Annotated in this window: 47 protein-coding genes and 1 pseudogene (1 of these 48 running past the window's edge); 28 read left to right on the top strand and 20 right to left on the bottom strand. The window is 70.4% G+C overall.

The window, feature by feature from the left end; translation table 11 throughout:
* Window positions 1-598, top strand: the end of a protein-coding gene (locus tag M2271_RS16545) for an RICIN domain-containing protein (RefSeq protein WP_280887983.1). 815 nt of this gene lie to the left of the window's left edge; only the last 598 of its 1,413 coding nucleotides appear in the window; the start codon falls outside the window, past its left edge; it ends in the stop codon at window positions 596-598.
* Window positions 599-802: 204 nt separating this feature from the next.
* On the opposite strand, the gene M2271_RS16540 is transcribed toward M2271_RS16545, so the two are convergent.
* From M2271_RS16540 to M2271_RS16530, 3 genes are all read right to left on the bottom strand, one after another.
* Window positions 803-1,387 carry a TetR/AcrR family transcriptional regulator gene (locus tag M2271_RS16540; protein WP_280887982.1) on the bottom strand — a complete coding sequence of 195 codons (585 nt, stop codon included), beginning with the start codon at window positions 1,385-1,387 and terminating at the stop codon, window positions 803-805.
* A 137-nt stretch (window positions 1,388-1,524) separates the two neighbouring features.
* Window positions 1,525-2,874, bottom strand: a complete 1,350-nt coding sequence (locus M2271_RS16535; protein WP_280887981.1) for a jacalin-like lectin — start codon at window positions 2,872-2,874, stop codon at window positions 1,525-1,527.
* Between the two features lie 226 nt (window positions 2,875-3,100).
* Window positions 3,101-5,473: a M4 family metallopeptidase gene (locus M2271_RS16530; RefSeq protein WP_280887980.1), complete on the bottom strand. Its 2,373-nt coding sequence runs from the start codon at window positions 5,471-5,473 to the stop codon at window positions 3,101-3,103.
* A gap of 369 nt (window positions 5,474-5,842) precedes the next feature.
* Here M2271_RS16530 and M2271_RS16525 point away from each other — a divergent pair, with 369 nt between their 5' ends.
* Window positions 5,843-7,177: an MFS transporter gene (locus tag M2271_RS16525; RefSeq protein ID WP_280887979.1), complete on the top strand. Its 1,335-nt coding sequence runs from the start codon at window positions 5,843-5,845 to the stop codon at window positions 7,175-7,177.
* Here the strand turns inward: M2271_RS16525 and M2271_RS16520 are convergent.
* The 9 genes from M2271_RS16520 to M2271_RS16480 all read right to left on the bottom strand — a co-directional run bounded on the left by M2271_RS16520 (window position 7,124) and on the right by M2271_RS16480 (window position 18,990).
* Entirely contained in the window at window positions 7,124-7,924 is an 801-nt protein-coding gene (locus tag M2271_RS16520; RefSeq protein WP_280888113.1) for an ABC-2 family transporter protein, read from the bottom strand. The two genes, M2271_RS16525 and M2271_RS16520, sit on opposite strands and share 54 nt — an antisense overlap.
* 5 nt (window positions 7,925-7,929) lie before the next feature.
* A complete protein-coding gene (locus M2271_RS16515) occupies window positions 7,930-8,733 on the bottom strand; it encodes an ABC-2 family transporter protein (RefSeq protein ID WP_280887978.1) in 804 nt (267 codons plus the stop codon).
* Complete coding sequence (locus M2271_RS16510) at window positions 8,733-9,728, bottom strand: ATP-binding cassette domain-containing protein (RefSeq protein WP_280887977.1); 996 nt, start codon at window positions 9,726-9,728, stop codon at window positions 8,733-8,735. The genes M2271_RS16515 and M2271_RS16510 overlap by 1 nt, the downstream gene beginning before the upstream one ends.
* Window positions 9,729-9,903: 175 nt before the next feature.
* On the bottom strand, window positions 9,904-12,810 hold the full coding sequence (locus M2271_RS16505) for a glycoside hydrolase family 2 TIM barrel-domain containing protein (RefSeq protein ID WP_280887976.1): 2,907 nt from the start codon (window positions 12,808-12,810) through the stop codon (window positions 9,904-9,906).
* Window positions 12,811-12,822: 12 nt separating this feature from the next.
* Window positions 12,823-13,689, bottom strand: a complete 867-nt coding sequence (locus M2271_RS16500; protein ID WP_280888112.1) for a carbohydrate ABC transporter permease — start codon at window positions 13,687-13,689, stop codon at window positions 12,823-12,825.
* Between the two features lie 11 nt (window positions 13,690-13,700).
* Window positions 13,701-14,669: a sugar ABC transporter permease gene (locus tag M2271_RS16495; protein WP_280887975.1), complete on the bottom strand. Its 969-nt coding sequence runs from the start codon at window positions 14,667-14,669 to the stop codon at window positions 13,701-13,703.
* A 23-nt stretch (window positions 14,670-14,692) separates the two neighbouring features.
* Window positions 14,693-15,955, bottom strand: coding sequence for a sugar ABC transporter substrate-binding protein (locus tag M2271_RS16490; protein ID WP_280887974.1), 1,263 nt, complete (start codon window positions 15,953-15,955; stop codon window positions 14,693-14,695).
* Window positions 15,956-16,288: 333 nt separating this feature from the next.
* On the bottom strand, window positions 16,289-17,533 hold the full coding sequence (locus M2271_RS16485; RefSeq protein ID WP_280887973.1) for an ROK family protein: 1,245 nt from the start codon (window positions 17,531-17,533) through the stop codon (window positions 16,289-16,291).
* 203 nt (window positions 17,534-17,736) lie between these two features.
* A complete protein-coding gene (locus M2271_RS16480; protein WP_280887972.1) occupies window positions 17,737-18,990 on the bottom strand; it encodes a D-arabinono-1,4-lactone oxidase in 1,254 nt (417 codons plus the stop codon).
* Between the two features lie 259 nt (window positions 18,991-19,249).
* On the opposite strand from M2271_RS16480, the gene M2271_RS16475 reads away from it, so the two are divergent.
* The 6 genes and pseudogenes from M2271_RS16475 (at window position 19,250) to M2271_RS16450 (ending at window position 27,184) form a co-directional block, all read left to right on the top strand.
* Complete coding sequence (locus M2271_RS16475) at window positions 19,250-20,569, top strand: radical SAM protein (RefSeq protein WP_280887971.1); 1,320 nt, start codon at window positions 19,250-19,252, stop codon at window positions 20,567-20,569.
* Between the two features lie 309 nt (window positions 20,570-20,878).
* Complete coding sequence (locus tag M2271_RS16470; RefSeq protein WP_280887970.1) at window positions 20,879-22,387, top strand: cellulose-binding domain-containing protein; 1,509 nt, start codon at window positions 20,879-20,881, stop codon at window positions 22,385-22,387.
* Between the two features lie 118 nt (window positions 22,388-22,505).
* Window positions 22,506-23,628: pseudogene (locus M2271_RS16465) on the top strand (ATP-binding protein); the annotation flags it as partial.
* A gap of 348 nt (window positions 23,629-23,976) precedes the next feature.
* Window positions 23,977-25,140, top strand: coding sequence for a ribosome small subunit-dependent GTPase A (gene rsgA, locus M2271_RS16460; RefSeq protein ID WP_280887969.1), 1,164 nt, complete (start codon window positions 23,977-23,979; stop codon window positions 25,138-25,140).
* Window positions 25,141-25,235: 95 nt separating this feature from the next.
* On the top strand, window positions 25,236-26,654 hold the full coding sequence (locus M2271_RS16455) for an AlkA N-terminal domain-containing protein (RefSeq protein ID WP_280887968.1): 1,419 nt from the start codon (window positions 25,236-25,238) through the stop codon (window positions 26,652-26,654).
* Complete coding sequence (locus M2271_RS16450) at window positions 26,651-27,184, top strand: methylated-DNA--[protein]-cysteine S-methyltransferase (protein ID WP_280887967.1); 534 nt, start codon at window positions 26,651-26,653, stop codon at window positions 27,182-27,184. Before M2271_RS16455 ends, M2271_RS16450 begins: the two co-directional genes overlap by 4 nt.
* A gap of 526 nt (window positions 27,185-27,710) precedes the next feature.
* On the opposite strand, the gene M2271_RS16445 is transcribed toward M2271_RS16450, so the two are convergent.
* Window positions 27,711-28,088: a PPOX class F420-dependent oxidoreductase gene (locus M2271_RS16445; RefSeq protein WP_280887966.1), complete on the bottom strand. Its 378-nt coding sequence runs from the start codon at window positions 28,086-28,088 to the stop codon at window positions 27,711-27,713.
* A gap of 68 nt (window positions 28,089-28,156) precedes the next feature.
* Window positions 28,157-28,639, bottom strand: coding sequence for a DUF456 domain-containing protein (locus tag M2271_RS16440; protein ID WP_280887965.1), 483 nt, complete (start codon window positions 28,637-28,639; stop codon window positions 28,157-28,159).
* A 155-nt stretch (window positions 28,640-28,794) separates the two neighbouring features.
* Here M2271_RS16440 and M2271_RS16435 point away from each other — a divergent pair, with 155 nt between their 5' ends.
* Window positions 28,795-30,492 carry a protein phosphatase 2C domain-containing protein gene (locus M2271_RS16435; RefSeq protein ID WP_280887964.1) on the top strand — a complete coding sequence of 566 codons (1,698 nt, stop codon included), beginning with the start codon at window positions 28,795-28,797 and terminating at the stop codon, window positions 30,490-30,492.
* Here the strand turns inward: M2271_RS16435 and M2271_RS16430 are convergent.
* The gene (locus M2271_RS16430; protein WP_280887963.1) at window positions 30,443-30,757 is read right to left on the bottom strand and encodes a hypothetical protein; all 315 of its coding nucleotides are present in this window, start codon (window positions 30,755-30,757) and stop codon (window positions 30,443-30,445) included. The genes M2271_RS16435 and M2271_RS16430 overlap by 50 nt on opposite strands.
* 617 nt (window positions 30,758-31,374) lie before the next feature.
* On the opposite strand from M2271_RS16430, the gene M2271_RS16425 reads away from it, so the two are divergent.
* Window positions 31,375-31,875 carry an ATP-binding protein gene (locus M2271_RS16425; RefSeq protein WP_280887962.1) on the top strand — a complete coding sequence of 167 codons (501 nt, stop codon included), beginning with the start codon at window positions 31,375-31,377 and terminating at the stop codon, window positions 31,873-31,875.
* Between the two features lie 113 nt (window positions 31,876-31,988).
* Here M2271_RS16425 and M2271_RS16420 read toward each other — a convergent pair whose 3' ends face one another.
* Both M2271_RS16420 and M2271_RS16415 read right to left on the bottom strand, forming a co-directional pair.
* On the bottom strand, window positions 31,989-33,035 hold the full coding sequence (locus M2271_RS16420) for a DUF2637 domain-containing protein (protein ID WP_280887961.1): 1,047 nt from the start codon (window positions 33,033-33,035) through the stop codon (window positions 31,989-31,991).
* Window positions 33,036-33,361: 326 nt separating this feature from the next.
* Window positions 33,362-34,207 carry a (2Fe-2S)-binding protein gene (locus M2271_RS16415; protein WP_280887960.1) on the bottom strand — a complete coding sequence of 282 codons (846 nt, stop codon included), beginning with the start codon at window positions 34,205-34,207 and terminating at the stop codon, window positions 33,362-33,364.
* Window positions 34,208-34,375: 168 nt separating this feature from the next.
* Between M2271_RS16415 and M2271_RS16410 the strand changes: the two genes are divergently transcribed.
* Entirely contained in the window at window positions 34,376-35,176 is an 801-nt protein-coding gene (locus tag M2271_RS16410; RefSeq protein WP_280887959.1) for a GntR family transcriptional regulator, read from the top strand.
* A gap of 162 nt (window positions 35,177-35,338) precedes the next feature.
* Here M2271_RS16410 and M2271_RS16405 read toward each other — a convergent pair whose 3' ends face one another.
* Entirely contained in the window at window positions 35,339-36,121 is a 783-nt protein-coding gene (locus M2271_RS16405) for a hypothetical protein (RefSeq protein ID WP_280887958.1), read from the bottom strand.
* A 312-nt stretch (window positions 36,122-36,433) separates the two neighbouring features.
* Window positions 36,434-38,107 (bottom strand): PucR family transcriptional regulator, encoded by a 1,674-nt coding sequence (locus M2271_RS16400; RefSeq protein ID WP_280887957.1) that lies wholly within the window; start codon window positions 38,105-38,107, stop codon window positions 36,434-36,436.
* Window positions 38,108-38,512: 405 nt separating this feature from the next.
* Here M2271_RS16400 and M2271_RS16395 point away from each other — a divergent pair, with 405 nt between their 5' ends.
* The 4 genes from M2271_RS16395 to M2271_RS16380 all read left to right on the top strand — a co-directional run bounded on the left by M2271_RS16395 (window position 38,513) and on the right by M2271_RS16380 (window position 43,676).
* Window positions 38,513-39,412, top strand: coding sequence for an FAD binding domain-containing protein (locus M2271_RS16395; RefSeq protein ID WP_280887956.1), 900 nt, complete (start codon window positions 38,513-38,515; stop codon window positions 39,410-39,412).
* Window positions 39,412-39,999, top strand: a complete 588-nt coding sequence (locus M2271_RS16390; RefSeq protein ID WP_280887955.1) for a 2Fe-2S iron-sulfur cluster-binding protein — start codon at window positions 39,412-39,414, stop codon at window positions 39,997-39,999. Before M2271_RS16395 ends, M2271_RS16390 begins: the two co-directional genes overlap by 1 nt.
* Before the next feature lie 2 nt (window positions 40,000-40,001).
* On the top strand, window positions 40,002-42,407 hold the full coding sequence (locus tag M2271_RS16385) for a molybdopterin cofactor-binding domain-containing protein (protein ID WP_280887954.1): 2,406 nt from the start codon (window positions 40,002-40,004) through the stop codon (window positions 42,405-42,407).
* A 117-nt stretch (window positions 42,408-42,524) separates the two neighbouring features.
* Window positions 42,525-43,676, top strand: coding sequence for an XdhC family protein (locus tag M2271_RS16380; protein ID WP_280887953.1), 1,152 nt, complete (start codon window positions 42,525-42,527; stop codon window positions 43,674-43,676).
* Between the two features lie 190 nt (window positions 43,677-43,866).
* Here the strand turns inward: M2271_RS16380 and M2271_RS16375 are convergent, their stop codons facing one another.
* A complete protein-coding gene (locus M2271_RS16375; RefSeq protein ID WP_280887952.1) occupies window positions 43,867-44,307 on the bottom strand; it encodes an SRPBCC family protein in 441 nt (146 codons plus the stop codon).
* Between the two features lie 249 nt (window positions 44,308-44,556).
* Between M2271_RS16375 and M2271_RS16370 the strand changes: the two genes are divergently transcribed.
* The 13 genes from M2271_RS16370 to M2271_RS16310 form a co-directional block, all read left to right on the top strand.
* Window positions 44,557-45,378: an SAM-dependent methyltransferase gene (locus M2271_RS16370; RefSeq protein ID WP_280887951.1), complete on the top strand. Its 822-nt coding sequence runs from the start codon at window positions 44,557-44,559 to the stop codon at window positions 45,376-45,378.
* Window positions 45,379-45,782: 404 nt separating this feature from the next.
* Window positions 45,783-47,225: an MFS transporter gene (locus tag M2271_RS16365; protein ID WP_280887950.1), complete on the top strand. Its 1,443-nt coding sequence runs from the start codon at window positions 45,783-45,785 to the stop codon at window positions 47,223-47,225.
* Window positions 47,226-47,547: 322 nt separating this feature from the next.
* Complete coding sequence (locus M2271_RS16360) at window positions 47,548-48,720, top strand: aminotransferase class I/II-fold pyridoxal phosphate-dependent enzyme (protein WP_280887949.1); 1,173 nt, start codon at window positions 47,548-47,550, stop codon at window positions 48,718-48,720.
* A gap of 80 nt (window positions 48,721-48,800) precedes the next feature.
* Window positions 48,801-49,313: a MaoC family dehydratase gene (locus M2271_RS16355; RefSeq protein WP_280887948.1), complete on the top strand. Its 513-nt coding sequence runs from the start codon at window positions 48,801-48,803 to the stop codon at window positions 49,311-49,313.
* A 66-nt stretch (window positions 49,314-49,379) separates the two neighbouring features.
* The gene (locus tag M2271_RS16350; RefSeq protein ID WP_280887947.1) at window positions 49,380-50,210 is read left to right on the top strand and encodes an SAM-dependent methyltransferase; all 831 of its coding nucleotides are present in this window, start codon (window positions 49,380-49,382) and stop codon (window positions 50,208-50,210) included.
* Window positions 50,207-51,286 carry a methyltransferase domain-containing protein gene (locus M2271_RS16345; protein ID WP_280887946.1) on the top strand — a complete coding sequence of 360 codons (1,080 nt, stop codon included), beginning with the start codon at window positions 50,207-50,209 and terminating at the stop codon, window positions 51,284-51,286. The genes M2271_RS16350 and M2271_RS16345 overlap by 4 nt, the downstream gene beginning before the upstream one ends.
* A gap of 92 nt (window positions 51,287-51,378) precedes the next feature.
* Window positions 51,379-52,269, top strand: a complete 891-nt coding sequence (locus M2271_RS16340) for a diiron oxygenase (RefSeq protein WP_280887945.1) — start codon at window positions 51,379-51,381, stop codon at window positions 52,267-52,269.
* An 18-nt stretch (window positions 52,270-52,287) separates the two neighbouring features.
* Entirely contained in the window at window positions 52,288-53,166 is an 879-nt protein-coding gene (locus M2271_RS16335; RefSeq protein ID WP_280887944.1) for a hypothetical protein, read from the top strand.
* Between the two features lies 1 nt (window position 53,167).
* The gene (locus M2271_RS16330) at window positions 53,168-53,827 is read left to right on the top strand and encodes a holo-ACP synthase (RefSeq protein ID WP_280887943.1); all 660 of its coding nucleotides are present in this window, start codon (window positions 53,168-53,170) and stop codon (window positions 53,825-53,827) included.
* Complete coding sequence (locus tag M2271_RS16325; protein WP_280887942.1) at window positions 53,772-54,017, top strand: acyl carrier protein; 246 nt, start codon at window positions 53,772-53,774, stop codon at window positions 54,015-54,017. The genes M2271_RS16330 and M2271_RS16325 overlap by 56 nt, the downstream gene beginning before the upstream one ends.
* A gap of 1 nt (window position 54,018) precedes the next feature.
* A complete protein-coding gene (metK, locus tag M2271_RS16320) occupies window positions 54,019-55,212 on the top strand; it encodes a methionine adenosyltransferase (RefSeq protein ID WP_280887941.1) in 1,194 nt (397 codons plus the stop codon).
* A 1-nt stretch (window position 55,213) separates the two neighbouring features.
* A complete protein-coding gene (locus M2271_RS16315) occupies window positions 55,214-56,197 on the top strand; it encodes a carbohydrate kinase family protein (RefSeq protein ID WP_280887940.1) in 984 nt (327 codons plus the stop codon).
* Window positions 56,194-57,671: homocysteine S-methyltransferase family protein (locus M2271_RS16310; RefSeq protein WP_280887939.1), on the top strand; the 1,478-nt coding region annotated here is incomplete at its 3' end. The genes M2271_RS16315 and M2271_RS16310, both read left to right, overlap by 4 nt.

The raw sequence follows: 57,671 nt of genomic DNA, 5'->3' as shown, positions 1-57,671 counted from the left end.
CCTTCCCGTGCAGGGCGGTTCGGGCACCTCCTACCTCTATCTGGGCGACCGCTGGGGCAACTCCTTCGGCGGGACCGTCAACGACTCGCGGTACGTGTGGCTGCCGTTGACCTTCCCCAGCTCCACCTCGATGTCCCTGTCCTGGTCGCCGGAGATCACCGTCGACACGGCCGCCGGCACGATCAGCGGCACGAGCGCCACGTACAACACGCTGATCGTCCGGCACTCCTCGAAGTGCGCCGACGTGACCAGCCAGTCGCTGTGGCAGGGCGCCCAGATCAAGCAGTACGACTGCAACGGCGGCGGCAACCAGAGGTACTGGTTCAAGCCCGTGGGCAGCGGTTACTACCAGCTGATGGTCCGGGGCAGCTCCCTGTGCGTGCGGGAGAACGCGAGCACGGTCACCCAGGAGAACTGCGACGCCTCCTCGGCCGACCAGCAGTGGTCGGTCACCACCACCGGCTCCTACGTGAACATCAGGGCCCGCGCGAGTGGGGAGTGCCTGGACGTGAACGGCGCGAGCACCGCCAACTCCGCCGCGGTCATCACGTACACCTGCAACGGGGCGACCAACCAGCAGTGGACGCGCGGGACGTGAGGGACGGTCCGTCGCCGGCCACGCGGGCTCCGGCGCGTACGGTGATGTGACTGGGGGAGCCCCCAGTGAGAGTACGGCGACGTGACTGGGGAAGCCCCCAGCCTGGTCCGCGACGAACTCCTCGCCCAGCACCTGGTGCCCGAGGGCCTGGTGCGGGTGAGGTGAACGCCTGGGGCGCTCCGACCGGAACCGGGGTGCCGCAGGTCAGTCGGCGTGCTTCTGCTCGCGGGGCCAGTTCTCAAGGGCGATGTGCAGGGCGGCGATCGTCTTGTCCCAGGACGCCCGTACGTCGCGGGCGGCGGCGAAGCCGCCGGAGGACTCCAGGGCGCAGTAGCCGTGGAAGGTGGCGCGCAACAGGCGTACGGCGTCGGTGAGATCGGGCTCGTGGAGGTCGTACGCGCGGAGCATCCCGTAGGTGATCTCGGCGGTGCGGCGCATCGCGGGGGAGTCGGCGACGAGGGACTGGTCGACCTGGATCGAGGTCGCGGCGTACCGGCCCGGGTGCTGGAGGGCGTACTCCCGGTAGGCCCCGGCGAAGGCGGCGAGCGCGTCCCGGCCCGAGCGCCCCGCCACGGCCACCGCGATCCGGTCGATCATCTCGCCGCCGACCAGCAACGCGAGCCGGGTGCGCAGGTCCTGGAGGTTCCTGACGTGCGAGTACAGGCTGGCGTCCTTCACACCGAAGCGGCGGGCCAGGGCGGAGAGACTGACGTTCTCCAACCCGACCTCGTCGGCGAGATCGGCGGCCGCCGCGACCACGCGGTCACGGGTCAGGCCGGCTCTGGGCATGGAGGGCCTACCTCTGTGTCGGTCATCAGCAACCTAGAGGCTCTAGGCTATCCCCTGACCAGGCAGAAGGGATGCCCGACCGGATCGGTGAGAACCCGCGCCCTGGTGGCCTCATGAGTCGGCTGGCGAACCCTGCGTCAGCCGATCGGCGCGTACACCACCCCCAGCTTGTCGATCTCGTCGCCCGACCGGCCCGTGAAGCCGGTGATCTGCCAGCCCGACGGGGCCGTGAATGTCTTCGTGTCCGTGGCCGGCGTGCCTGCGGACAGGGTGCGGCCCTTGTCCGTGGCGAAGGCCGCCGAGAAGATCCGGGTCCGGCCGTCCTTCTGGCCCTGGGTCAGTTTCACGGACGTGAGGTGTTCACCGGAGGCGAGGGCCAGGGAGGACGCGGTGCCGCCTGTGCCGCCGTGGGAGAGGACCGTACCGCCGTCCAGGGTGAGGGAGACCGTGTTCAGGCGGGTGCCTCCGCGCAGGGTCAGGGTTCGGGGGGAGGGCGCCGCAGGCAGGTCGTCGGCGTCGTTGAACGCCGTGCCGTGCGGGCCGCCGTAGAAGTCGCTCGCCTTCAGGGACGAGTTGAGGGTGTAGGAGAAGTCGACGGTGTGCGGGAAGTGGTCCGACAGGTTGCCGCCGGCGGAGTCCAGGAACGACGCCCACTCGTTGTTGTAGCGGGTGGCGGACAGGGTCAGCAGCTTGCTGCCTCGGTAGAGGACCTTGTCCACCACCTCACAGTCGTTGGTGGGCGCCGTCGTCGGGCAGAGCAGCGCGTCCGCGCCCTGGGTCGGCCGGGCGCCGCCCTTCGCCAGCTTCACCCACGCGTCGGTCAGACCGTTCTCGTCGGCCAGGGTGCGGATGTTGTCGCCGGAGCGGGTGTAGCGGGTGTTGGTGTCACCCATGACGATCACCGCGTTGCCGGAGGAGTTCGCCTGGATGAAGTCGGACAGCTGCTCGACGTTGGCCCGGCGGGCGGCCAGCGCGTCGGCCGTGTCGTCGGCGTTCGTGTGCACGTTGTACAGGTCAACGAAGACGCCCTCGGCCAGCCGCACCCGCGCCAGCGAAAAGCCCTTCGGAGTAAGGCAGTTGGTGCCGGTGCAAGAGTTCCACTTCACCCGCTCGAAGTCGTCGAAGGCGAGGTCCGAGAGGGTGTTGAGGCCGTCACCGAAGGGCACACCGCCGCTCGTCGCGGTGCGGTACGGGTGGTTGTCCCCCGCGTACAGCGTCTCGTGGTAGTTGAAGTCCTCCTGGACGTTCACGATGTCGTAGGCCGCCAGGCGCGGGGAGACCAGCGGGGTGTTCGTCTCCGGGTGGCCCGAACTCAGGCCCTCCGGCAGGCCCGCGACGTTGTACGTCAGGACGTTGAACGAGCCGGTGGTGGCGGCTGCGGAGGGGGTCGCGCCGGTGGCGGCGGCTGCCGCGGGGGCCGGTCCGGTGGCGGCGAGGCCGGTGACGGCCAGTGCGGCGACGGTGAGGGCGCCAAGGAGTCGTCTCATGGTGGGGGCGTCTCTCCGGTGGGAGGAAGGGGGGGCGGGGAAGGCGAGCGCTGTTCAGGCTTACGCCAACCAGCGTGAACGGCAAGGGCAGTTGGGGAAACAGTGAGAGACGAGGTGACCCGCCGAGCCCGGGTCGGCCACCGCTCACCCGCCAACGACGTTCCGCCCCGCCCGGTGCGACACCGGGCGGGGCGGAACCGGCAAGGGCCGTGGTGGAGGATCCGACTCAGAACGTGAGCTTCCAGCTGTCGACGGTGCCGACGTCGGCCGAGTACACGTCCTGGACGCGGAGCTTCCACGTGCCGTCGGCCGGTTCGGCGGACGCGTCCACGGTGTACGTGGTGTGGATGTCGTTGCCCGAGTCGCCGCTGAAGTTCTTCAGCCGGTACGCCGTGCCGTCGGGTGCCACCAGGTCGATCACCAGGTCACCGCGGTAGGTGTGGAGGATGTCGACGGTGACCTTCAGGTCGCTCGGCGCGTTGCCGGTGCGGCCGGTCACGACGAGCGGGGACTCCACCGGATCGCCCGCGTCCGGGATGTCGACGTCGCCGGGGTTGACGAAGAAGTCGCCGCCGGACGGGATGACGGTCCAGGAAAACGTCGTGGACCTGTTGTCCGTCTGGCCGTCGACGCCGACCGTGACCGTGGGCGTGAAGTCGCCCGCCGCGGTCGGTGTGCCGGAGACGATCCCGGTGGCGGCGTCGATGGACAGCCCGCCGGGCAGCCCGGTGGCCGAGTAGGTCAGGGCTCCGGCCCGGCTGGTGGCGGCGGAGATCCGCAGCGAGGCCGGCTGGCCGACGGCGGCCTCCTGGTCGCGGGGGGCCGTCAACGCGATGTGGTCGACGAACCGGGAGCCCACGTTCACGGCCGCCCAGGCGTTGCCCACGGCCTCGTACGCCTCGCTGGACCGGCCGAACAGGTCGGCGGCGGCTTGGAGGGTCGCCTGGCGGGCGTCCGCGTAGTTCGTGCTGGACGTCATGTACGTGGTCAGCGCCCGGTACCAGACGTTGGTGGCGTTGTGGAGTCCGATGCCGGCGGCGGGGAGACCGTCGTAGGTCGGGCTGTCATAGGCGACGCCGTTGACGGTCCGGCTGCCGCTGCCCTCGGAGAGCAGGTAGAAGAAGTGGTTCGCCACGCCGGAGGAGAAGTGCACGTCGAGCGAGGCGGTCCCGGGCGACCACCAGTCCTGGGAGGCGCCGATGGGGCCGGCGTCCTTCGACGGCTTGTCCATGTAACGCAGCGGCGTACCGTCGCCGTTGATGTCGATCAGCTCGCCGACCTCGTAGTCGGGAGTGTCGCTGGGATTGTCGGCGAAGAACTCCACCGCGGCGGCCATGATGTCGCTGGTCGCCTCGTTGAGCCCGCCGGACTCGCCGCCGTAGATGAGGCCCGCGGTGCTCTCGGTGACGCCGTGGGACATCTCGTGGGCGGCGACGTCGAGGGCGGTCAGCGGGTTCGCGTTGCCCGCTCCGTCACCGTAGGTCATGCAGAAGCACCCTTGGTACCCCCACATCGCGTTGCTGTAGTTGTTGCCGAAGTGGACGCGGGAGTAGGCCTCCCGGCCGTCGTTGGCTATGCCGTTGCGGCCGAACCGGTCGTGATAGAAGTTCCACGTCTCCTGGGCCCCGTACGCGGCGTCCACGGCTGCCGTCTTGGGGTCGGCCGCCGTTCCGTCGCCCCAGGTGTCGTCGGCGTCGGTGAAGGGCGTGCCGGTGCCGGCCGTTCCCTGCTTCAGGTCGAACGTCTTGTGGTTGCGCTGCGCGTCGTACAGCTCGAAGCCGTCCGTGCCGCGGGTGCTGGCGATGTCGACCTTGCCGCTGAACTGTCCGTGCCCGGTGCCGGTCCGGACACCCTCGAACTCCCGCAGCGTCTTGCCGCTCTTGGCGTCGGTGACGACGTGGAGCTCGCTGGGCGTGCCGTCCTTCTGGACGCCGGTGACGACGGACTCCCACGCGAGCGTCGGCGTTCCGTCGGCCGCCCAGACGACGAGCCGCGGTGCCGCGTCCGCCTCGGCCTTCCGGGTGCCCTCGGCGCCGGCGGCCTTCAGGGCGGACTTCCTGGCCGTCGACGCCGGGACGGCGGCCCTGGTGGTGGGCACGGTGATCGGGGCGTCGGTCGCCTTGGTGACGGTCCGGCTGTCACTGTGCTGATGGATGATCAGGTCACCGCCCAGGACCGGCAGTTCGGCGAACGTGCGGTTGTAGCGGGTGTGCACGGTGCCGTCGGCGTCCTTGACGACGTCCTTCGGTATCAGCTCCTCCTTGGCGCCCAGGCGCAGGGCGTCGGCGGTGGAATCACTGGTGTCCTTCGCGGACTTCAGCAGTCTGGCGCGCTGGGCGGGAGGCAGCGTGACCGGCGTCGCGCCCGGCTTCGGCTTGGCGGCGATCTTCGCGGGGCTCGACGAGCCGGGGGCCCCGGGGCCCGGTTCGGCGTTCGCGCCGGAGGTGGGGAGTGCCGCGAGGAACAGTGCGGCGGTGAGAACCAGCGTGCCCGTCGCGCCGCGCAGGCGCGCAGAACGGCGTACGGAGGCTTGTGAAGGGGTGTCAGTGGAGGGAGAGTTGGAGTGGGGGCTTCTGTGAGGACCTATGTCGCTCGTCACTCAGACTCCTTTGACCGCGTTGTGGGGTTCCTGTGAAGGTGGCCGTGCGGAGTGACGATGCTGGCACTGAAACGTATGACTTGTCAGCAGTGGATCAGACCATTGTCCGGAAACCGGGTCTTGCGTTTCACCCTTCCCGATCGCACGCTCGTGATCACGTGCGCCTTTACACGGCTGGAACAAACGGGCCACACCGGCAACTTCAGCCACTCGCTCGTCAAGTGACGTTCAGGAAGCATGAGTTCGAGCTGAGCAGCAGTCGGCGCCGCGTCCTCTTCTCGGCATTCGGCGCACGCGGAAAGTCATTTTCGCGCGGCCCCGGGGGGCTCGTAGGGTTGCCCGGTCGGCAGGCCGGAACCGGGGAGAGGTATGACGCACGAGGCGCGGAGCGCGGAGGAACCCGGGCGGCAGCGCGCAGTCGGCGGACCTCGCACGGGCCCTCCCGGCAACCGACCGCAACCCCTGTGGCGGCAAAGGGACTTCGGGGTCTTCTGGGCCGCGCAGACCCTCTCCGTCCTCGGTGACTCCTTCGCCCTGATCGCCCTGCCCCTGCTGGTCCTCCAGGCCACCGGCTCCCTCGCCCGGATGGGCCTGCTCACGGCGGTCGGCGGGGTGGCCTCCGTGCTGGCGGCGGTGTTCGCCGGGGCGCTGGTGGACCGGGTGGACCGCCGTCGGCTGCTGATCGCCTGCGACCTGGTGCGCCTGGTGCTGTACGGCGTGATCCCGCTGGTGTGGCTGTTCGGGCCGCGGGTCTGGCTGCTGTACGTGGTCCTGCCGCTGTGCGAGGCCGTCGGCATGCTGTTCGCCGTCGGTTACGTCACCGTCGTCCGCGGCCTGGTCGGCACCGCGCAACTGACCGAGGCCAACGGGCGGTTGAACGCCACCGCCGCCGCGGCCGGGGTGCTCGGACCGCTGTGCGCGGGTGTGGTGGCCGCCTGGACCGGACCGGCCGCCGCGGTGGGCGTCGACGCGGCCAGCTTCGGCGTGTCCGCGGCTTGCATGCTCTTCGTACGGTTCGCCGCGCGTTCCGGGGACGACGGCGGCCCGGCGCAGCGGGCGAGCCTGTGGCAGGACCTGCGCGCCGGGATCTCCTTCCTCCACGGCCACCCCGTGCTGCGCTCACTGACCGCCCTGCTGTTCGTCTTCAGCTTCCTCACTCTCGGCCTCAACGACCTGGTCATTTACCACCTCAAGCACGATCTCGGCCACGACGACGGCACGGTGGGCACCGTCATGGCCGTCGGCGCGCTCGGCACGATCACCGGTGCCCTGCTGGTGGCCCGGTGCCGTCGCCGGCTCGGCTTCGGCCCGACCTGGACCGGCGCGGTCGCGGTGAGCGGGCTCGCCTTCGCCGGACTCGGCTGGGCCGGGGAGGTGCCCGTCGTCGCGGCTCTCAGCGCCGCCTTTCTCGCCTGCGTGGCCATCGCGGGCACCTGCTCCATGTCCCTGCGTCAGGAGGTGACCCCGGAGCCCCTCCTCGGCCGGGTCACCGCCGCCTTCTGGACTCTCCAGTACGCGGCGGCCCCGATCGGCGCGGCCGTCCTGACCTGGGCCGCGGAACGACAGGGCACGGCCCCGGTCGGTCTGGTCGCCGGCGCCGCCTGCGTCCTGATCGCCGTGGCCGCGCTGTTCACGCCGATACGGCGGTCCTCACGCGTTCACCCCCGCATAGTGCGCGAGGCCCCGCCGCCACAGCAGCCGTGACGCCAGGTACGCCAGCGCGCCCAGCAGCGGGGACGCCGCCGCCAGCCAGTACGGGACGCCGGTGCCGTCGCCGTGGCCGGTGAGGACGGCGGCCGGGAAGTACGCGACGAACGCGAGCGGAAGGGCGTACGTCAGGAAGCCGCCCACCGCCCTCGGCAGCACGTTGAGCGGGTAGCTGCCGAACGTGCCGAGGAGTTCCTCCAGCCAGGTGGCCCAGTAGCCGGCCGCCGGAAAGCGCAGGGAGGCACTGGCCAACGCAGTGAACAGGGCCGCCTCCAGGAGCATGCCGCCGATGATCGCGGCGATCAGGTAGGAGATCCGGACGGACGTCCAGTCGAGATGGCTGCGGCTGAGCGCACCCGCCATCAGGCCCGCCGCGACCGTCAGGTCGCCGATCGCGTTGGTGGGGAAGGAGGAGAGCTGGACCTGGCGGTGCACCGGCATGGGGCGGGTCAGATACACGTCGATCCGCCCTTCCTGGATTTCCCGGACGATGCCGAACATCCGCCCCAGCACCAGCACGAACAGCCCGTGCGCGAGCATCCGCGTCGCCGGGATCAGCAACACCTCCGAACTGTCCCAGCCGCCCATCCCGGAGAACCGGGAGAGCAGCACCGTCGCGAACACGATCACCGACACCTGCCAGATCGCACCGATCGCGATCATCAGCAGGAACTCGGAGCGGTACTCCAGCTGGGCACGGAAGTTGAGACGCGTGATGCGCCACACGAGCCGGACGGCTTTCATGGGCATCAGCCTCCCTGGGAGATGACACGACGGGCAGCGCGGTGCCACAGGAACCGGGTGAACAGGGCGAGCAGCACGACCCAGGCCGCCTGGATCGCCAACTGGCCGGCCGCGTCCGACAGCGGGATACGGCCGACGTAGAGGGACAGCGGCACACTCAGCGTCGCCTGGAAGGGCATGAAGGCGCTCAGGGTCACGAACCAGTCCGGGAAGAACCACAGCGGCGCGTACACCCCGGACAGCAGGTTCTGGGCGAAGATCAGAATCATGACGGCCGCGTTGTTGCGCAGCGCCCAGAAGCACCACTGGTCGGTGACGAGCATGACGTAGTACAGGACCCACTGGCCGAGCAGCAGGCTCAGTGCGAACACCGCCGCCACCGCGGCCGACCGGGGCGGCTCGACCACTCCGGCGGCGAGACAGACCGCGTATCCGCCCAGCGCCCACGCGAACCCGTACACCTGCTCGCCGAGGGCCCGCAGGGCGTAGTACCGCTGGGGCGGCAGCGGGCGCAGGTACCAGTAGATGATCGTGCCGTAGTGCATGTGCTGGATGACGGTGTCCCGGCCCGCGTACTGGTCCAGCTCCCGGAGCCGGGAGGCGAGTACGGCCAGCACGGCGTACGTGACCGCCTGGTCGCGGCTGAGTCCGGCGGTGGTGCCGGTGTGCGCGTACAGGCCGCGCCACAGGGACGCCACCAGCACCACCTGTACGGCCAGCCGGATCAGGACCGCGGTCATCCGGGGCGGGGTGTGCAGCTCGCCGAGCGGGGTGACTCGGGCGGCACGCCAGGCGTGGAGTACGGCCATCACGCCGCCCCCGCCTGGACGTAGGCGGCCCGCATCACGTCCTCCAGGTCGGCCTCGTCGATGGCGACGCCCGTCACCTCGTACCGTTCGATGACCGTCTTCAGGGCCTGGTGCACGGAGGGCGCGTCGGGTCCCTCGGGTCCGAACACGACCTGGGGTCCGTCCTGCCGCAGTACCGCGATCCCGGGCAGCCCCGCGACCTCGGTGTGCGCGTCGGCGAAGGTCGCCCGTATCTGCCAGGTCGAGCCGAACGTGCGGCGGATCTCGTCGAGGCTGCCGTCCAGGACCAGCCGGCCGTGGTTGATCAGGACGACCCGCTCGGCCAGCCGCTCGACCTCGGTCATGTCGTGCGTGGTGAGCAGGACCGTACGGCCACGCTCCTCGACCTGGTACCGCAGGAACTCCCGCACCTGCTCCTTGACCACCACGTCCATGCCGATGGTCGGTTCGTCGAGGAAGACGACCGGCGGGTCGTGCAGCAGGGCGGCCGCGAGGTCGCAGCGCACACGCTGGCCCAGGGAGAGATGGCGGACGCGGGTGTCCCAGAACGAGGAGAGGTCGAGGAGATCGTCGAACTCCTTGAGGCGGGTGGCGTGTTCGGCCTTCGGCACCTCGTAGATGTCCCTGAGGATCGAGAACGACTCGCGCACCGGCAGGTCCCACCACAGCTGGCTGCGCTGCCCGAACACCGCGCCGATGTTACGGGCGTTGCGTTCGCGCTCCTGGTACGGCACCACGCTCGCGACCCGGGCCTCGCCGGAGGTGGGCGTGAGGATGCCGGTGAGCATCTTGATGGTGGTGGACTTGCCCGCGCCGTTCGGGCCGAGCAGGGCGAGGAGTTCGCCGGGGGAGACGTCGAAGGTGATGTCGGAGACGGCGTGTTTGGCGACCCGCTCCGGGTTGACCAGGGAACGGAGCGTTCCGGTGAATCCGGGGCGGCGGACGGTGGTGTGGAAGGTCCGGGACAGGCCACGCACCTCGATGCTGGCACTCAACCGACATCACTCCCTTTGTCTGTGAACTCGTCTGTGAACTCGTCTGTGGTCTCGTCCGCCGTGTCCGTGAACGTGTCCGTGAACGCGCCGCGGCCGGTCGGCGGGAGCGCCGACCGGCCGCTGACACCTCACGACAGTCGCAAAATGTCGATCAATCCGTCAATGGATTAATCGATCAACGAGTTGGACTGTTCGCTGCCGAGAACACGAAGGAGAACTCCGCCGGCTCGACCCGCAGCACGTACTGCGGCAGCGGGCCGGGACCGCAGGACTGCGAGCCGATGCCGTGCTGGCCGTGGTCGAGGTTGACCCACACCCGCGCGGCGGAGCCGCTGTCGGACGCCGTGCCGGCCGTGAGGTCGGTGAGGTGGGTCGCCGCGTCCAGCTGCTCGGTCGTCCAGCGCCGGGCGCCGAACCAGAACTCCGGGTCGCCCTCGATCCGCAGTCCGCCGAGCTCCGCCCAGCGGACGTCGGACCGGGCGCCGTTCTCCTGCGGGCGCACGTACGGCGTCTGCAGCTCGTCCACCGAGGACTCCCAGCGACCCAGCATCGAGGCCGCCTTGGTGTCGGGGTAGCCCTCGCCGGGGCCGCCGCCGAACCACTGCACCCGGTCGGCCTCGGCGAGCCCGAAGCGGATCCCGAGCCGGGGCAGCGGCACCGTCCACTTGCCCTGAGGACTCACGGACACGGTCAGCCGCAGCCGGTCGCCGTCCGAGGTCCAGCGGTAGACCGTGCTCAGGCCCACCTCGCGGGCCGCGGGCGCCACCCGGGTCCGTACCGTCAGCGCGTCCTCGCCCACCTCCACCGCGTCCAGGCGGTGGTGCACGCGGTGCAGGCCCAGGTCCCGCCACAGCGCGGCGTAGCGGGTGCCGGAATGCCATTCGACGCCGTCGTCGTTGTCGGTGGGCGCCCGCCACACATCCAGCTTCAGACCCTCCACGGAGACTCCGCCGATGGTCCGCACCGCACCGGTCCGGGCGTCGAAGGAGGCCGGGCCGAGCGTGATCAGCCGATCGCCGGGCACGGGCCGGCCGGTGGGTGCGACGGACGGCACCGCACGGGGGGCCGCCGGGAACTGTCCCCAGGCGACCACATGGTCCTTCTGCGCCCATGAGGTGTCGGCCGCGAGCAGTGCCCGCACCGTCCACCCGGACTCGCCGCCGGGCGCCTGAGCGGGCGGCTCGGGCAGCTTCACCTCGGCGGACTCACCGGGAGCGAGCGCCGGGACGTTCAGGGTGCCCGCCTCGATCGTCTCGCCGTCCACCTGGTACGACCACTCGAAGGCCAGCGCGGACAGATCGGCGAAGTCGTGCCGGTTGCTCACCCGTACGGTGCCGTCCGCGCCGTGACCCTCGAAGCGGACCGGCTCGATGACCTTCTTGAACTCGATCAGGCCGGGGGAGGGCCGCCGGTCGGGGAAGACCAGTCCGTCGCAGACGAAGTTGCCGTCGTGGAGTTCCTCGCCGAAGTCGCCGCCGTAGGCGTAGCCCAGCTCCGGGTGCCGGACGCCGTGGTCGATCCACTCCCAGACGAAGCCGCCCTGGAGCCGGTCGTACGTCTCGAACAGGTGCTGGTAGTCGGCGAGTCCGCCGGGGCCGTTGCCCATGGCGTGCGCGTACTCGCACTGGATGAAGGGGAGCCGGCGCCGCTTCTCGGTGCCGCCGTCCAGGCCCTGGCCGATCTTCTCGACCTCGCCGTGGAAGGCGTACATCCGCGAGTACACGTCCGTGTCCCGGCAGTTCCAGTCGCCCTCGTAGTGCACGAGCCGCGAGGAGTCCCGGCCGTGGATCCACTCGGCCATCGCGGTCAGACCGCGGCCGGTGCCGGCCTCGTTGCCCAGCGACCAGAAGACGATCGAGGGGTGGTTCTTGTCCCGCTCGACCATCCGCGCCGCGCGGTCCAGAAGAGCCGGGGTCCAGCGGTCGTCGTCGACGGGGTTGTCGCGCCAGTCCTGCTCGGTGAAGCCGTGGGTCTCCAGATCGCACTCGTCGATGACCCACAGGCCGTACTCGTCGCACAGGTCCAGGAAGGCCGGGTGCGGCGGGTAGTGGGAGGTGCGGACCGCGTTGATGTTGTGCCGCTTCATCAGCAGCACGTCCTCGCGCATGGTCTCCAGGTCGAGCGCGCGGCCCATCTCCGGGTGCCACTCGTGCCGGTTGACGCCCTTGAAGAGGACCGGCTCACCGTTCACCTTGATCAGGCCGTCGTCGAGGGCGACGGTCCGGAAGCCGATGCGCAGGGGGATGCGCTCGCCCTCCGTGACCAGCTCACCGTCGTACAGCTTCGGCGTCTCCGCCGTCCACGGCAGCACCCCGGCCGTCACCGACTCGCCGGTCGCGACGTCGATGCCCAGGGCGGGCACGAGCACCCGGCCCGCCACGTCGGAGTCGACGCGCAGGGTGCCCTCACCGCTGGTGTGGTCGTAGGGGGCGTGCACGAAGAAGTCGAGGGCGCTGCCCGCCGGGCGGTGCAGCAGGGTGACGTCCCGGAAGATGCCGGGCAGCCACCACTGGTCCTGGTCCTCCAGGTACGAGCCGGCCGACCACTGGTGCACCCGGACCGCGAGCACGTTCCCGGCGGGCTTCAGCAGATGGCCGACCGCGAACTCGTGCGGCAGCCGGGAGCCCTTGAACTCACCGATGTCCGTGCCGTTGAGCCAGAGCCGGGCGCAGGACTCCACGCCGTCGAAGCGGAGCACCACCCCGCCGTCCGCGGGCCAGCCGGACGGCAGGTCGAAGACCCGCAGATGGTCACCGGTCGGGTTCTCGGTCGGTACGTGCGGCGGGTCCACCGGGAAGGGGTAGAGGTGGTTGGTGTAGATCGGCGCCCCGAAGGCCCCGTCTCCCTGCAGAACCCAGTGGCCGGGGACCGTGACCTCGGCCCAGTCCCCGGCGTCGTACCCCTCCTCGGCGAACGAGTCGTCCTCGGCGTCGGCGGTCGCCGACAGACGGAAGCGCCAGCTACCGTTCAGTGACAGTGACTGCGCGTCCGAGGAGGCGTACCAGGTGCGGGGCGGGAGAGCCCCGGCGCCCGGTGAGACGTCCTCGACGTAGTCGACGGCGGAGGTCGTGCGGAATGACATCGGTCTCCTTGCTCAGCCCTTGATGCCGGTCTGTGCTATCCCCTGCACCAGCCAGCGCTGGAGGAAGAGGAACACGAACACGAGGGGCAGGATGGATATGGCCGTGGCCATGAAAATCAGATGGAAGTTGACGGTCTGGTTGGTCATGAAGGAGGAGAGCGCCACCTGGACGGTCCAGGAGCTGGGGTCCTGGCCGATGACCAACGGCCACAGGAAGGCGTTCCACCCGCTGATGAAGGTGATCGTGGCGATCGCCGCGAAGAAGTTCAGCGAGTTGGGTACGACGATCCGCCAGTACGCGCCCCAGTAACCGAGCCCGTCCACACGTGCCGCCTCCTCCAGCTCTTTCGGGAACCCCAAGAAGTACTGCCGGAAGAGGAAGCAGGTGAAACCACTGAACAGGCCCGGAATGATCAGTCCCCGGTAGGTGTCCACCCAGCCGAGGGAGGAAACCAGCACAAAGCTCGGCACGAAGGTGACGGCCGTCGGAACCATCAGCGTCGCCAGGACGGCGTAGAAGACCTTGTTGGCATGCCGGTAGGGGATGCGGGCCAGGCCGTAGCCGGCGAGGGAGCACACCAGCAGGGTACCGAGGGTCATCAGGACGGCGACGATCGTCGAGTTCCACAGGGAGCGGCCGAACTGGACCGTCTGGTCGTCGAAGAGTTCGGAGACGTTCCCCCACTGGAAGGAGGGGAGCCACTTCCAGTGCTCGCCCGTGATCTCGGGGTCCGTGGAGAGGGAGTTGCGGAGGATCAGGTAGAAGGGCAGCAGGAAGAGCAGGGCGGCGACGCCGACGGCGACATACAGCCCTGTGCTGCTGAGGACGCCCCCGTGCTTCCTGCGGTCCGTGCCCGGCTGCGGTGTGGTGGTGGTCACTGGTGTGGTGGTCACTTGGACTCCTCCCCCCTTCCGAAGCCCATGATCTTGCCCTGGGCCAGGGTGACCAGGCAGATCAGCAGCGACAGGATGACCGCGCCCGCGCTGCCGGCGCCGTAGTCCTGGCTCGTGCCGAGGGCCGTCTTGTAGAGCTCCATGAGCGGTGTCTGGGCCCAGGTCGCCTTGGTCCCGATGAGGTTGAAGAACTCGTCGAACGCCTGGTACGCGGCGACCAGCAGGAGCAGGACCACGGCGGTCGAGGTGGCCCGCAACTGGGGCAGCGTGATGTACCGGAAGGTCTGCCAGCCCGGCTTGGCGCCGTCGATGGCGGCGGCCTCGTACAGCTCCGCCGGGATGTTCTGCAGCGCCGCCAGGAACAGGATCATGTAGAAACCGGCCTGCAGCCACAGGCGCAGCGACACGATGACCACCCAGTACCAGGGCGGGCTGGGGTTCGAGAGATAGGCGACGTTGTCGGCGCCGAACCATCCCAGGACCGTGTTCGCCAGGCCGAAGCGGACTCCGTTGAAGATGGACATCTTCCAGATCAGCGCGGCGGCGACGTAGGAGACGGCGGTCGGCAGGAAGAACACCGACCGGAAGAACGCCCGCATGAACCGCAGCCGGTTCACCAGCAGCGCGAGACCCAGCGACAGCGCCCAGGTGGTGGGCACGATGAACGCGGCGAACGCGGTGAACGTCAGCAGCGAGTCGGGGAAGCTGCTGTTGGTCAGGATCTGCTTGTAGTTGTCGAAGCCGATGAAATGGCTCGGCGTGACGGTGTAACGGGCGTCGAAGAAGCTGAGCCAGACGCTCCACCCGATGGGGACGAAGACGAAGATCACCAGGCCGATCAGGAACGGCCCGGTGAACAGCCAGAAGTTGAGGGTGGCGTTGCCCCGCAGGCCCCGCCGCGGCCGGGCCTGGGAGGCCTTGACCGGGGCGGGCTTGGCGACTCCGCGCGCAGTGGTGGTCGACATGATGTCGTGATCCGTCCGCCGGCCTATCCGAACAGCTTCTTCAGTTCCACGCTGACCCTTTTGTCGCAGGTGTCGAGCGCGGCCTCCGGGTTTTCGTTCTTGCGGATGGAGGACGCGATCACGTCGGCGAAGGCGGTCTGCATCGTCTGGTCGTAGGCGATGTTGTCGAAGTGGCCGTAGTCCGTGAAGAGCTTGACGCCCTCGGCGGGCAGGCCCGACTTGAGCTTGGTGGCCTCGTTGGCTATCGAGGTGCGCGGCGGGATGTGGAAGCCGTACGAGGTGGCCCAGTCCTCCTGGTACTTCTTCTGGTCGATCCACAGCCACTTGACGTATTCCTTGGCCGCGTCGACGTTCTTGCCCTTGGCGTTGACGAACATCGACCAGCCGCCGTTGTAGACGGACTGCTTGCCGCCGGACCCGATCTTCGGGAACGGGAAGACGCCGAGGTCGTCGCCGAGCGCCTGTTCCATGGCCGGCATGGACCACATGCCGCCCCACTGGATGGCGCACAGGCCCTGGTTGAGCGAGGACGGGTCCCAGAAGTCGGTCGGCGCGTCCAGGAGCACGTTGCCGCTGGTGAACAGCTGGCGGAGCTTCTTGAGGCCCTCGACGACGCCGTCCGTGTGGTAGGCGATCTCGTTCTTCGCGCTGATGGTGTCGGCGCCGGCGGACCAGATGATGACGTTCTGGATCGCCGAGAAGTCGTTGCCGAGGAAGACGCCCTTGACCTTGTCGGTGGTCAGCTTGGCGGCCGCCTCCAGCAGCTCGTCGAGGGTGGTGGGGACGTCGACCTTGGCCTTCTCCAGCATCGACTTGCGGTAGTAGAAGAACTGCGGGTCGTCGATCATCCGGATCCCGTAGATCTTCCCGTCCACGGTGTGCGACGTGATGTCGGCCGGGTTGAAGTCGTCCTTGACCGGGTCGATGAGGTCGCTCAGGTCGGCCACCTGACCGCTCTTGACCATCTGCAGCTGCGGGTGGAACTCGAAGACGTCGGGCGCCTGCTTGGTGAGCAGGGACGAGAACAGCTTGGCCTCGAAGTTGTTGCCGGTGATCCAGTTGGTGGTCACGTCGGCCTTGGAGTAGGCCTTCGCGTACCGCTTGATGGCCTGCTCCGTTCCCGCCTCGCCGTACGCGTGGAAGTACTGGACCAGGCCGGATCCGGAACCACCGCTCGCCCGCCCGGTGTTGCCTCCGCAAGCGGCCAGCCCGCCCGCGGCGGTCAGGCCCAGGGCGGACCGCAGAACGGTGCGGCGGTCCCAGTTGCTGTTGCTCAATGCCGACATGGTGACGTCCTTGTCTCGAGTCCGGCTGTGGCTCAGTCGTTCAGCATGGATGGCTGAAAAAGACGGTTGCGGAGCCGGACGTTAACCTTCGGCTAAGGCTTCGGCAAGGGGTTGGACGAAGTCTGTTTGAAGCGTTGTGTAGCGTTCGGGATGCCGGACGGGATCGCCGGGACGTGGCGTGTTTTCGCCGGGCCACGGCACGTGATCGCAAGGGCGTGGCACGTGATCGCCGGGCATCACGACGGCGCACGCGTCAAGAAGACGGTGCGTCACGCAGCGCGTACGTCACACTGCGGAGGCGTCACGCAGCGCGTGCGTCACGAAGCGGGTATGTCACGAAGCAGGTGCGATACGGCCCCTCGTGCGGACGGAGCGCTTGGGGCTGCGCTGGCTCACCGACTGGAGTGCGCCTTCGAGCGCGAAGGTCGCGGCGCCCAGGCACACCGGGTCGGTGGGGATGGGGGAGAGGACGATCTCGGTCGCGGCCAGGGGCCGGGGCAGGGCGTGCCGGGCGACGGCCGCGCGCACCTCGGCGACCAGGGGCTCGCCGAGCGTGGCCGCGACCCAGCTGCTGAGCACGACCATTTCGGGGTTGAACAGGTTGATCAGATCGGCGATACCGGCGCCGAGGTAACGGGCGGTGGCGTGGACCACCTTCAGGGCCACCGGATCGTGCGCGGCGACCCCGCGGGCCAGCGCGTCGATGGTGGCCGTCTGGTCCTCCGGGTGCAGCAGTGCGCTGACCGGGCTCAGCTCCCGCAGGTTCAGCATGATGCCGGGCGCACCGACGTACGTCTCCACGCAGCCGTGGTTGCCGCAGTGGCACAGCCGGCCGTCCAGGACGAGCGTGGTGTGGCCCCACTCGCCGGCGCTGTTGCTCACCCCCCGATGCAGCGCGCCGCCCAGGACCAGTCCGGCGCCCACTCCGGTGCCGAGGTTGACCACCACGGCGTTCCCGCGTCCCCGTGCGGCCCCGAACCACAGCTCGGCCACCGCGGACGCACGCAGCGGGTTGTCCAGGTGGAGGGGGTAGGCGATGTGCTCGGTGAGCAGGTCGAGCAGGGGCACGTCGTGCCAGTCCCAGTTGGGCGCGTACTCGGAGATGCCGGTGACGCGGTCCACCTGGCCCGGCACGCTCACGCCGACGCCGAGGACCCGGGCACCCTCGATCCCGGCCTGCGTGACCACCGAGCCGACCGCGGCGGCGACATGGGCGACCACCTGCTCGGGCAGGCTCTCGCCGGGGCGCACGTCCTCGTCGGCGCGGGCCAGCACGTTCAGCGCGAGGTCGAACAGCTCGACATGGACGTACGTCTCGGCGATGTCGACGCCGATCAGCGCACCGCCCGACGCGTTGACGGCGATCAGACCCCGGGGGCGGCCGCCCGCCGAGTCCTCGAACCCGACCTCCGTGATCATCCGCAGGTCGAGCAGCTCGCCGACGAGCGTGGCGACCGTGGCGAGACTCAGGCCGGTGGCGGCCGCCAGCTCCTGCCGGGAGGTGGGAGACGCGGCGATGATCTGGCGCAGCACCTCGTAGCGGTTCGCCGTACGGATGTCACGTGAGGTGCGCTTCACCGGTCGGCCCCCATCCCTTCGGATCCATGCCGGGACAACGTCGGCACCGGCGCGGCGTAAGGCTATGGGCAGCCGAGGACTTTCGACAAGGGGTTAGGAAAGGGGCTTTATAAAGTCGGAGGGACGGTCGGTGGAGACGGTCGGCAGGGACCCGTCAGTAGGGAGAGCCAGAGGGACAGCCAGAGGGACTGTCAGAGGGACTGTCAGAGGGACAGGACGTCCCGGACGAACTCGTTGGCGAATTTCCCCTGCGGATCCAGCCGACGGGCCAGCGCCGCGAAGTCGTCCAGCCGCGGGTACCGGCCGCGCAGCACCGCCGACGGGGCGGTGAACACCTTCCCCCAGTGCGGCCGCGCGTCGAAGGCGTCCAGCGCCTCCTCCAGCCGCCCCACCACCGGCAGCACCGCCGCCGTGTCCTCGACCCAGGTGAAGTGCAGCGCCACCGTGTCCCGCCCGTACGCAGGGCTCAGCCACTGCTCGTCGGGGGCGACGGTCCGTACCTCGCAGGTCTGCAGCACGGGGGCGAGCGTCGTACGGATCGAGTCCAGGGCATGCAGGGCGTCGAGGGCGTAGGGCCGGGGCAGCAGGTACTCCGACTGCAGCTCGGCGCCGCTGCTCGGGGTGAACTCCGCCCGGAAGTGCGGCAGCCGCTCATGCCACGGCCCCGGCACCCCGAACTGCTCGGTGCAGTTGACGGCGGGCATCCCCGGCACCGGGTGCATCTTCTCGGTGGCGGGCGCGGCCCACGGGAAGTCGGGCAGGGGCTGGTCGGTGCGCCGCTTCAGCCACACCTGCCGGAAGCCCGGCGCGCGCCAGTCGGTGAACAGGCTGACGCTGTACGCGCTCGCCATCACCGTCTCGAACGTTCCGACATCCAGACCGGCGAGGGGGAGTTCGGCGAACACGTGCTGCTCGACGTCGAACGAGGGCTCCACGTCGAGAGTGAGCGCGGTGACGACTCCGAGGGCGCCGAGCGAGGTGACCGCACCGCCGAAGCGGGCATCACCTTGTCCGATGACGACCGTCGAGCCGTCCGCCGTGACGATCTCCACCTCGCGCACGGCTGACGCGAGCGAACCGTTGCCCACGCCCGAACCGTGGGTGCCGGTCGCCACCGACCCGGCCACCGAGATGTGCGGCAGGGACGCCATGTTGGGCAGCGCGAACCCGTGGCCGTGCAGCCGGCGGGCCAGTTCCGCGTACCGGACGCCGCCGCCCACGCGTACCGTACGGGCCGCCGCGTCGACGTCGACCTCGGCCGGCAGCGCGGCCAGCGACAGCAGGAGGCCGTCGGCGCCCGGCTCGGCGATCGTGTTGAAGGAGTGCCCGCTGCCCAGCACCCGCACCCTCGTGTTGTCGGCCACCAGGGCGGCCAGCGCGCCGAGCGAGTGCGGGCGGTGCAGTTCCTCGGCCGTGTAGGTGATGTTGCCGGCCCAATTCGTCACGGTCTCGGACATCGCGTCGCCCTCCCTGGAGTGTCGAGAACCTGGCCGGTCGAGAACCGAGAGCCATGATCCACGGGTGGAACGTACCTCGGCCGGTGATCCGCCGCCCACCGGGTACTGATCATCCGGAGGGTGACGCGCAGGGTCCCGATCCCGGTGAGACCCCATGTGACCAGGCAGGTCGAGCGGCACGAGGGACCCGGCACGGCTCGCACGGCGGCGAGGGCATACCGTGAGGAGTCGTACGTCCGCACCGTGAGGAGACAACAGGATGGGCAGCCGTACTGCGCTGGTCGAGGATCTGATGGAGCGGTTCCCGCACGTACCACGGGAAGCCGTCTTCAAGGAGGATCTGCTCCGGGGCGGGCTGGCCTTCGACCCGTCGGCCCTCAGCGACAACGAGGCCGGGGACGTCAAGCCGAAGTCGTACTTCATCTTCTCCTTCGACCACGGCACCCTGCCCGAGCTGGGCGAGGCCGCGCTGAGGCGTCCGCCCGAGGAGATCATCCTGACCGGCGGCCCGTACGACCTGCGGCGGACCGTCGTCTCCGTACGCGTGAACCCGTCCTCGCCCTACCGCGTCGCCGCCGGTGCGGACGGTGTGCTCGGGCTCTACCTCGACGGGAAGCGGATCGCCGACGTCGGTGTGCCGCCCATGCCCGAGTACTACCGGCACACGCTCGCCAACGGAAAGTCCGTCATGGAGGTCGCCCCGACCATCCAGTGGGGCTACCTGATCTACCTGACCGTCTTCCGGGTCTGCCAGTACTTCGGCGCCAAGGAGGAGTGCCAGTACTGCGACATCAACCACAACTGGCGCCAGCACAAGGCGGCCGGGCGGCCGTACACGGGCGTGAAGGACGTCGAGGAGGTCCTCGAAGCCCTGGAGATCATCGACCGGTACGACACCGCGAAGGCGTCCACCGCCTACACGCTGACCGGCGGCGCGATCACCAAGACGATCGCCGGGCGCGACGAGGCCGACTTCTACGGCCACTACGCCAAGGCCATCGAGGAGCGTTTCCCGGGCCGCTGGATCGGCAAGGTCGTCGCCCAGGCGCTGCCCAAGGACGACGTGCAGCGGTTCAAGGACTACGGCGTGCAGATCTACCACCCCAACTTCGAGGTGTGGGACCGCCGTCTGTTCGAGCTGTACTGCCCGGGCAAGGAGCGTTACGTCGGCCGCGACGAGTGGCACAAGCGGATCCTCGACTCCGCTGACGTCTTCGGCGCCCGCAACGTCATCCCCAACTTCGTGGCGGGCGTGGAGATGGCCGAGCCCTTCGGCTTCACCACCGTCGACGAGGCGATCGCGTCCACCACCGAGGGCCTGCGCTTCTTCATGTCGCACGGCATCACGCCCCGCTTCACCACCTGGTGCCCCGAGCCCACGACCCCGCTCGGCAAGGCCAACCCGCAGGGTGCGCCGCTGGAGTACCACATCCGGCTGCTGGAGGCCTACCGCGCCACCATGGACGAGTTCGGCCTGTCCTCACCCCCCGGTTACGGTCTGCCCGGTCCGGGTCGCGCGGTCTTCTCCGTCAGTTCTTTCATGGACAGCCTTCCGGCGGAGGACTCGACCCCGGTATAGCGGATTCCGTCCGGTGCAGGGGGTTCAGCTCCGGTATGGCGGATTCTGTCCCGGTGCGAGGGAATCGGCTCCGGTATGGGGGATTCGGCCACGGCGTACAGGATTCGGCCACGTACGGATGAGTCGTCCGGCGGTCCGCGTCCGTACTGCAGGCCGGAGTTGTGGGGGTGCGGCAGTCTGTCATGACATGTGAACAGGGCGCTTGTCAGTTGTGCGGGAGGCGTGAAAGGCTCGCCTCCTGCCGTGAGGTACCCCCCAACTTCTTTGCCAATATGGCGAGTTGACCTCACTTGTGACCGCAGGAGACCCATGCCCGACCTGCCGACTCCCCAGGACACCGCCGAGGCAGCGCTGCTCTCGGAGTGCTGGGATGCCGTGCTCTCCTACGCCGACCTGTGCACGTCCGGATCCACCGCGGCCACCCAACTGGCCACGGAGGCTTTCTCCCTGGGCATGCGCGAAGCCCGTGACGCCCAGGCCGTTCCCGCTCGCCGTGCCGGCCGCCGCCCGGCCCGCCTGCCCAGGATCCCCCTGCTGCTGACCGCCGTACGCAACACGGCGGCGGCCTGGGAGATCCAGGGCCACGGCCACAAGCTCGACCCCGAACTGCGGTTGTGGCTCAACTCCGACAATGCCGCCCGCTACACCGGCCCACCGCTCCGGCGCCCGCTCGCGCTGCGCGGGCTGCGCGACCTTCAGGAACCGGACGCGGCCCTGCTCTGGCTGGCCGAGGTGGAGGCGCTGCCGCTGCCCGTCGTGGCCCGTCGGCTCGGCCTCGATCCGGCCGTCGTCGGCGAGGAACTCGCCCAGGTGCGGGACCTGTTCCGGGATCGCTGTCACCGCGCCCACCTCGACACACCGATGGACGCGCAGTGCCGCAGCTATGCCCGGCTGCTCGACGCGGTCACCCGGTCGCCCGCCGCCGACACCCCGAACGACCTCTCCCGGCACCTCGCGCGGTGCGTGGAGTGCGCGGAAGCCGCCTCCTGTCTGCGACTGCACGGCGGCGGCCTGCCCGGGGCGCTGGTCGGCGGGGTGATCGGCTGGGGCGGTCTCGCGTACCTGGAGCGCCGCCGCCGGGCCGCCGAGGTACGCCTCGGTGCCGGGCGCCCGGGCCCGGCCGACAGTGACCTGCCCCCGAACCCGGGCGCGCACAAGGCGCGTGTCGTGCGCAATGGGCTCCTGGTCGCGGCCGTCCTGGTGTCCCTGCTGGCGCTGGGCGTGTCGATGATGCCGGGCGGCACGGACAACAACGGCGCCACGTCGCCCGGCGACGGCGACCGTCAGCCGGTGGCCGGCCCCGGCCCGTCCTTCTCGTCCACCGTTTCCACCCCGTCCACGGTTGCGCGCTCCACCAGCTCCCCGAAGCCGTCGGACCCCGGGACCTCGGGCACGCCCGGCACGTCCGAGAAGAGGGACCCCGGCGCCACGGTCCAGGGCACGGCCTCGTCCACCGCCCCCGGCGGCGACCCCGACAGGACCGGCCCCGACCCGGCCGAGGCCGCGACCTGCAGCGTCACCTACGACATGGTCAACCAGTGGCCCGACGGCTTCCAGGTCACCGTCACCATCAGAACCGAAAAGGCCCTCGATTCCTGGCGGGTCGCCTGGTCCTTCCGCGACGGCCAGAAAGTCGGCCAGATGTGGGACGCGAGCTTCACCCAGAACGGCTCCCGCGTCACCGCCACCGCCGCCGCCTACAACAAGAAGGTCCCCGCGGACGGCTCGCTCGACCTCGGCTTCCTCGCCTCCTGGCAGGGCAAGAACTCCCCGGCGTACGACTTCACGCTGAACGGGCAGAGCTGCACGAAGGCTTGAGGGCGTGGGCCGCGACTGAGGGCACCGGTCGCGGCTGAAGGCACCGGTCGCGGCTGAGAGCGGCGGCCGCGAGAACGTCGGCGGGGGAAAACGCGTTGACGGGCCACCGCGGGGCCCGAAGGCGAATCCGGAGCTTCCCTCGATCATCCAGGAGGCACTGCGGACCATGCGCGACCAGCGCAGCGCCTCCCGCACCCGGCTACTGCTGTGTGGCTCGGCGTTGTCGTTCATGGGCAGGCTGCTGTCCGGCAATGCCCCCCCTGCGAGGCCGGGCAGGGCTGGAGCTGATTGTCCGCCCCCTCGACCACCGCCTGGCCGCAGAATTCTGGAACATCACGGATCCGCGCCTGGCCCTGCGGGTCAACGCGATCGTCGGCGGTACCCCCGCGTACCGACGGGAATTCGCCCGCGGCGACACCCCGAACGGAGCCGACGACTTCGACGACTGGGTCGTTCGCACCGTCCTCAACCCAGAGACACCCCTTTTCCGAGAAGCCCGCTATCTACTCGCGGAAGAGCCCGACCTGCGAGACACCGCCCTGTACCTCTCCGTGCTGGCCGCAGTCGCCGACGGCAACGCCACCCGCGGAGGTATGGCCGGGTACCTGGAACGCAAGGCCACCGACATCGCACACCCCATCAACGTCCTCGAAGACGCCGGCCTGCTGCACCGGGACGCCGACGCCTTCCGCGACAACCGCCCCACCTATCGCATCGCCGAACCGCTGATCGGCTTCTATCACGCCATCATGCGACCGGTCTGGGACCAGCTGGAACGCCCCGGCAGCGCAGCCCGGGTCTGGCAGGCCAGTCGCCGCCGCTTCACCAGCAACGTCCTCGGCCCTCACTTCGAACAGGTCTGCCGCGACTGGGCGCTGCACCACGCCGACCCTGAACTGATCGGTGGTCTGCCCGCCCGGGTCGGACACGGCGTGGTGCACGATCCGAAGGCCCGCGTCGGACACGAGGTGGATGTGGCGGTCATCGGCATCGCCGACGGTTCCAGGCCACCGCTCCTGGCCATCGGCGAGGCCACATGGAACGACACCATGGGCATCGCCCACATCGAGCGCCTCCAGCACATTCGCGACCTCATCACCCAGGCGGGTCGTTACGACACCACCAGCACCCGACTCATGTGTCTCAGCGGCGCAGGTTTCAACGACAAGGCCAACGTGGCCGCACATGCCGACCCTGAAATCCAACTGGTCGACCTGGAGACGCTCTACGGCATGGCATGACATGGCCCGTGCCCCGCGGACGCGAACATGTCTGGGCCGTGCGGAATCATCTTTTCGCTCCTGGCGATCGATGCCGCGCACGCCTCGCGCGCGTCGCCGAACGGGTCGCCGTAATTCGATGGCGTCGCGGCCTGGGCGCCTCTAGGGTCGGTTCTGTTGGAGCGGCGACTGAGGGTTGCCGCGGGTGACTTGGTTTGGTTGGGGAGGTGCGACCGATGGCTGTCGTTGAGATGGGCGCTGCCCGCATCCGGAAGTTCATCAAGTCCACCTCCGTGGCCGCCGGCTGACGATTCCTCAACTCCGCGCGTAGTCTCGCGCGTGCCGGGGCCGCCCTGTGAAGGGTCACCCTTGTCTTCCACCCGTTCGTCTTCTCCCACCTCTTCGTCCTCTTGCCCCTCTCCCTCCTCTTCCCCCTCTCCCACCTCGGTTTTCGCCGATTGCTCCGCACTCGCTCCCTACGGCTGGGACGAGGCATGGGCGGACGAGTTCACCCCCTACGAGCCCGAAGGGCTGCTGCCCGGCCGCGTCGTCCGGGTCGACCGCGGACAGTGCGACGTGATCACCGCCGACGGGATCGTCCGCGCGGACACCGCCTTCGTCACCCCGCACGACCCGATGCGGGTGGTGTGCACCGGCGACTGGGTCGCCGTCGAACCCGGCGGCACCCCGCGCTACGTCCGCGCGTATCTGCCGCGCCGTACCGCCTTCGTGCGCTCCACCTCTTCCAAGCGGTCCGAGGGGCAGATCCTCGCGGCCAACGTCGACCACGCGATCGTCGCCGTGTCGCTGGCCGTCGAACTCGACCTCGGCCGCATCGAGCGGTTCCTCGCCCTCGCCTGGGAGTCCGGGGCCCAGCCCGTGGTCGTACTGACCAAGACGGACCTCGTACCGGACGCGGCGACCGTCGCGCACCTCGTCCAGGACGTGGAGACGGCCGCGCCCGGGGTGCCCGTGCTGCCGGTCAGCGCCGTCGGCGGGGACGGGCTCGACGTCGTCGTCGCCATCGTCGGCGGCGGTACGTCCGTGCTGCTCGGGCAGTCCGGCGCGGGCAAGTCGACCCTGGCGAACGCGCTGGTCGGCGAGGACGTCATGGACGTCCAGGCCGCCCGGGACGCCGACGGCAAGGGCCGTCATACGACCACCACCCGCAACCTGCTCGCCCTGCCGACCGGGGGTGTCCTCATCGACACACCGGGGCTCAGGGGCGTCGGACTGTGGGACGCCGAGACCGGGGTCGGACAGGTCTTCTCCGAGATCGAGGAACTGGCCGAGCGGTGCCGGTTCCACGACTGCGCGCACGAGAGTGAACCGGGATGCGCGGTGGTCGCCGCGATCGCCTCCGGCGAGCTGGGAGAGCGGCGGTTGGCGAGCTACCACAAGCTCATCCGGGAGAACCGGCGGATCGTCGCCAAAACCGACGCGCGGCTCCGGGCGGAGATCCGCCGGGACTGGAAGCGGAAGGGCGCGGAAGGGAAGGCGGCGATGGAGGCGAAGAGGGGGCGGTGGATGTAGGTCCGGTGCTCCCGAAGCCACGGCGAAGCAGGTCGGCCTTCACGTCCGATTTCCGCTAGCGCCGGCCCTCCCCACGGTCGACACTGGAGGGCGTGATGGACGAAGACACCAGGTACGAAGCGGTGCGGAGCCGGGACGGGCGGTTCGACGGCGAGTTCTTCTTCGCCGTGGCGACGACCGGGATCTACTGCCGTCCCAGTTGCCCGGCGGTGACGCCGAAGCGGCACAACGTACGGTTCTTCGCGACGGCCGCCGCCGCGCAGGGCTCGGGGTTCCGAGCCTGTCGGCGGTGCCGGCCGGACGCCGTACCCGGCTCCGCCGACTGGAACGTCCGGGCGGACGTGGTGGGCCGGGCGATGCGCCTGATCGGCGACGGCATCGTCGACCGGGAGGGCGTCGCCGGGCTCGCCGCGCGGCTCGGGTACAGCGCGCGGCAGGTGCAGCGCCAGCTCACCACCGAACTCGGCGCCGGACCGGTCGCCCTCGCCCGGGCCCAGCGCGCCCACACCGCACACGTGCTGCTGCAGACCACCGACCTGCCGATCACCCAGATCGCGTTCGCGTCGGGGTTCGCCAGCGTGCGGCAGTTCAACGACACCATGCGGGAGGTGTACGCCTCCACACCGAGCGAGCTACGGGCCGCCGCACCTCGCGGTGGCCGGGCCACCCGGCGTGCGGCCACGCCGACCGCCGGGATCCCGCTGCGGCTCGCCCACCGCGGTCCCTACCAGGCCGGAGCCGTGTTCGACCTGCTGGCGGCCGAGGCCGTGGCGGGCATCGAGGAGATGAACGGGGTACGCGGGCGGCGGACGTACCGGCGTACCCTGCGGCTTCCGCACGGCACCGGCATCGTCGCCGTCGACGAGCGAGCGGGGGCGGAGCGGGCGGGGGCGGCACGGACCGCGTCCGGCGCTCATCCGGGCGGCTGGCTGGACGCCCGGCTGCATCTCACCGACCCGCGCGATCTGACCACCGCCGTCCAGCGCCTGCGACGACTGTTCGACCTGGACGCCGATCCGTACGCCGTCGACGAGCGGCTCGGGGCCGACGCACGGCTCGGTCCGCTGGTCGCCGCCCGACCGGGCCTGCGATCGCCCGGGGCCGCCGATCCGGACGAGTTCGCGGTGCGGGCCCTGGTGGGGCGGGCCCGGGCCGAGGAGCTGGTCCGGCGGTACGGTAAGGCGCTGGACGCTCCCTCCGGCCCGCTCACCCAGGTGTTTCCCGAGCCGGCCGTTCTCGCCGAGGCCGAGCCGGACGGAACGCTGGGCACCCTTGCCGCGGCCCTCGCCGACGGCGCCGTACGACTGGACCAGGGTGCCGACCGGGACGACGCGCAGGCCGAGCTGCTCGCCCTGCCCGGACTGGACGCCCGTACGGCCGCCGCCATCCGCACCCGCGCCCTCGCCGACCCCGACGTCGCGCCGCCGGGCCTCGACGTCCCCGACACCTGGCGCCCCTGGCGCTCTTACGCCGTGCAACACCTGCGCGCAGCAGGAGAGTTGGAGTACCGATGACCACCGAGACGCACTACACCGTCATGGAGAGCCCGCTCGGGCCGCTCCTGCTGACCGCCGACCCGACCGGGGCGCTGTCCTCGCTGTCCGTCCCCGGCCAGAAGAACGGCCGTACCGCACAGGAGGGTTGGCGACACGACCCGGACCTCTTCCGGGCCGCCGAGGAACAGCTCGTCGCCTACTTCGCGGGGGAACTCAAGGAATTCCGGCTGACGTTGAGCTCGGCGGGCAGCGAGTTCCGGGAGCGGGTCTGGAACGCGCTCGACATCGTGCCCTACGGGGCAACCACGACGTACGGCGAGATCGCCGCACGGATCGGTGCGCCCCGGGCCGCCGTACGGGCCGTCGGCGGGGCGATCGGCGCCAACCCGCTGCTGATCCTGCGGCCCTGCCACCGGGTGATCGGCGCCAACGGCTCCCTCACGGGATACGCGGGCGGGCTGGAGCGCAAGACGAGTCTGCTCAGCCTCGAAGGCGTCCTCCAGACGCCTCTGGGCGCCTCCAGGGCCTCCAGGGCCTCCAGGCGTTAGGCGCCTCCACCCTTCCTCCGGACGTCCCGCTCGCCCTTACGCCGGAGACCCGCCCGCGCCCGGAGTGGCGGGCAGCGACCGCGGGTTCCTGGGGAAGAGGTGGCGTACGCCGTCCCCATTCGTAGGAGTACGCGTTGTCGCCCGAGGCCGCCGGGTACTGCTCACGGACCAGTCCGGAGCCGTCCTTCGCACCGAGGTAGGTGTCCAGGCCGGCGTAGGCGGCTCGGGCGCGGGTCAGGGCGCGGGAGCGTTGGTCCGCGTCGCCGGCGTCGGTGGCCGCGGCGCCCGCGGTGGCGGCGGATCGGGTGGAGGCGGATCGGGTGGAGGCCGCGGTCAGCGCGGACATCGTGGCCATGGCCGTCAGGCCGGAACCGACCACTGCCCGGCGCGAGGGATACCTACGCATGGAAACGTCCTCCGATCCGTGAAGGTGCGGATGATGGAAAACGTTGTCATGCGGCTATTGAGCCGTCAACGGTCTGGACACGCCGGCCCAAGGGTGTGCCCAGGACGACCTGACGGAGTCCTACTGGTCCTCTCCCTCCAGGCCCCAGCTGTGGATCCGACGCGGGTGGACGCGGATCACCTCCTCGCTGAAGTGCGGGCCCAGGTCGTGCGGTCCGACGAGGAGTTCGGCCTCGCCGCGGATGTCGATGCCACGCACCTTCCACGGCTCGAGACTCACGATGTCGTCGACGACCAGCGCGGCCTTCGGGTTCTTCTGGAGGTTGCGCCACTTCTTCGTACGCCCCATCGCGTAGCCGCCGATGAGGATCGTGCCGTCGTCCTGCGGAAAGAAGCCGACCGGGTTCGCCTGCGGCTGGCCGTGCTCGTCGACGGTGGCCAGCCGCCCCAGCCGCTGCGACTTCAGATACGAGCGTTCGGCCTCACTGAATGCGGTCATGACGATCAGCCAAGCACGCCCACCGCGTCGACGCATCAGATCTTGGGACTGGGCCCCCGGACTACGACTCATCCCCACAGGACCGCGCCCAGCCACGCCCCCATGATCAACAGGCAGGTGAACAACTCCGCGAGCACGCTGGAGCCGCCCGAACGCATCGCCGTCCGCAGCGCCGCCCGCGCCTCGCCGTGCCGACCGAGCCGCAGCCGTTCACAGAGGTAGATGCCGCCGATGAAACCGGGGATCGCGCCGAACACGGGGACCAGGAAGAAACCGAGGAACGCCCCGACCCCGGCGTACACCGCCATGCGCGGGGTGGCGCCGCTCGCGCGCAGCCGACGGGGCGGGAGCGTCCAGCGCACCACCTGGGAGACGAACAGTGCGATCGTGGCGCCGACCAGGACGGCCCAGGCGAGCGGCTGCGGATCCGTCAGCGCCCACCACATGACCGCGGCCCACACCAGCCACGACCCGGGCACCCCGGGTATGAGCACGCCGCCCAGCCCGAGCAGCATGACCAGGCCGACCAGCAGGAGGTCCACCACTCCCATCTGTCCAGAGTGCCGGAGGGCCACCGAAAACGCAGGTCACAAAGGCTGCCGGGCCCGTTCACCTGGGCTTCTCGCGCGTGGGCCCATCCGGTCCACGGCGGGCGATTTCCGGATGCCCCGTTTTCATCCGGCCCTTGCGGTGGACAATCAGAGGCATGAGTCAGCAGGGGGGTAAGCCCACGGTGCACGAGGACGACTGGTGGGGACAGCTGTACGGTGACTCCGCCGAGGACACGGGCCCCACACCCACACCGGAGTCCGTGGACGACCGCTTCGCCTCGGCGGCGGGGACGGTGGAGGAGACGGTGGAGGGGCGGTCCGGTTCCGGGCGGGAGGAGCGGGGCCCCCAGGCCGTCCCGCCCCAGGCAACGGGCGGTCGCACCTCCACGGAAACCCCGAACACCACGGCCCCGGTCTCGCGCATCCCCCCGGACACGCTGCCTCCGTCCTCGTCGGTACCGCCTCCGTCCCCATGGGTAGCGCCTCCGTCCCCGTCGGTACCGCCTCCGCTCCCGTCGGCACCCCCACCGCCCCCACCTCCGTTCGCACCACTCCTTCCTGGCGCCGACGCTCCGCCCGCCACCGAGGCCGGCCCCGTTCAAGATCTCACCCGTGCCTCATCCGCCGACGCCCGTGCCTCATCCGCCGACGCCGACGCCGACGCCGACGCCGACGCCGACGCATACGCCGACCCCGCCCCCCACGCCGATCCCCCCTCCGCCGCCACCAGCACCGGATTCGGCGCGTTCCGGGGCGAGCCGCAGGCCGCCCCCTCGCTCAGCGCCGCCACCGGCCCCGACTGGGATCAGCCCCGCGCCACCGCCTCCGCTCCCGTCCCGCAGGGAACCCGTACCGCCACCCGCGTCGACCTCCCCCTCCAGCCACCCGACCCCGTCGGACATGTCGGGTCCGGGCCGCCCACCTACGAGGCCGAGCCCACCACGCTGCCCCCGGCCGACCCGGACCGGCTCGACGAGTTGGTGGCGGACACCGTGCTGGACGGGGCCCGGTACGGGGCCTGCACGCTGCGGGCGGCCTCCGTACGCGGGGACTCCGCCCGGTTCCGAGGAGAGCCGCGCCGCGACTCGCTCCTCACCACCCGCTTCGGCACCGGCGACCACGCACTCGTCCTCGTCGCCATGGCCACCGGCGCCCGCGCCACACCCGGCGCCCACCGCGCCGCCGCCGAGGCCTGTCACTGGATCGGCCGGGCCGTGGGCCACAGTCACGCCCGGCTCGCCGAGGACATCAGGGCCGGCCGGCGCGGCGATCTGAAGTCAGGGCTGCACCGCCTCACCGACCGCAGCCTCGGCAAACTCCGCGCCAGCGCCTCGGAACAGGGCATAAATCCCGAGGAGTACGGCGCCACCCTGCGCTGCCTCCTCCTGCCCGCCGACCCCGAGTGCCGCACCCGCGTCTTCTTCGGCGTCGGCGTCGGCGGACTCTTCCGGCTGCGCGACGGCGAATGGCAGGACATCGAACCGCGCGTCCTCGACGTCACCGGCGAACCGGTCGTCGGCTTCGGCTCACTGCGCACCGAGACTCCCGAAGGCGACCGCCTCACCATGGACCTGGGCATACCGACACCCCCGAGCCCGTACGAACCGGCCCTCGAGCCGCCCCGTGAACCCTTCCGCTTCCGCGCCTCCGTCGCCCGCCCGGGTGACACGCTCCTGATGTGCACCGGGGGCCTCGCCGACCCGTTGCGCGGCGCACCCGAACTCTGCCAATACCTGACCGGCCGATGGTCCGGCCCCACCCCGCCCGGCCTCGCCGCGTTCCTCGCCGACGCCCAGGTAAGGGTCAAGGGATACGCGGACGACCGTACGGCTGCCGCCGTTTGGGAGGGGTGACGGCCATCGTCGAACGTGCCGCGCCTGCGGCGATGGCGTCGTAGCGGGTGAGTCGAGCGCCGTAGTGGACGGCCTTGTCCAGTCCGGCCAGCAGGATCTGGCGGAGCGTCATGCGGTTGGCCAGGTGCCCGTCACCGGGCAGGCCCGGGACCAGCGGGGGTTCCTGGGCATGCAGCAGGTTCAGCCGGTTGTCGAAGGTGTCCATGCGCGGCCCGGGCGTTGCGGCGGTGGCCGCGAACACGTCGAACGCCTGGGGGGTCAGCACGGCCTTGAGGGCGGGTGATGCCGTCGGAGTTGATACGGATGCGGAAGCCCTGGTTGCGGAAGCCCGGGCTGGGATCCTTCTCGTAGACGGCGACGCCGGCCCCCGCCCGTTGAAGGCCCTGCGCGAGGGCCAGGCCACCCAGCCCGCCCCCGGCGATGATGACATGCAGATCCGGCACAGTCGTGTCCCTTCTCGGTCATGAAACGAAAAAGGGAGTCGTCTCGGGCCAGCGAGTTCCAGGTGGCTTCCAGCCGCGTATCCGACCGAGAATCCGCGTGAAGACCAGTGGATTCCGGCCAGTTTGCGGGCGCCTCGCCGCCGCTCGGCGGCGCCCGACCCGCCCCACAGTGAACCCATCGGCGCCCCGTCGCCGGCCCACGCGTGCTTCTGGGCCCGCGCGCAGGAGAACACCAGCTCCAGGCGGCCCGCCGGCTCCTCTGACACCCGCCCCTGCCGCCGGCACCAGCTCCGCTGTGCTGCCCGGCCGGTACCTGCGCACCCATGGCCGAACACCTGGTCGTTGAGGATCCGACATGACTGCCCCGTGAGCCAAGGGGAATGGATCCCGTGAACGTGATCGAGCAGGGGGAACCGACATCGGCACGCGGGCGGGGGCCATGAAGAGGCAGGCACGAGGGGGCGGTCCCACGGCGATCGGGGCCTTCTCGGCGGAGACAGTGGAGGACACGACCGACGTCGACGGGAACGAGGGGCCGGCACCGCAGCTCAATCGCAGACTCGGGCGGGCGGACCTGAGGGCGGTGCCCGAGGCGCGCAGGGCGCTGCGGGAGCTGTTACGGCACTGGGGCAGGCCCGGACGGGCAGAGGTAGCGGAGTTGCTGACCAGCGAACTCGTCACCAACGCGCTCGTCCACACCGACCACGACGCGGTCCTGACGGCGACCGTCGGACCCCGTGGCCTGAGGGTGGAGGTACGGGACTTTGTGGCCCGCAGGCCCAGGCTGCGCGTCGTGAACGCCGACGACGGGACGCACGGGACGCACGGTACGAACGGCAGAGGCCTGGTCCTGGTGCAGTCCCTCGCGGACGCCTGGGGCGTGCGGCCGCACGGGGTGGGGAAGGCGGTGTGGTTCGAGCTGGACGCGGGCCCGGCCTGAACGGAAACAGAAACGGGAACGGGAACGGGAACGGGAACGGGAACGGAAACGAGAAGGAGAAAGGGAAGGGGGCGTGACCCCGCCGGTCACATCCCCTTCCCATGGTGCTCGGCCTAGCCGAACTGCTGCTCCAGGTCCTTGAGCTTGCGCTCCAGGGAGTCGAGGCGCGGCAGCGCCATGGTGTCGTCCTCCGCGGTGAGGTCGACCGAGAATGAGTCAATTCCGCTGCGGACGGGCTGCAGGGAGGGACGCGCGGGCACGGGCAGCTGCTCCGACGCCGATATGGCAGGCTCCGCGGCGGCACGGTCCGAGCCGCGCTCAAGGGTGGCCGTGGCCTGGGGCTCGGGCTGCCGGCCGCGGCCGACGAAGCCGCGGTGACCCCGGCTGATCGCCTTGAGGTGTGCCCGCTCGACCCGCTCCTGCTCGCGGCGGCGCAGTCGGGCCGTCTCCTTCTGACGCTTGTCCTCGCGGACCTCGTCGACCGCCTCGTCCAGGCTGCGCACGCCCTCCAGAAGCATCAGCGACCATGCCTTGTACGTCTCACGGGGGGCCCGCAGCCAGCGGACCATGCGGATCTGCGGCAGCGGACGCGGCACCAGACCCTGCTCGCGCAGCGCGGCCCGACGGGTCTGCTTCAACGCGCGGTCGAACAGTACGGCCGCCGACAGGGACATGCCGGCGAAGAACTGCGGGGCGCCCGCGTGCTCGATGCCCCGTGGCGCGTGCACCCAGTTGAACCAGGCCGCGGCAGCCGCGAACATCCACACCAGTATCCGGGAGCCGAGGGCCGCGTCACCGTGGCTGGCCTCGCGCACCGCGAGTACGGAGCAGAACATGGCCGCGCCGTCCAGGCCGAACGGCACCAGGTACTCCCAGCCGTCGGTGAGGCCGAGGTTCTGCTGGCCGAAGCCGACCAGGCCGCGGAAGGAGAGTGCCGCGGCCACGGCCGCACTGCAGAACAGCAGGACGTAGGAGGCCGTGCCGTAGATGGTTTCCTTGCGCCTGCGGCGCTCCTCGCTGCGCTCCCACGAATCCTCCGTGCTCGCTTTCTCCCCGGAGGAGCGCTTTCCGCGCGCGAGCACCGCCACCGCCGCCAGCATGCCCAGGAGCAGTACGGCGCCCGGAAGCAGCCAGTTCAGCGATATGTCGGTCAGTCTCATCTGGGGTCCCTTGCATTGGGATAGGGCGTAACGCCCGCCATAGTGGCCCAATCCCAACAGCCCTCAGGCGTTTTCGGGGCAAGAGGCCGCCAAGGAAGTGCAAGGGGATGCCCGGGGCGACTTTCTGCTCGAACTGCCGTTTGAGGGGCGGGAGTTGAGTGCGAATAGACTACCCGTACGGGTGGTTCCGCGGAAAGTTCCCGTGGCTCGTGAGGAAATTGTGAAGTGCCGGTAACCGTGGGGCGCCTCGCTCGTCTCACCGCGGGGGCGCCTCATTCGTCGGGGATCCTACGGGATGAGGGCGCGGATTTTTCACTGAGGGTGCGTCAACTGACGGCGGTCACCGTGAGTCTGGCGACCCGGTCCGCGTCGCAGGTGCGCGGGCAGGTGACGCAGGTGCCCGCGGGCTCCAGGGTGTAGAACATGCAGCAGCTCGCCCGGTCCCTCGTGGGCAGCGTCTCACCGTCCGGCCCGGTCAGCTGCCGGAAGGCGGCCGAGCCGACGTACGGCCTGGCCGTCCCCGGCAGGAGCAGCTCCAACTCGCGTTCCGCCCGCCGCTGTTCGGGTGCGCCGAGCAGCTCGGCGACGTACCAGAGACCCTCGACGATCTCGTCGGTCACCATGCCCCACAGGGCACGGCCGCGGCGGCGCATCCGCGGGCCGAAGGCGGCGAGGACGGGTTCCATGTGTTCGGCGATCGCGTGGCGGACCTCGGCGCGCAGGGCTTCCTCGTCCGGGACCACGCGGGCGTCGGGGTGTGCCGCCGCCGGGTCGTCCGGGAGGCAGGCGAAGGGTCCGGGGCGCACGGCGAAGGCCATGGGGCCGTCGGTGCGGTCGTACGCGACGTGGGTCACCGGGTAGCGGGGGACGCGGCGCAGGAGGAACCAGGGGGCCGTGACCAGGAGGCAGGCGGGCCAGGCGTAGCGGTGCAGGCCGAAGCTCGCGGTCACGTCCGGACGGGCGGGGCGGCCGTGGTCGCGCCGCACCTGGGCGTCGTCCCAGGCCAGGAAGGCGTCGAGGCCGGGGCCGCCCTCGGCGAGCGAGGCGCCGGTGATCCAGCCGCGGTCGTCGGGGAGGCGGTCGGTCGCGGCCAGCTCCGTGACGGTGAGCCCCGGGAAGGCGTCCGTCAGACGGGCGTACGCGTCCGTGAGGGCCGAGGGCGTCACTGGCATGCCGGAATCACCGATCCATGACGAGATGCGGAGCAAATTGAAGGCAAGCCTTACCTTACCCAACGTGGGCGAGATATGAACTGGCGGCTTCTGCGCCTAAGGTGCTTGACGGACGAGTGGCAACCCGCCGTAATGACCCCAAGTACCGATACGTCCGGAGGAGGACCCGTGGAGCAGAGCACGCAGGGCTTCGCCGAGACGCGGATCCCGGATCGCCCGGCCGGCGCGGTACGGGTGCCGTCGCAAGCCGGCGTCGCCGCCATGGACCGGGAGCGGGACGCCGCACCCGGGGCCGTACGCGGGGAACACACCCACAGCGAGCCACCGCTGCCCCGGTCCCGGCCGGCGGTCCAGCGGTCCTCCGTGCGCGGGCAGATCCTCGACGCCCTGCGCACCGCGCTCCTGGCGGGGGAGCTGCGGCCCGGCGAGGTGTACTCGGCGCCCGCGCTCGGGGAGCGGTTCGGGGTCTCGGCCACCCCGGTGCGGGAGGCCATGCAGCAGCTCACGCTGGAGGGCGCGGTCGAGGTCGTGCCGAACCGCGGGTTCCGGGTGGTGGAGCGCGGGGCGCGGGAGCTGGCGGAACTGGCGGAGGTGCGGGCGCTGATCGAGGTGCCGGTGATGCTGCGGCTGGCCGGCACGGTGCAGGCCGAGCGGTGGGCCGAGCTGTGGCCGCTCGCCGACGCGACGGTCCGCGCGGCCTCCTCCGGCTGCCCGGCCACGTACGCCGAGTCCGACCGGGCCTTCCATCGGGCGCTGCTGGCGCTCGCGGGCAACGAGCAGCTGGTGCAGGTCGCGGAGGACCTGCACCGCCGCGCCCAGTGGCCGCTGGTCGAAGGCCCCGGGGTGCGGCGGCGCGCCGATCTGGTGGCGGACGCGGCGGAGCACATGTCGCTGCTGGAGGCACTGATCGCGCGGGACCTGGACGTGGTGCGGTCGCTGGTGGGGGGACATTTCACCGGGGCGGTGTGAACCCGGGCGGGTGTACGCCGGGGTGGTGTGAACCCGGGCGGGTGTACGCCGGGGTGGTGTGAACCCGGGCGGGTGTACGCCGGGGTGGTGTGAACGCGGGCGGGGTTCCCGCTGGGGTGGTGTGAATCCCGCCCGCCTTCGGTGTGTTCGACGACCGAGTCCCTACGCCGAGGCCGCCCCCGCCGTCGGCGGCGCCAACTGGTGGGACAGCCACGTCGGTACACCGCCGAGCAGCCGGAACAGTCGGCGGGCCTCCTCTCGGAGCCGGGAGGCCTCCGGTTCCGCCATCGCATCCGCCAGGGACGCCAGCGCCGGTGCCGTCCCGACCAGGTAGCCCAACTCCTCGCGGATCCGCAGGGACTCGGTGAAGCCGTGCCGGGCCTCCGCCAACTCGCCTTCGCGTAGGGCGAGCCCGGCGAGGTGGCGCCAGGTGAAGGAGAGGAGCAGCAGGTCGGAGTGGGCGGTCGCGCCCGCATGGGCCCGGCGGTACGCGGCCCGCGCCGCCTGGGGGGAGCGGGTCAGGTTCTCCGCCAGCAGGCCCCGGCGGAAGTCGAGGAGCGCCCGCCGCGGAGCCCCCGGAGTGATCAGCGCCGCCGCCCGCCCCAGCGCGGCCCGCGCCTCGTCGGCCCGGTCCCGTACGCCGTGCAGTGTGGCGGTGTACGCAAGGTGCCCGCGTTCACAAGCGGCCGCCCCGCGTTCGTCGTCGCTGTGGGCCAGCGCCTCGGCCGTGCGCAGCGCGTCCTCGGCCTCCGCCCAGCCCTGCTCGGTGTAGAGGCACCGTTCCACCAGCAGCGACGCCCGCTGGAGGGCGGTCGGCGCGGTGACCGGTTCGAGCAGCGCCGCCGCGTCGGCCCAGCAGGCGCGCGAGCGCAGCCGCCATACCGCGGTCTGGAGTGGATCGTCACCGGCGGTCGTTCCGTAACCAGACATGGCGGTATGCGCCACGTTGTCCTCCCCGAGGTTCTGTCCTTCGGATCAGCTCGGGATCGCGGCGCTCGGCACGCGCGGCTGTGGCGTTGTCGTCGGTCGCCGAAGCTCCGCTTCGACCGCCGCCTCCGCCTCGCAGTCGCACGCACCACGCCCCGCTCACCGGCGTCGCCGAGCACAGCCTCTCCACATCGACCTGATCCGGAGGACAGGCCCAGCGCGCCATCGAGCCTTGAGTGGTGGCCGCATCTCAGCACGAATGCACCGGCCCGGCCAAGGGGGTGGGTGAAGGATTTCACAAAGTCGTGGGACTCTGCGGGCTTCGGGGTTTCAGCTCATCCGCAGGGCCAGGAAGAAGTCCAGCTTGTCCTCGAGGCGGGACAGGTCGCGACCCGTCAACTGCTCGATCCGTCCGACGCGGTAGCGCAGCGTGTTGACGTGCAGGTGAAGGCGGGTCGCGCAGCGGGTCCAGGAGCCGTCGCAGTCGAGGAAGGCCTCCAGGGTGGGGATCAGTTCGGCGCGGTGGCGGCGGTCGTAGTCGCGCAGGGGGTCCAGGAGGCGGGCCGTGAAGGCGCGGCGGACGTCGTCGGGTACGAAGGGGAGCAGGAGCACGTGGGAGGCCAGTTCCTGGTGGCCGGCCGCGCAGACCCGGCCCGGACGGGCGGCGGCCACCCGGCGGGCGTGGCGGGCCTCCTCCAAAGCGCCGCGCAGGCCCTCCGCCGAGTGGACGGACGCGCTGACGCCGAGGGTGACCCGGCCGTCGTCGCCGAGACCGGCCGACAACGGGTCCCGTACGGACTCCAGCAGGACGTCGGCGAGGATGCCGGACTCCGAGCCCCCGTGCTCCGAAGAGCCCGCCGGGAGGGGGACCAGCGCGATCGCCTCGTCACCGGCGTCGGCCACGGCGATGCGGTCGCCGGGCTCGGGACCGGCGGCGAGCGGGTCGACCAGGATCTCCTCCAGGAGTGACTGGGCCACCGGGCCGCCCCCCGGCCGCCCGCCCTCCCACTCGACGCGGGCCACGACCACCTGCCAGAGCGGGGCCGCGCCCAGGCCGGGCAGCAGTTCGGGAGCGGCCACCCGCAGCCGTGCCGCGATCTCGGCGGGGGCGGCGCCCGTCTGCAGCAGTTCCAGGACCTCCTGGGCCAGCCGGCGGCGGACCGTGCGGGCGGCGTCCCGGCGGTCGCGTTCCACGGCGATCAGCTGGGTGACGCCCTGCAGAAGGTCCAGGCGTTGCTCCGGCCAGTCCCCGGCGTCCGCCTCGACGGCCAGCAGCCAGTCCGACAGGACCGTCTCGCGGACGTCCCGGGAGGCGTGCGGGGAAGGGCCGCCGCTGCGGACCGCGAAGAGGGAGTACGTGGTGGAGCCGAGCAGGACGCGATGCGGGCCGCGCCGGCCCGTGCGGACCGCCGCCAGGTGCTCGGCCGCGAGCTTCGCGCACACGTCGGCGGGCAGACCCGCGCCCCCGGTCCTCGGGCCCGCGACCCGGCGGCCGGTGGGGGACAGTACCCAGGCCCGCAGGTCCAGGTCCGAGCCCAGCAGATCCAGGACCACGTCCGGGCCGCCGCCCGAGGGGCCGGAGGTCATCATCCGCCGGTGCCGGTCGACCACCGCCGCGAGGTCGTCGGCGCGCTCGCCGGAGACCTGCCGTACGACGTGCTCGGTGATCGTCGCGAACGCCACCGACTCGTGCACGGCGAACAGCGGGAGGCGGTGGCGGGCGCAGGCGACGACCAGATCGTCGGGGACGCCGCCGAGCTCGGCCTCACCGGCCGCGAGCGCGGACACGCCGGCCTGCACCATGATCCGTACGAACGGCTCGGAGTCGGCCGCGTCGCGGCGCCAGGCCAGGCCGGTGAGCACCAGTTCCCCGCCCGAGAGATAGCGGCTGGGGTCCCGGAGGTCGGTGGTCATCACACCCCGCACAGTGCGATCCAGCTCGTCCTCGCCGCCGAGCAGCCGCAGGCCCAGCGCGTCGGTGTCCAGCAGTGCGCGCAGCCGCATTCTCGTCGCCGCCGTTCTGTGTCTCGAAATCCACGATCGATCGATCAGGTCTGAGGGTGCTGTGAGGAGGGGGACGGCCCCTCGGGGTGGTGAACTCCGCTCTCCGGCTCCGAGGCTGTGTCCCAGGTCACGTGGGCTGTGTCGCGCGTTTCCCCAGGGGAACGGGGAGGTTACCGATGACCTCCGTTCATACGAATCTACAAGAAGACCGCCCTGGCCAGCCAACTCCTTCATGGTTTCCGTGACTGACCCGGTCGGCGTACGGCGTTGTGTACTGATCTCACTTAGCGTGAAGAGCACAGGGAACGAGCCGGGACCGCCGCCCACGGATGGCCCGCCCACGCAGGGCCCGATCCGGACGACCCACGAGGCGAAGCCTCACGAGACGAACGAAGAGAGCCGGTCATGGACTTCCTTCGCCCCGCCAGTTGGGAGGAGGCGCTCGCCGCGAAGGCCGGGCACCCCACCGCCGTGCCGATCGCGGGCGGCACCGACGTGATGGTCGAGATCAACTTCGACCACCGCCGGCCCGAGTACCTGCTCGACCTCAACCGCGTCCGCGACCTCTACGAGTGGGAGGTGGGCGAGGAGAGCGTCCGACTCGGTGCCTCCGTCCCGTACACGAAGATCATGGACCACCTGCGCGCCGAACTGCCGGGCCTGGCCCTCGCCTCGCACACGGTCGCCTCCCCGCAGATCCGCAACCGCGGCGGCGTCGGCGGCAACCTCGGTACCGCCTCCCCGGCCGGTGACGCCCACCCGGCCCTCCTCGCGGCGGGTGCCGAGGTCGAGGTGGAGTCCGTACGGGGATCTCGGCTGATCCCGATCGACGAGTTCTACACGGGCGTGAAGCGCAACGCGCTCGCCGCCGACGAGCTGATCCGGGCCGTCCACGTCAGGAAGGCCGACGGGCCGCAGCAGTACTCCAAGGTCGGCACCCGCAACGCCATGGTCATCGCGGTGTGCGCCTTCGGGCTCGCGTTGCACCCGTCCTCGCGCACGGTCCGCACCGGCATCGGCTCCGCGGCGCCCACGCCGGTTCGGGCGAAGACCGCCGAGGAGTTCCTGAACGCGGCGCTCGAAGAGGGCGGTTTCTGGGACAACGGCAGGGTCATCACCCCGTCGGTCGCCCAGCAGTTCGCGGATCTGTGCGCCGCCGCCTGCAACCCGATCGACGACGTCCGGGGCACGGCGAGCTACCGCCGTCACGCGGTCGGCATCATGGCCCGCCGCACCCTGACCTGGACCTGGGAGTCCTATCGCGGCACCGAAGGCCGGACACAGCGGAAGGGCGGTGTCGCGTAATGCGCGTCAGTTTCACGGTCAACGGACGTCCGCAGGAAGCCGACGACGTCTGGGAGGGCGAGTCCCTGCTGTACGTGCTGCGGGAGCGGCTCGGGCTGCCCGGGTCCAAGAACGCCTGCGAGCAGGGCGAGTGCGGTTCCTGCACGGTCCGACTGGACGGCGTACCGGTGTGTTCCTGCCTGGTCGCCGCCGGTCAGGTGGAGGGCCGCGAGGTCGTCACGGTCGAAGGGCTCGCGGAGTACGCCCGGCGGCGCTCCTGCGGCACGGGCTCCTGCGACACGGGCTCCTGCGGTACCTCACTGGACGCCGCCCGGCAGTGGGCGGCCGGGCCGCAGGACTCCCACACCGGTGAGGGCACCGACCTCTCCCCGGTCCAGCAGGCGTTCATCGACGCGGGTGCCGTCCAGTGCGGTTTCTGCACCCCGGGTCTGCTGGTCGCCGCCGACGAGATGCTGGAGCGCAACCCGAACCCGACCGACGCGGACATCCGCGAGGCGCTGTCGGGGAACCTGTGCCGCTGCACCGGTTACGAGAAGATCATGGACGCGGTCCGCCTGGCGGCCGCCCGGCAGGGAGAGGCGGTCTGAGCATGCCCACCGACAGCGCCCCCATCGGCCCTCCCCTCGGCACGCCCACCCAGGTCACCCAGGGGGCGGACAGCAAGGGCGGAATCGGCGAGTCCACGCTCCGCCCGGACGGCACCCTCAAGGTCACCGGCGAGTTCGCGTACGCGTCCGACATGTGGCACGAGGACATGCTCTGGGGACAGACCCTGCGCTCCACCGTCGCCCACGCCGAGATCGTCTCCATCGACACGAGCGAGGCCCTCGCGCTTCCGGGCGTCCACGCCGTCATGACGTACGACGACCTGCCGACCGACGTGCGGAACTACGGCCTGGACATCCAGGACACCCCGGTCCTCGCGCACCGCAAGGTGCGCCACCACGGCGAGCCCGTCGCCATCGTCGCCGCCGACCACCCGGAGACGGCCCGCCGCGCCGCCGCCAGGATCAGGGTCGAGTACCGCGCGCTGCCCGTCATCACCGACGAGGCCTCCGCGACCGCGCCCGACGCGATCCTCGTCCACGAGAACCGCGACGACCGGCACCTGGGCCACGTCCCGCACCCGAACATCGTCCACCGCCAGCCGATCATCCGCGGAGACGTGTCCACCGCTCGGGAACGCGCCGACGTCATCGTCGAGGGCGAGTACACCTTCGGCATGCAGGACCAGGCCTTCCTCGGCCCCGAGTCCGGGCTCGCGGTGCCCGACGAGGACGGCGGCGTCCACCTCTACATCGCCACCCAGTGGCTCCACTCCGACCTGCGCCAGATCGCGCCCGTGCTCGGCCTGCCCGAGAGCAGGGTGCGGATGACGCTGTCCGGCGTCGGCGGCGCGTTCGGCGGGCGCGAGGACCTGTCGATGCAGATCCACGCCTGCCTGCTGGCGCTGCGCACCGGCAGACCCGTGAAGATCGTCTACAACCGTTTTGAGTCCTTCTTCGGGCACGTCCACCGCCACCCGGCCAAGCTGTACTACGAGCACGGGGCGACGAAGGACGGCAGACTCACCCACCTGAAGGCCCGGATCGTCCTCGACGGCGGTGCCTACGCCTCCACCTCCCCGGCCGTCGTCGGCAACGCCTCCTCGCTCTCCGTCGGCCCGTACGTCGTCGACGACGTCGACATCGAGGCCATCGCCCTCTACACCAACAACCCGCCCTGCGGCGCGATGCGCGGCTTCGGCGCGGTCCAGGCGTGTTTCGCCTACGAGGCCCAGATGGACAAGCTGGCGAAGCGGCTGGGTCTGGACCCGGTGGAGTTCCGGCAGCTCAACGCGATGGAGCAGGGGACCATCATGCCGACCGGGCAGCCGGTCGACTCCCCGGCGCCGGTCGCCGAACTCCTGCGCCGGGTCAAGGCGATGCCCATGCCTCCCGAGCGGCAGTGGGAGAGCAGCGAGGGCGCGGACGTACGACAGCTGCCGGGCGGCCTGTCCAACACCACGCACGGCGAGGGCGTCGTCCGCGGGGTCGGCTACGCGGTCGGTATCAAGAACGTGGGCTTCTCCGAGGGCTTCGACGACTACTCGACCGCGCGCGTGCGCATGGAGGTCGTCGGCGGGGAGCCCGTCGCGACCGTGCACACGGCCATGGCGGAGGTCGGCCAGGGCGGAGTCACCGTCCACGCGCAGATCGCCCGCACCGAACTCGGTGTCGCGCGGGTGACCATCCACCCGGCGGACACCCGGGTGGGCAGCGCCGGTTCGACCTCCGCGTCCCGGCAGACGTACGTCACCGGCGGCGCCGTGAAGAACTCCTGCGAGCTGGTCCGGGAGAAGGTCGTGGAGATCGGGCGCCGCAAGTTCGGCTCGTACCACCCGGCCTGGGCCACCGCCGAGCTGCTGCTGGAGGACGGCAAGGTCGTCACCGACGGCGGCGAGGTCCTCGCCCCTCTGGTGGACGTCCTCGAGGACGAGGCCGTCGAGGTGGAGGCCGTGTGGCGGCACCGCCCGACCGAGGCCTTCGACCTGCGCACGGGCCAGGGCTTCGGACACGTCCAGTACTCCTTCGCCGCCCACCGCGCGGTCGTCGAGGTCGACACCGAGCTCGGTCTGGTGAAGGTCATCGAGCTGGCCTGCGCCCAGGACGTCGGCAAGGCGCTCAACCCGCTCTCCGTCATCGGCCAGATCCAGGGCGGTACCGTCCAGGGCCTGGGCATGGCGGTCATGGAGGAGATCATCGTCGACCCGAAGACGGCGAAGGTCCAGAACCCCTCCTTCACGGACTACCTGATCCCGACCATCCTCGACACGCCGACCCTTCCGGTCGACGTCCTCGAACTCGCCGACCACCACGCCCCGTACGGGCTGCGCGGCATCGGCGAGGCACCGACCCTGTCGTCGACTCCGGCCGTGCTCGCGGCCGTTCGCGACGCGACGGGGCTGGAGCTGAACCGAACGCCGGTACGTCCGGAGCACCTGACCGGAACGTGACCTCCGGCGACCGCGGGTGTCCCTGTGCACCTTGGAGGCCGGCCCGCATGAACCAGCGTGCGCCGGCCGCCCGTTCGGGGACCCTCCACCACCTCTCTGCCAAGGAGGCCGGGACCGATGCTGGACATCGCCGACGAACTGCACCGGTGGGTCGAGCAGGGACGTGACTTCGCCGTGGCCACCGTGGTGGCCGTCGACGGCAGCGCGCCCCGCCGGCCCGGCGCCGCCCTCGCGGTGGACTCCGACGGCACGGCGGTCGGCTCGGTCTCCGGCGGCTGTGTGGAGGGCGCGGTCTACGACCTGTGCCAACAGGCCCTTCGGGACGGGCAGTCGGTCCTGGAGCGTTTCGGCTACAGCGACGAGGACGCCTTCGCCGTCGGCCTGACCTGCGGCGGCGTCATCGACATCGTCGTCACGCCGGTCCGGGCGGGCGACCGGGTCCGCCCGGTGGTCGCGGCAGCTCTGGAGGCCGCCGCGAGCCGACGGGCGGCCGCGGTGGCCCGGATCGTCTCCGGCCCCGCGGAGCTGAGGGGCCGCGCGATGCTGGTCCACCCCGAGGGGGCGTACGACGGCGGATTCGGTGCTCATCCCGAACTTGACCGCACGGTCGCCGCGGAGGCCGGCGCCTTCCTGGACGCGGGCCGCACCGGCACCCTGGAGACCGGCGAACAGGGCTCCCGCTGCGGCTCGCCGCTCACGGTGTTCGTGGAGTCCTCCGTCCCTCCGCCCAGGATGATCGTCTTCGGCGCGGTCGACTTCGCGTCGGCACTCGTCCGTATCGGCACGTTCCTGAACTACCACGTGACGGTCTGCGACGCCCGCCCCGTGTTCGCCACCCGCGCCCGTTTCCCCGAGGCCGACGAGATCGTCGTCGAGTGGCCCCACCAGTACCTGGAGCGCACGGACGTCGACGCCCGCACCGTCCTGTGCGTCCTCACCCACGACGCCAAGTTCGACGTACCTCTGCTGAAACTCGCCCTACGGCTCCCGGTGGCCTACGTGGGCGCGATGGGCTCCCGCCGCACCCACCTGGACCGGATCGAGCGGCTGAGGGAAGTCGGCGTGACGGAGCTGGAGTTGGCTCGGCTGCGGTCCCCGATCGGGCTGGACCTCGGCGCCCGCACGCCGGAGGAGACGGCTCTCTCCATCGCCGCCGAGATCGTCGCCGACCGGCGCGGCGGGAGCGGGGTGTCTTTGACGGGGGCCCACACCCCGATCCACCACGACCCGACGTCGGAACCGGCGGGGCGCACGGGGGCGGTGGCCTGAGCGGGATCGGGATCGGGATGGGAACGGGCTTGGGAACGGGCTTGGGAACGGGCTCGGGAACGGGCTCGGGAACGGGCTTGGGAACGGGTTCGGGCTTGGGAACGGGCTCGGGTTCGGGCTCGGGTTCGGTATGACACGTACCCGCGTAGGAGCCGGTTCGACGGCCGCGTACGAACCGGCTCGACCCGCGTCACGGCCGTCGGAGAAGGCGGTTCGCCGCCCGTCCGAAGACCCGCCGGGCTGCCCCCGCGAGCAGGCGGTCGAAGACACCGGGGAGAAGGCGTACGTCCAGTTCCTCCCGCCAGACAACGCGTGAGCGCCCCCCGGGTCCGGGCCGTACCTCGATCTCGGCCCAGCCTCTGATCACCCGCCCCCGCTTGACGAGGCGGACGAAGCCCGCCTCGTCGTCCGTCGGGGGACGCCAGACCGTGACCTCCATCCGGTCGTCGAAGACGAGCGGGCCGATTCCCGAGCGGGCCACGAAGACCGTGCCCTCGCGGGTCGGCGGGGGAGTGAGCACGGTGACACGGGTCAGGGGCACCACCGTGCCGTGGCGGGGCCACTCCGTGAGGCGGCGCCACGCCTCGTCGAGGGGGAGCGGTGCCGTGCGTTCGAGAAGGAAGGTGACCACGGGATGATCGTAGGGAATCCGGCCTGCTCAGCGGGCCGTTCGCGGACAGCTCACGCACGTGGCCCAGCCGGGTACGGGCCCGGGGGCGGTCGGGCGGGTCCGTACGTCGGCGCGGTGACCAGCACTCACAGAATTGGCCAGAACTCAACCGTGAGTGACGGTGATCTTTCGTGAACTCCCCTTGGACACGGCAGGTTCACCTACATTGGGTGCCCTGATCGCCAACGCCGAGCCACTGGAGGCCCTGCCGTGTCGGACGCCCACTCCGAGGTCACCGTCGGTGCGAAGCCGTCCGCCCGGATCGACACCTCGAAGCCGCACTCGGCCCGCTTCTGGAACTACTTCGTCGGAGGCAAGGACCACTACGAGGTCGACCAGGAGATCGGGGACCAGATCAAGGAGATCTTCCCCGGCCTCGTCGACGTGGCGCTCACGAGCCGGCACTTCCTGGGGCGTGCCGCGCGGTACCTGGCAGGAGAACAGGGCATCCGGCAGTTCCTGGACATCGGCACGGGCCTGCCGACCGCCGACAACACCCACGAAGTGGCCCAGCGCGTCGCCCCGGACGCGCGGATCGTGTACGTCGACAACGACCCCATCGTGCTGGCCCACGCCAACGCCCTGCTGACCAGCACCAAGCAGGGCAGGACCGCCTACCTGGACGCCGACCTCTACGAGCCCGAGTCCGTCCTCGAAGCAGCCGCCGCCACCCTCGACTTCTCCCGGCCGATCGCCCTGATGATCCTCAACACCCTCGGTCACGTCGCCGAGTACGACCAGGCGCGCGCACTGGTGCGCCGGCTCGTGGACGGCCTTCCGCCGGGCAGTCACCTGGTGATCAGCGACAGCACCGCCACCAGCCAGGGGATGATCGCCGCGTCCGAGGCGTACAACGCGAGCGGCGCCGTGCCGTACTACGTGCGCGGCGTCGAGGAGATCGCCGGGTTCTTCGACGGCCTGGACCTGGTGGAGCCCGGCATCGTCCAGGTGACCGAGTGGCGCCCCGACTCCGGCGACGCGACCGCCCGTACCGCGGTCGACGCGTACTGCGGAGTGGGCCGCAAGCCCTGACCCGTCGGCCACGTGGACACGAGGTCACCTCGCGCCCGCATACAGAGGCCTGGGGGCCGGCACGGAGATTCGTGCCGGCCCCCAGGCATGTTTCCCGGACTTCCTCGATCCGGCTGAGGCCTCCCAGGGACTGACGGAGGGCGTCCGGGCCGTCCTGGCCGAACGCGGACGACGGGACGCTGAGGAACCTGGAGCCGGTCCGGGCTCAGTTCGAAGTGTCGAGGGTGACACCGGCCGACCGGTGAACGAGTTCTGCGCACCCAGGCAGCCGGAGTCGTCGTACCGACCTCCCCCAAGTGGGCCCGAACGGTGCCGATTCAGGGTCTCAACATACCCCCCATGGGTATGCTACGTTCTAGCTCCAAGGTACCCCGAGGGGGTATGTGACGAGAAGGGGTGGAGCCATGTCGGCCGTCAATCCTCGGCGGTGGTGGGCACTGGTTGTGCTTGCCGCTGCTCAGTTCATGGTGATCATGGACACGTCGATCATCGGGGTGGCGCTCCCCGAGATGCAGCAGGACCTCGGCTTCTCGCAGGGCGAGCTCCAGTGGGTGTTCAACGCCTACGTCATCGCCTTCGGCGGCTTACTGCTGCTCGGCGGTCGCCTGTCCGATCTGCTCGGCGCACGCAAGGTGTTCAGCACCGGCTGGGTGATCCTCATCGCGGGATCGGTCCTCGCGGCCGCCGCCCAGACCGCCTGGGTGGAGGTCGCCGGCCGCGCCGTCCAGGGTGTCGGAGGGGCACTGATCGCGCCCTCGGCCATGACACTGCTGATGATGCTCTTCATGCACGACCCGAAGGAGCTCGGCAAGGCCATGGCCCTCTACGGTGCGGCGGCACCCGCGGGCGGTACGGCCGGTGTCTTCCTCGGTGGGGTCTTCACCGAGTGGCTCAGCTGGCCGTGGGTCTTCATCATCTACATCCCGATCGGTGTCGCGACTCTCGCCGCCACCAAGCTGCTGCCGGACGTCGGTGGCCGACGTGGTGGGGTGGACGTGCTGGGAGCGGCTTCGGTCACCGCGGGTCTCGCGCTCGCCGTCTTCGCGGTCGTCCGGGCGCCGGAGGTCGGATGGACCTCCACGGGCACCGTGCTGCAGCTGGCAGGGGCCGCGGCGCTGCTGCTGCTCTTCTTCGTGATCCAGAAGACGCTCCGCGAGCCCCTCATGCCGCTCGGCATCTGGCGCGTCCCGCGGCTCGGCTCGGCCAACCTGGCGATGGCCCTGCTGGGTGCCGCGTGGATCCCGATGTGGTACTTCCTCAACCTGTACCTCCAGCAGGTCCTCGGTTACGGGGCCTTCGCCTCCGGCGCCGCCTTGCTGCCGATGACCGTCCTCCTGATGATCTTCATGACGGCCATCACGGCGAAGCTGATGGCCAAGTTCGGGGCCAAGCCGCTGATCGGTGGCGGTCTCCTGGTCCTCGCGGCCGGTCTGCTCTGGCTGTCGGCGGTCGAGCCCACGGGAACCTTCGCGGTCGATGTTCTGCCCGCCTCGCTGGTCGCCGCGCTCGGTATGTCGCTGGCGTACATCCCGGCGATGATGTCGGCGATGTCGGGTGCCCCGCAGGAGCAGGCGGGTCTGGCGTCGGGCATCGTCAACACCACCTATCAGGTGGGGTCGGCGCTGGGTCTCGCCGCGCTCACCGCGGTGGCCACCTCGCAGGGCGCCGGTCAGCTGGGCAACCTGCCGGCGCTGACGGACGGCTTCAGCGCGGCCTTCATCTGGGCCGCGGCGATCGCCGCCTTGGGTGGCCTGCTGACGCTGGCCCTGATGCGCGGTGACAAGGCCTCGGCAGCACCTCAGGCCGAGGACTCTCAGGTCGCTCACGGAGAGCGGGCCACCGCCTAAGGGAGCAACCTGCACCAACAACCAGCGCCAGCACCACCAACCAGCAAAAGCAGCAACAGCCAGCACCAGCAGAATCTCAACAGGGCCGTTCAGTGCCGGGAAACCAGCATCGGGGCGGCCCTTTCTGATGCGCGAGAGCGAGGCCGACCGAGGGCCCACGCGGAGGAGCGGGCCCGATCTCGAAGAGCCCAGAGGAGCCCAGAAGGGCCCAGCAGGGCGCAGAAGTCATAGAGAAGGGCCCACAAGCCCGCAAGCCCGAGCAGGGCCGACAAGGGCCCAGTCAGGGGCCTCGCCCAAGCGCCCACTCGTCAGGAGCGTAGCCATGGATATCCAGACCAGAGCCGTGCATACGCGGAACGAGCCCAGCCCGGAGGGTGGTGGCCGACCGCTCAGCGTGCCCATCGTCCAGTCCTCGGCCTTCGCCTTCGACTCCGCGGACGCGCTCGCGGAAGCCATGTCCGGCCCCGATGGTCCGTACGTGTACTCGCGCCGCGGCAACCCGACCGTACGGGCACTGGAGCGGACGCTCGCGGGCCTCGAAGGGGGCGCCGCCGCCATCGGGTTCGCCTCGGGCATGGGGGCCATCAGCGCCGTCCTCTTCGCGCTGCTGAAGCCGGGGGATCACGTGGTCGCACAGCGGTGCCTGTACGGCGGCACCTACTCCGTGCTCTCCGACCTGGTCGATCGGTACGGCGTCGTGGTCGAGTACGTGGCCGGTGACGACGCCTCCGAGTTCGAACGGCTCGTACGGCCGACGACGCGCCTGCTGCATCTCGAGACGATCGCGAATCCCACCGGCCGGGTGCCCGACCTCGCGGGGCTCACGGCGGTGGCGCGGCAGCACGGGGTGGTGAGCGTGGTGGACAACTCGCTGGCCTCGCCCGTGCTGTGCCGCCCCATCGAACACGGGGCCGATGTGGTGGTGCACTCGACCACCAAGTACCTCTCGGGGCATTCCGACGTCCTGGGGGGAGTGGCCGTCTTCGCCGATGAGGGTGTGCGTGACCGGGTGTGGCCGCGTGCCGTCGAACTCGGTTCCTGTGCCGATCCGTTCGCCGCCTGGTTGACCCTCCGGGGAGTCCAGACGCTGCCGCTCAGGATGCGCCAGCACTGTGCGGGCGCCGAACTGCTCGCCGGCCGGCTCGTCGCGTACCCGGGGGTGACAGCGGTGCACTGGCCATGGCTCCCGGGCCACCCGACGTACGGCCTGGCGCGCACAGTGCTCTCCGGCGGCGGAGGCATGGTCTCGTTCGATCTCGCAGGCGGCCGGGAAGCGGGGCGCGCGTTCATCGAAGGCGTGCGGCTCGCTCGACTCGCCCTGTCCCTGGGCGGAGTCGAGACGTTGGTGGCCCATCCTGCGTCGACCTCGCACCGGGAGCTGGACGAAGCGGCCCTGGCCGCAGCCGGCATAGGTCCGGGGACCGTGCGGATGTCCGTGGGCATCGAGCACCCGGAGGACCTGTGGAGTGACGTGGAGCAGGCACTCAAGTCGTAGATTTGGATTGACAAAATAAATGGTTGATTCGTAGATTGGAGTGGTTCAGAGAAACCTTTCTGGCTCAACAGGGGGGCGCCATGCGTTACTTCGAGGACTTCCGTGCCGGTGACGTGCATGTACTGGGCACCGTTACCGTGACCGAGGAGGAGGTGCTGGAGTTCGGGAGGCGCTACGACCCGCAGACCTTCCACACCGATCCCGAGCGTGCGAAGCAGTCGCCCTTCGGCGGTCTGATCGCCAGCGGCTTCCACACCTCGGCGCTCTTCATGCGTCGGTACGTGGACGGCCTTCTCTCCTACAGCGACTGCGTCGGCTCACCCGGCATCGACGAGGTCCGCTACCACCGGCCGGTGCGCCCGGGAGACACACTCACCGCGCGGATCGAAATCCTCGGTTCGCGCCCCTCGCTCATGAGCCCCACCACCGGAATCGTGCAGCCCCGCTGCGAACTGGTGGCCCCTGACGGGACGGTCGTGTTCAGCATGATCCTGCACAGCATCTTCCGGCGGCGTCCCACTGCCGCCTCCGCCGCATCCCCCGTGTCGATGCCCGCGGCGGAGGACCCGGTCGCTTGTGGGCGAACACGCTGAGCACGGCCGTCCTACCTGACGCACAGCACTCCGACTTCTGAAGCGCTTCCCGAAGGGGGACCTCCTGTGGAGGCCGTATCCCGCACCGCCCAGTGGACCGCCGCCGCGCGGGCACTGGAAACCGAACGCGAGGACCGGCTGTTCGCCGATCCCTACGCGCGCACCGTCGCCGACACCATCGGCTTCGAACTGCTCGAACGGTACGCGGGCGCAGGCACCGTGCCGTTCCTCGCCATCCGCACCACCTACCTGGACCGGGCCATCGGGCACGCCGTCCAGGAGCGGGGGCTGCGCCAGGTCGTGTTCCTCGCGGCCGGCATGGACACCCGCTACTACCGGCTCGACTGGCCGGACGGCGTCACCGTCTACGAACTGGACCGGCCCGCCCTGCTCGACGCCAAGGCGGAACTGCTGGCCGACGAGCCGGCGCCCGCGGGTCGCGAGCGCCGTACCGTCGCGGTCGACCTGACCCAGGACTGGACCGGGCAGCTCAAGGACTCGGGCTGGCGCTCCGAGCAGCCCACGCTGTGGATCGTGGAGGGACTGCTGTTCTTCCTCCCCGAAGACGCCGTACGCACCCTGATCACCACCCTCTGGCAGAACAGTGCGCCGGGCTCGGTCTTCCTCGGAGACGTCATCAGCGAGGCGGCCCTGAAGAACCCGCTCTCCCGGTCGTTCATGCGGGCCCTCGCGGAGGACGGCAATCCCTGGCTCTTCGGCACCGAGGAGCCCGAGCTGCTGCTGACCTCGTGCGGCTGGACGGTCCGCGAGGTCCGCCAGCCCGGCGAGGAGGGTGCCCACTTCGGCCGCTGGCCCTACCCCGTGGCGCCGCGGGAGGCTCCCCGTGTGCCGCGGTCCTTTCTGTTCACCGCGGTTCGAGACGAGGTATCAGCATGACCGACGAGGCCCTCGGCACCGAAGCCACCGTCGACCCGGCCACGGCCTTCCACCAGCGCATCATCGGTGACGCCGCGGCCGCGGTCCGCGGCCTGACCGTCTCCCTCGGTGAGCGGCTGGGGTTGTACCGGACGCTGGCCGAGCACGGGCCGCTGACCCCCGCTGAGCTCGCTGAGCGCGCCGGCATCACCGTGCGCTATGCGGAGGAGTGGCTGCACGCCCAGCTGAGCGCCGGCTACGTCGAGCGCCACCCGTCGTCGGACAAGTACACGCTGCCCGCCGCGCACATCGCGGTGCTCGCCGACCCGAGCGCGCCGACCTTCGCCGCCGGATTCTTCACGGCGCTCAAGGCCCTCTACGCCACCGAGGATCTGCTCACCGAGGCCTACCGCACCGGTGACGGCGTCGGATGGGCCGAGCACGATCCGGCCCTCGACACCGGCATGGGCAGCTTCTTCCGGCCCACCTACCAGCACCGGCTCCTGCCCGACTGGCTGCCCTCCCTGCACGGGATCACCGACAAGCTGGCCAACGGCGGAAGCGTCGCCGACGTGGGGTGCGGCGTCGGTGACACCACCCGGCTCATCGCCCAGGCCTTCCCCAACGCCAAGGTGTACGGCTTCGACTACTCGGAGGAGGCCATCGGTATCGCCCGGCAGCTCGCCGAGGACGAGGGCCTGTCCGGCCGGGTCGTCTTCGACACCGCCTCCGCCGACGACTACCCGGGCGCCGGGTACGACCTGGTGACCTTCTTCAACTGCCTGCACGACATGGGCGATCCGGTCACCGCCGCACAGCACGTTCACAAGTCCCTGGACACGGACGGCACATGGATGCTCGTCGAGTCCAATGTCTCGCCCGCGGACATCGACACCCGTACTCCGGCCGCCCACATGTTCATGGCCCTGTCCGCCGTGATGTGTCTGCCCGTCGCCGTGGCCCAGCGCGGACCGAAGGCCCTCGGCAACCACTCCGGGGAGAAGGCGTTCCGGGCCATCGCCGAGGACGCCGGCTTCACCCGCTTCCGGCGCGCGACCGAGACCCCGGTCAACGCCGTGTACGAAGTCAGGCCCTGACGCGCGGCGCAACCCGTGTCGCGCGAGCAACCATGCATCGTCGCGCACCGCGAACCCCGCACCGCGTATCGCGTACCCGACAGGAGAGAACCATGGCCGCCACGGCGCTGCCCGTCACCGACCGTTTCCTGGAAGTCCTCGGCCGGCTCAGCGAGAAGTCCATCGAGGACTACTACAACCCGTACCAGCAGTTCGACTGGCCCGAGAAGCTCGAGGACAACCGTCTGTGGATGACCCCCGAGTTGCTCACCCCCTACGGCACCCCCCACCTCGACGCGTTGGGTGAGGACACCCTGCACAGGCTGTCCAAGTGGGAGTCGATCAACTTCTACAGCCTCAACGTGCACGGCATCCGCGAACTGCTCATCGAGGTCGTGGGCCGCATCCACATGCCCGGCTTCGAGGTGCCGTCCGACTTCTTCCACCACTTCATCGGCGAAGAGAACGAACACATGTGGTTCTTCGCCGAGTTCTGTCGCCGCTACGGCCAGAAGATCTACGCCTCCACGGCCATGCGGGCCGACTCCGCCTGGGAGCCGGAGATCGAGAACTTCCTGGTCTTCGCCCGCATCCTGTTCTTCGAGGAGCTGGTCGACCACTACAACTCCCGGATGGCCCAGGACGCGTCGCTCTGCGACACCATCCGGCACGTCAACCGCATCCACCACCAGGACGAGTCCCGGCACATCGCCTTCGGACGCGAACTCGTCTCCCTGCTGTTCGCCCGTATGTGCACAGCGGTGAGCGGTGAACGAGTCCGCGAGGTGGAGTCGTACCTGAAGCGCTACGTCGTCTTCAGCGTCAACTCCCTGTACAACCCGCACGTCTACCGCGACGCCGGTATCGCCGACCCGCTCGCGCTGCGGAACGCCCTCATCGCCGACGAGAGCCGCCGCGAGCACGAGCGCAGGGCCATCCGCAAGCCGCTCGCCTTCTTCCTCAAGACCGGGATCTTCTCCGACGACACCCTGCCGGTCATCTGAACCGAAAGGTGGCATCTCATGTCCCACGACACCCTTGCCCAAGAGCGATGTTCCACACGGGAATCGCGCGGTCTCCCGTCCCTCGGACCCGAGGGTACGGCCCTGCTGCGGCTGCTGGACGACACCTTCGAAAGCTGGGGCGCCGCCGCCGGGGCCCGCTCCATGACCATGCCCCCGCTGCTGCCGGCCGTCGACCTCAAGCGGCTCGACTACTACGAGAACTTCCCGCACCAGGCCGTCGTCGCCACTCCCATCGAAGTCGACCGACGCGGCGAGTTCTGTGCCGACACCGGCTGCTTCCCCTGCAACGCCCTCCAGCCCGCCGAGTACGGCCTTCCCTCCGCCTCCTGCTATGCCGTCTACCTCGACCACGAGGGGAGTGAGATCGCCGAGAACACACTCGTCACGGTCGTCGGCTGGTGCTTCCGCAAGGAGAACCGCTACGAGGGCCTGCGCCGGCAACTGGGCTTCCGTATGCGGGAGATCGTGGCGATCGGCAGCCGCGAACACGCCGAGAGCCATCTGTGCGCCTTCACCGAGCGCATCACCGCGTTCGCCGAAGCGCTGGACCTGCCGCTGCGCAAGGAAGCCGCCAGCGACCCCTTCTTCGACAAGGGCGGCTCCAAGGCTGTTCTGCAACGGCTGACCCCGGTCAAGCACGAGTTCCTCTACGAGGACCTGGCGATCGCCTCGGTCAACACCCACCGCAACTTCTTCGGTGACCGTTGCTCCATCACGCTGGGCGGCACCGGCGGCCCCGCCTTCACCAGCTGCGTCGCCTTCGGGCTCGAACGCTGGCTGTCCGCCCTGACCCGACGCCACGGCAGCTGGGCCGCAGCGAACGACGCGGTTCGCACGGCTGCGGGCAGTCTGGCCGCGGCCGGGCCGGTGGTCTGACGTGCCGGCCCGTCCCACCGCCGCGGGCGGCCTGGGGTGGGCGAACCTCGGCATGGACATCGTGTCCGTCAAACGCGTCCACCGACTGCTCACCGAGTACGGCGAGGAATTCTTCGGTCGGATGCTCGATCCAGGCGAACTGGCCGACTGCGGAACCTCCCAGGGCCTCGACCTGCTCAGCCTGTGCGGGCGGATCGCGGCCAAGGAAGCGGCCTTCAAGACCCTGCGTGTCCAGGGGCGCTTCCTGCCGTGGCGGGACATCGTGGTGCGCCGGTCGGACGGCGGCTGGCCACTGGTCGAGCTGCACCGTCGCGCGGCCGAGATGGCCGCCGAATCCGGCATCACCGACATCACCGTGAGCATCAGTCACGACGTGGACTACGCGGTGGCCGTGGCCGCTCCCATCCTCGGCGATCCGCCCGCCCCCGAGCGTGCAACAGATCCGCCCGCCCCTGAGGGTGCAACAGATCCGCCCGCCCCTGAGGGTGAAACAGATCCGCCCGCCCCCGAGCGTGAATCAGATCCGCCCATCCCCGAGCGTGAAACACCTGCCGAAGCCCCTGCAGCACATCCATCACAGCACCTCAAGACCAAGGAGTACTCTCATGGCCGACTCCCCTCTGCAGCAGGTCAAGGACTGGATCCTCAAGCGCCACTCTGACCGCGAGGACGTCCCGCGGGACCTCGACCTGATCGAGAACCGGCTGATCGACTCGCTCTCCTTCGTCGAGTTCGTCTTCCTGCTCGAACAGCTCAGCGGGCAGACCATCGAGATGGAGACCCTCGAGGTCGACGCCATCCGCACCCTCGACGCCATCGAGACCCACTTCTTCTGTGCGGAGGTGAAGTGACATGGTCCGGCGGCTCTTCACCTCCGAGTCCGTCACCGAGGGGCACCCCGACAAGATCGCCGATCAGATCAGCGACACGATCCTGGACACCCTCCTGGCGCAGGATCCCGCCTCGCGGGTGGCCGTGGAAACCCTGATCACCACGGGCCAGGTACACGTGGCGGGCGAGGTCACCACCCGCGCGTACGCCCCGATCGCCCAACTGGTGCGCGACACGATCCTCGGCATCGGATACGACTCCTCGGCCAAGGGATTCGACGGCGCGTCCTGCGGCGTCTCCGTCTCGATCGGCGCCCAGTCGCCCGACATCGCACGGGGCGTGGACACGGCGGGCAAGGACGGCGACGACCTCGACCGGCAGGGCGCCGGCGACCAAGGGCTGATGTTCGGGTACGCCTGCAACGACACCCCCGAGCTCATGCCCCTGCCGATCTTTCTGGCACACCGGCTGGCCCGCCGCCTGGCGGACGTCCGGAAGAACGGCACCTGCCCCTATCTGCGGCCCGACGGCAAGACTCAGGTCACCATCGAGTACGACGGAGACCGGCCCGTGCGCCTGGACACCGTGGTCGTCTCCTCACAGCACGCCGCCGACATCAGCCTGGACGGTCTCCTGGCACCGGACATCCGGGAGTACGTGGTCGATCCGGAACTCAAGGCACTCGCCGAGCAGGGAATCGGCCTGGAGAGCGACGGGCACCGGCTGCTGGTCAACCCCACCGGCCGGTTCGAGATCGGCGGTCCGATGGGCGACGCCGGCCTCACCGGCCGCAAGATCATCATCGACACGTACGGTGGCATGGCCCGCCATGGTGGTGGCGCGTTCTCCGGCAAGGACCCGTCGAAGGTGGACCGCTCGGCGGCGTACGCCATGCGCTGGGTCGCCAAGAACGTGGTGGCGGCCGGGCTGGCCGCACGGTGCGAGGTGCAGGTCGCGTACGCCATCGGCAAGGCCGCTCCGGTGGGCCTGTTCGTGGAGACGTTCGGCACCGAGACCGTCCCGGTGGAGCGGATCCAGCAGGCGGTCACCGAGGTCTTCGACCTGCGCCCGGCCGCCATCGTGCGGGACCTGGACCTGCTGCGGCCGGTCTACGCGCAGACGGCGGCCTACGGCCACTTCGGCCGCGAACTGCCCGACTTCACCTGGGAGCGGACCGATCGCGCCGACGCACTGCTCAACGCAGTAGGGGGCTGAGATGCAGATCGCTGTCACAGGCTCGATCGCCACCGACCATCTGATGTCCTTCTCCGGGAGTTTCACGGACCATCTCCTGGCCGACCGCCTGGACCGGGTCTCGCTGTCGTTCCTCGCCGACCGGCTGGAAATACGACGCGGCGGTGTGGCAGCGAACATCTCCTTCGGCCTGGGACAACTCGGCCTGCGGCCGGTGCTGGTCGGCGCGGTCGGCGGCGACTTCGAGCCGTACCGCGTCTGGCTCAAGGAGCACGGAGTCGACACCGACTCCGTGCTCGTCCGCCAGGGTCTGCACACGGCACGGTTCGTCTGCACCACGGACCGGATGCAGAACCAGATCGCGACGTTCTACGCCGGGGCCATGTCCGAGGCTCGCACCATCGACCTCGCCCCGGTCCTCGAACGAGTGGGCCGGCTCGGCCTGGTCATGGTCTCGCCCGACGACCCCGAGGCGATGCTCAGGCACACACGAGCCTGCCGCTCGCTCGGCATACCCTTCGCCGCGGACCCCTCCCAGCAGCTGGCCAGTCTCACCAGGGACCAGGTGCTCGACCTCGTCGACGGAGCCCGCTGGCTGTTCACCAACGAGTACGAGGCCGCGCTTCTCCAGGAGCGGACCGGACTGACGGACGCGGAGATCCTGCGCCGGGTGGGCTGCTGGGTCGTCACCCGAGGCAAGAAGGGGGTGCTGATCCACCGGGACGGCAGTCGCGTCCTGGCGGTGCCCGCGGTCGAGGTGCCCGGCGTGGTGGACCCCACCGGCGTCGGTGACGCCTTCCGGGCCGGCTTCCTGGCCGGTGTCGCCTGGGGCGTACCCGAGAAGTGCGCGGCCCAACTCGGCTGTGTCCTGGCGGCCACCGTCCTCGACTACGTCGGAACGCAGGAGTACCGCCTCCAGCGGGAGCCGCTGATGGCGCGTCTGAGGACGACCTACGGAGTCGGATGCGCCGCACATCTCCTCGCCCACCTGCGGGAGTTGTCGTGACGAAGGAGCGGATCACGGCACTCCGTGCGGCTCTGGCGAGCCGTTGCGTGGTGGCCGACGGAGCCATGGGCACGATGCTTCAGGCGCAGGATCCGACGCTGGAGGACTTCCAGCAGCTGGAGGGCTGCAACGAGATCCTCAACGTCACCCGCCCGGACATCGTGCGCTCGGTCCACGAGGCCTATTTCGCGGTGGGTGTGGACTGCGTGGAGACCAACACGTTCGGCGCCAACCACGCCGCGCTGGGTGAGTACGACATCGCCGGCCGCGTGCACGAACTGTCCGAGGCGGGGGCGCGGATCGCCCGGGAGGTCGCCGACGAGTTCACGGTGAACACGGGGCAGCAGCGTTGGGTCCTGGGCTCCATGGGGCCCGGCACCAAGCTGCCGACCCTCGGCCATGCCCCGTACACCACGCTGCGCGACGCCTACCAGCAGAACGCCGAGGGCATGATCGCGGGTGGCGCGGACGCGCTGTTGGTGGAGACCACCCAGGACCTGCTGCAGACCAAGGCCGCCGTGATCGGCGCCCGCCGTGCCCTGGACAGCACCGGGCTCGACCTGCCGCTGATCGTGTCGGTGACCGTCGAGGCGACCGGCACGATGCTGCTCGGCTCGGAGATCGGCGCGGCCCTCACCGCGCTGGAGCCGCTCGGTATCGACATGATCGGCCTGAACTGCGCCACCGGCCCCGCCGAGATGAGCGAGCACCTGCGCTACCTGGCCCGCCACTCCCGCATCCACTTGTCCTGTATGCCGAACGCGGGCCTGCCGGTCCTCACCAAGGACGGGGCCCACTACCCGCTGACCGCCTCCGAACTGGCCGATGCGCAGGAGGGTTTCGTCCGGGACTACGGCCTGTCCCTGATCGGTGGGTGTTGCGGTACGACGCCGGAGCATCTGCGTCAGGTGGTGGAGCGGGTCCGTGAGCTCACGCCGGCCGAGCGTCGGCCGAGTCCGGAGCCGGGTGCGGCTTCCCTGTACCAGACGGTTTCCTTCCGTCAGGACACCGCGTATCTGGCGATCGGTGAGCGGACCAACGCCAACGGTTCGAAGAAGTTCCGCGAGGCCATGCTGGAGGGCCGCTGGGAAGACTGTGTGGAGACGGCCCGTGAGCAGATCCGTGAGGGCGCTCACATGCTGGATCTGTGTGTGGACTATGTCGGGCGTGACGGTGTGGCCGACATGGCGGAGCTGGCCGGGCGTTTCGCCACGGCGTCCACGCTGCCGATCGTGCTGGACTCCACGGAGGTGGAGGTCCTGCGGGCGGGTCTGGAGAAGCTCGGCGGGCGGGCGGTCATCAACTCGGTCAACTACGAGGACGGTGACGGACCCGAGTCGCGGTTCGCGAAGGTCACCCGGCTGGCGCGGGAGCACGGCGCCGCGCTGATCGCGCTGACCATCGACGAGGAGGGCCAGGCCCGTACCCCTGAGAAGAAGGTCGAGATCGCCGAACGGCTGATCGACGATCTGAC

It is taken from the genome of Streptomyces sp. LBL (assembly GCF_029893585.1).
In the GTDB taxonomy this organism is placed as follows: domain Bacteria; phylum Actinomycetota; class Actinomycetes; order Streptomycetales; family Streptomycetaceae; genus Streptomyces.
The sequence above is the reverse complement of the archived record's forward strand: the minus strand, read 5'-3'. Positions and strand labels throughout refer to the sequence as shown.

Bases quoted from the DNA above. Each gene is read 5' to 3' on its own strand.
- M2271_RS16315 (WP_280887940.1), top strand. From the start codon at position 55,214: ATGCAGATCGCTGTCACAGGCTCGATCGCCACCGACCATCTGATGTCC.
- M2271_RS16495 (WP_280887975.1), bottom strand. From the start codon at position 14,669: ATGTCGACCACCACTGCGCGCGGAGTCGCCAAGCCCGCCCCGGTCAAG.
- M2271_RS16475 (WP_280887971.1), top strand. From the start codon at position 19,250: ATGGGCAGCCGTACTGCGCTGGTCGAGGATCTGATGGAGCGGTTCCCG.
- M2271_RS16360 (WP_280887949.1), top strand. From the start codon at position 47,548: ATGGATATCCAGACCAGAGCCGTGCATACGCGGAACGAGCCCAGCCCG.
- M2271_RS16450 (WP_280887967.1), top strand. From the start codon at position 26,651: ATGACCACCGAGACGCACTACACCGTCATGGAGAGCCCGCTCGGGCCG.
- M2271_RS16455 (WP_280887968.1), top strand. From the start codon at position 25,236: ATGGACGAAGACACCAGGTACGAAGCGGTGCGGAGCCGGGACGGGCGG.
- M2271_RS16535 (WP_280887981.1), bottom strand. From the start codon at position 2,874: ATGAGACGACTCCTTGGCGCCCTCACCGTCGCCGCACTGGCCGTCACC.
- M2271_RS16520 (WP_280888113.1), bottom strand. From the start codon at position 7,924: ATGAAAGCCGTCCGGCTCGTGTGGCGCATCACGCGTCTCAACTTCCGT.
- metK (WP_280887941.1), top strand. From the start codon at position 54,019: ATGGTCCGGCGGCTCTTCACCTCCGAGTCCGTCACCGAGGGGCACCCC.
- M2271_RS16440 (WP_280887965.1), bottom strand. From the start codon at position 28,639: ATGGGAGTGGTGGACCTCCTGCTGGTCGGCCTGGTCATGCTGCTCGGG.
- M2271_RS16340 (WP_280887945.1), top strand. From the start codon at position 51,379: ATGGCCGCCACGGCGCTGCCCGTCACCGACCGTTTCCTGGAAGTCCTC.
- M2271_RS16470 (WP_280887970.1), top strand. From the start codon at position 20,879: ATGCCCGACCTGCCGACTCCCCAGGACACCGCCGAGGCAGCGCTGCTC.
- M2271_RS16425 (WP_280887962.1), top strand. From the start codon at position 31,375: ATGAAGAGGCAGGCACGAGGGGGCGGTCCCACGGCGATCGGGGCCTTC.
- M2271_RS16390 (WP_280887955.1), top strand. From the start codon at position 39,412: ATGCGCGTCAGTTTCACGGTCAACGGACGTCCGCAGGAAGCCGACGAC.
- M2271_RS16525 (WP_280887979.1), top strand. From the start codon at position 5,843: ATGACGCACGAGGCGCGGAGCGCGGAGGAACCCGGGCGGCAGCGCGCA.
- M2271_RS16400 (WP_280887957.1), bottom strand. From the start codon at position 38,107: ATGCGGCTGCGCGCACTGCTGGACACCGACGCGCTGGGCCTGCGGCTG.
- M2271_RS16345 (WP_280887946.1), top strand. From the start codon at position 50,207: ATGACCGACGAGGCCCTCGGCACCGAAGCCACCGTCGACCCGGCCACG.
- M2271_RS16415 (WP_280887960.1), bottom strand. From the start codon at position 34,207: ATGCCAGTGACGCCCTCGGCCCTCACGGACGCGTACGCCCGTCTGACG.
- M2271_RS16505 (WP_280887976.1), bottom strand. From the start codon at position 12,810: ATGTCATTCCGCACGACCTCCGCCGTCGACTACGTCGAGGACGTCTCA.
- M2271_RS16445 (WP_280887966.1), bottom strand. From the start codon at position 28,088: ATGACCGCATTCAGTGAGGCCGAACGCTCGTATCTGAAGTCGCAGCGG.
- M2271_RS16325 (WP_280887942.1), top strand. From the start codon at position 53,772: ATGGCCGACTCCCCTCTGCAGCAGGTCAAGGACTGGATCCTCAAGCGC.
- M2271_RS16435 (WP_280887964.1), top strand. From the start codon at position 28,795: ATGAGTCAGCAGGGGGGTAAGCCCACGGTGCACGAGGACGACTGGTGG.
- M2271_RS16490 (WP_280887974.1), bottom strand. From the start codon at position 15,955: ATGTCGGCATTGAGCAACAGCAACTGGGACCGCCGCACCGTTCTGCGG.
- M2271_RS16480 (WP_280887972.1), bottom strand. From the start codon at position 18,990: ATGTCCGAGACCGTGACGAATTGGGCCGGCAACATCACCTACACGGCC.
- M2271_RS16385 (WP_280887954.1), top strand. From the start codon at position 40,002: ATGCCCACCGACAGCGCCCCCATCGGCCCTCCCCTCGGCACGCCCACC.
- M2271_RS16540 (WP_280887982.1), bottom strand. From the start codon at position 1,387: ATGCCCAGAGCCGGCCTGACCCGTGACCGCGTGGTCGCGGCGGCCGCC.
- M2271_RS16380 (WP_280887953.1), top strand. From the start codon at position 42,525: ATGCTGGACATCGCCGACGAACTGCACCGGTGGGTCGAGCAGGGACGT.
- M2271_RS16355 (WP_280887948.1), top strand. From the start codon at position 48,801: ATGCGTTACTTCGAGGACTTCCGTGCCGGTGACGTGCATGTACTGGGC.
- M2271_RS16335 (WP_280887944.1), top strand. From the start codon at position 52,288: ATGTCCCACGACACCCTTGCCCAAGAGCGATGTTCCACACGGGAATCG.
- M2271_RS16395 (WP_280887956.1), top strand. From the start codon at position 38,513: ATGGACTTCCTTCGCCCCGCCAGTTGGGAGGAGGCGCTCGCCGCGAAG.
- M2271_RS16420 (WP_280887961.1), bottom strand. From the start codon at position 33,035: ATGAGACTGACCGACATATCGCTGAACTGGCTGCTTCCGGGCGCCGTA.
- M2271_RS16365 (WP_280887950.1), top strand. From the start codon at position 45,783: ATGTCGGCCGTCAATCCTCGGCGGTGGTGGGCACTGGTTGTGCTTGCC.
- M2271_RS16515 (WP_280887978.1), bottom strand. From the start codon at position 8,733: ATGGCCGTACTCCACGCCTGGCGTGCCGCCCGAGTCACCCCGCTCGGC.